Origin of the sequence: Actinosynnema sp. ALI-1.44, assembly GCF_001984155.1 — a bacterium.
GTDB lineage: Bacteria > Actinomycetota > Actinomycetes > Mycobacteriales > Pseudonocardiaceae > Kibdelosporangium.
In genome coordinates, this window is record NZ_MTQO01000049.1 from 461,373 (window position 1) to 519,043 (window position 57,671).

Here is a 57,671-nt window from a genome sequence, read left to right on the forward strand (position 1 = left end):
GACCCGAGCTGTACGGCCGTGTCGTCGAACCGCTCTCCCGCCCCGCACCGCCGGTGGTGGGCACATGACTGACCTGTCGCAATGGACAGCCGCACAGCTCGGCACCGCCTACGCCACGGGTGATCTCTCGCCCGTGGAGGCGACGCAGGCGGCGTTGCAGGCGGTCGACACCTACGACGACGACCTGCGTGCCTTCGCGTATGTCGACCATGAGGGCGCTCTCGCGCAGGCGTCCGCGTCCGAACAGCGCTGGGTCGCGGGAAACGCGTTGGGACCGCTCGACGGCGTGCCCGCGTCCATCAAGGACCTCTTCCTGACCCGGGGAATGCCGGCGCTGCGCGGGTCACGACACACTGATCCGAATCAGCCGTGGGACACCGACAGCCCAGCGGCGGCAGCGCTCCGCGCGCACGGCCTCGTGCTGCTCGGCAAAACCACGACCGCCGAACTCGGCTGGAAAGCCACCACCGACAACGCCATCGACGGCATCACGCGCAACCCGTGGGACCGCACACTGACGGCAGGCGGGTCGAGCGGCGGCAGCGGCGTGGCGGTCCGGACCGGCATGGGCGCGGTGTCCGTGGCCACCGACGCGGCCGGGTCGGCCCGCATCCCTGCCGCGTTCTGCGGTGTCGTCGGCTTCAAGCCGACGCACGGGCGCATCCCGATGTACCCGCCCAGTGTGCTGGGGACGTTGGCGCACGCCGGACCGATGGCCCGCTCGGTCGGCGACGTCGCCGCGTTGACCGATATCCTCGCCGCCCCGGACCACCGGGATCCCGCATGGACACCGACTGTCGGTGACACCACGGACCTCGCGCGGCTGCGGGTCGCGTTCTCGCCGTCACTGGGCCGCGTGGAGGTGCACCCGGAGATCGCCGCCATGGTCGCCGAAACCGTCGCCGGGCTGGGCCTGCATGTGGAGGAGGCCGACCCCGGGTTCCCCGATCCGGCGGCGACGTTCGACATGCTGTGGTCTGTCGGCGTCGCACACATCGTCCGGCGCTACGGCCAGGCTTTCGATCCTGGCCTGCACGCCCTGGCCGAGCGTGGCGCCCGGCACACGGTGGCCGACTACCTCGACGCCCAGAGCGAACTCGCGGCGCTCGCCGTCGCCATGGGCGAGTTCCACACGCGGTTCGACGTCCTCATCACGCCCACCATGCCGATCGAACCCTTCGCGGCGGGTCACGACGTGCCACCGGACAGCGGGATGACTGATTGGCCACAGTGGACACCGTTCACCTATCCGTTCAACATGTCGCGGCAACCCGCCCTCAGCGTCCCGATTGGACGGACCTCGAGCGGGCTTCCGGTCGGCATCCAGATCGTCGGGCCCCGGCACGCCGACCAGCTCGTCCTCGCCGTGGGCGCTCTGGTCGAGCAGTCGCGGCCCGTGATCCACTACCCGCAGGAGAGTGCATGAAGTTCGGCGTCAACACCTTCGTGACCGACGAGAGCATCCGCCCGGACGTCCTCGGACGAGCCCTCGAAGAGCGCGGCTTCGAGTCGCTGCTGATCACGGAGCACTCGCACATCCCGGTGAAGCGGGAGACGCCATGGTCCGGCGGCGGCGAACTGCCCCGCGAGTACTACCGCACGTACGACCCGTTCGTCGCACTTGCCGTCGCCTCCACCACCACGACCGCACTCACCCTCGGCACAGCCGTCGCGCTGCTCGCCCAACGCGATGTGTTCTACACCGCCAAGGAAGTCGCGTCGCTCGACGTGCTCTGCGGAGGGCGCGTCCTGTTCGGTGTCGGAGCGGGGTGGAACCGTGAGGAGATGCGCAACCACGACATCGACCCCAGCCGCCGCGGCCCGCTGCTGAACGAGAAACTCGCCGCGCTCAAGGCGATCTGGACCGACGACAAGGCCGAGTTCCACGGCGACCACATCGACTTCGACCCGGTTTTCTCGTGGCCGAAACCGGTACAACGCCCCCACCCGCCGATCGGCGTGGGCGGCGAGAGCCCAGCGGCGCTCACCCGACTCGTTCGCTACGGCAACGTATGGATGCCCCGAGTGAGGACTCCGGTGGCCGAACTGCGGCGCGTAGCGGCATGGCTCGCCGACCAGGGCCGCGCCGACGTCCGCACCACGCTCTGTGGAGCCGCCCCTGATGCCGCGAAGGTCACGTCCTACACCGAGGCGGGCGTGGACCGGGTGACGTTCGACCTTCCACCCACACCCGAGGCGGAGACGCTGCGCTATCTCGACGAACTGGCGACGAGCGTCGACAGCTTCGGCTTGGTTTGATGCCCCACCTGATGGGGTTGGTCAGCCAGGGTTCACTGTGGCTCGGAAGTCCGTCAGCACGTTCCAGGCCAAGAGAGTGTCCAGTGCCATGTGCTGGCGAGCTGTCGCGAGCGCGATGACCGCGTCCACCTTGCCTGCCGGGTCCAGCCGGTCGTGGAAGATCTCCGCGATGGTCTGGCAGAACACCAGGTAGCAGGCGACCTCGGCGCGAAGCCGGGCCAGTTCGGTGTCCAGCGGACTGTCGGTGTCCGGCCAGATCTGTCGCGCCAGCTCGGCCAGTTCGAAGTGGTCATCGAGTGGCAGCTTGGACAGGTGCTTGATCAGGGTGTGCGGGCTGTCGTCGCCGGTGCGGGGCAACGGCTTGGCGGTCTGCGCGAACGCACGGGTCTTGATGTCCAAGTCCCGCGCGAGCATCGCGTGCGTGACAGCGCTGAGCTGAGTGTGGTCGCGCTGGAGGTCGTACAGTGTGAGCGCGACCCGGCCGAGATCCCGGGGCAGCCCACCGGACATGCAGTGGCACAGCCACACGAACGGTTCCGGGATGCCCAGCGCGCGGTGCGCCAGCCACGTGCGTGACTGCTCCAGGGTGAACGGACGGACGTGGATCATGGACGTGAAGGCGCTGTCGAAGGCGTCCCGCGCCGGAATTCCGCGGCGTTCGAACGCGGTGAGGGCGTCGTCGGAGACGGACACGAGAAACAGGCAGCGCGGCACGCCGAACACACCCTTGATCTCGTTGAGGAACTGGTGCGCCTCGTCAGGATCAGCGATCTTGTCCACCTCGTCGATGGTCACCACGATCTTGCTCACCTGGTCGCTGAGCACTTCGATGCTGACTTCGATGAAGTCACGCAACCGGCCCACCACCTCGGGATGCGTCCACGGCTGCTCGGCTTTGGCCAACGAGCGGGTCATGCTCAGGTCGGTACCGGCGGGCACGCTGACCTTGCCCGACCAGCCACTGGTGTGCGTCTGCAGAAACCGGATACTGCGTAACTGCTGGTGGGCCAACGACCGCAACGCCGCCAACTCCGGATCGACGCGGTCGTCCGACAGCCAGCCATGCAGTCGCCGGACGGTGCGGAACACGCCCTTGGTCACCCCCCGAAGCAGGCCCAGAACCACACGCAGTGCTGCGAAAAACAGCGGGAGGAGTCCAAGGAAGACCACTACGTCGCTCCAGGAAACGGTCCGGAACCCTCCCAAGTCCGTCACCAGATCCTTCACGAACCCACCGAGCAGTGCCGGGTTCGGCGGCCATCCCCAAGCCAGGGTCGCGACCCCCAGAGCCAACCCGAGCCTGACACCGATCGACAGCACGATCCGCGACAGCTCACCGATCCCGGCCCGGATCCGGTGTTTCCTGTGCAGACGGTTCCACTGCTGATGGGTTTCGGACTGGGTACCGGACGCAGCGATGAAATCCAGCACGGCGCGACACACACAGGTATGCAGGTGCAGGATGAAATCGCGGGCGTCATAGCGGACCGGCGCGCTCGTCAGTACTCCCAACACCGGTGGCCGCTCTGGATCTGTGAACTCGTCTCGGGCAGCCCGTTCCGCGATAGTGGTCTTACCGGCTCCGCGCGGTCCAGCGAGACCAACTGCTCCGGCGTAGTCCCTGTTCACCTCTCGCCGACACGCTTCGACCGCGTCCGTCTGAACAAGAGCGCCTTGCCCTGGAGGCTTCGTCAGCCCGGCGGCGTCGCGGAGTTCCAGTGTCAGTTCGAACGACGGCTGCGTCTGACGACTGAGCCATCCACGCAACCCTGGGACGAGCACCTCGTCCTGCAACACCTGGCGCCGATCCCGTCGGCGGACAGGCAACCCCACAGCAAGCATCGTATGGTCTCGTTTCCACAGCAACCAAAGCCACACGTCTTCCGGCAGCCCCCGCAGGGCGAGCACTCCGACGATCAACACCACCACGATCACCAGGCCCAACTCGACCGCGTCCGGCAGCCAGGTCCCCAACAGCGCGACCGTGGCGATCCAGACCGCGAGAACGCAGGGAATGGCCCACAGCAGTCGCCGCTCGAACGCGTCCGGCTCCCACGTCCGCGGCCACCACCTTGGTGCATCGCGCTCATGCGCATCCAAAGCCTGCCCTTCGCTCGCCAGCGACTCGTACGCGTGCCGGGCACTGGCCAGGACTGCTGGATCTTCCGCGACCCGCACCACAACCTTGTGGGGCGTGAGCTTGAGGCGACTGATCTCCTCAGCGAACTCCGGGCGGCGGACCAGCCGATTCAGGATCGTGCGCATGTCCCGGTGCAACCACGTCTCAGCCTCCAGACTCACCCCGTACATGGTGGTCGAAGGCGGTCGGCGAAACCGGCAGTTGGCGCTTGTCCACTCGTCTGGAGTACCTGTTCGCCACCGACAACCGCACGAGGATGTCGGTCAGCCCATCATCCCACCCAGATGGACCTGCATACGACGGAAGCGATCTGCCATGATCGACATGGGCAGTGCGTTCCTGACATTCGTCGATCCTCGAAACACCGAGGACCATCTGCTGTGGAACTCCGGCTTCCGGTTGCGTCAAGCAAGACGCTGAGATGGATCCGGAACTCCGCGATCGCGTCGAGGCATTCCGAACAGGACAGTAGGGCGGCTCGTATCCGACTGTTCGAGGGTGCGGCCAACTCAGGCAGAGCCGACTCGCCGGAACAGGTCCTCACGCGGGCAGTCGGCTACCTGGGCGGTGCGGTCACTCCACGGGGAAGTTCTGCGCCGGGCTGCCCGCGGGGGTGAAGACCCCGAGTAGCCGGAGGTAGCCGTCGTGCTGGTTCTCGACCCGGTGGTGCACGCCCTCCGGGAGGTAGAAGCAACTGCCCGGCCCGATCGCGGACACCTCGCCCGCGATTTCCACCGTCCCCCGGCCGCCCACCACGAACGCCATCTCGCTGTACGGGTGGTAGTGCATCGGCGTGCGGATCGGCGGTATGTAACCGAGGAACTGCGTCACCCCGGAGCATCCGGTGGCCGGGTCGAACAGCACTTGGAACTCCCGTTGGCTCACCGCGTCCTGTGTGTACTGGTCCGCCAGGTCCATCACCGCCCGTGCGGCTCCGCCCTCGTTGTCGGGGTCGGTGTTCGCGGACACCGACACCAACACCATCTCGTCCTTGGCTGTGATCTCGTAGGTCTCGCTGCCGACGATCAGGGCGGCGGACTCCGGGCGGAGCGGGTGGTCGCCGCCTTCCCGGTGCAGTGTTCCCCTGCCGGACAGGACGTACAACGTCTCCAGCCTGCCCACGCCGGGCGAGCGCGCGCCGGACCAGCCAGGCGGGCAGCGGTAGACCGCCTGGCACAGGCCTGTACTGCTGTCCTCGTGCGTGCCGTACACCACCATCTTGTCCACTTGGGACGGCATGGCGCCGGTGTAGTGGAATACCTCGCTCATGCCGCCCCGGCCTCCCGGTAGTCCGCGATCGCCGCGCACGTCGCGTCCACATCGGATTCGTTCGTGTAGTGGTGGAACGAGAGCCTCAGCACGTGGCCGCGCGGTGCGGTGACGATCCGCCGCTCGGCCAGATACGCGGCCAGCCGATCGGGGTCGTCGTCGACGAGCGCCACCTGGGGCCCGTGGTCGGCGGGCGATTCGGGCAGCCAGAGCCGCTCCCCCGCCGCCCGCAGCCGCTCGGCGGTCAACGCGACCAGCTCGGCGACGTGTCTGCCAGCCTCCTTGATGTCGATCCTCGACAGCAGGCGCATTCCGGCGTTGGCCGCGTACACGGCGGGGATCGCCGGTGTGCCGGTCTCGAACCGGCGGGCGTGCGCCGGGTGGTCGACTGTTCTCGGGTCGAAGCTGAACGGCTCCACGCGGCCGAACCACCCCGTCAGCTGTGGTGGCACATCGTCCACGAGGCCGTCGCGGACGTAGAGGAACGCGACGCCGGGAAGGCCGAGCATGTACTTCAGCGCGCCGGACACCAGGTAGTCGCAGCCGAGTTCGCGCACGTCGACCGGGAGCACCCCGGTGGCCTGGTAGGCGTCCAGGAACACCTTCGCGCCCACCTCGCGCGCACGAACGACCGCGGCTTCGACTGGCATGCGGGCACCGTTTCGGTACGACGCCACAGGAATCGACACCAGCCCGGTGCGCTCGTCGATCGCGGTGACGAGTTCCTCCGGATCCACCGTGGCGCCACGCTCCGGCACGTGGACGACCTCGGCACCCCGCGCCACCTGCGCCAGCCACACGTGCCCGACCGAGGGGAACTCCATGTCGGTGGTGACCACCCGCGGCCGTGCCGACCAGTCCTGCGTGGACGCCACCTGGTACGCACCTTCGGACGCGCACGCCACCATGGCGATCTCGTCGGCGCTGGCACCGATCAGCTCCGCGAACCGGCGGCGGGCCTGGTCCACCTCGCCCATCCACGCCTCCCACGGCGCCCCGTGGACGCGCATGCTGGAGGTCAGTTCGGCCAGCGCGACCTGCAACTCGCCCGACAGCGCGCCCTGGCTGCAACTGGCCATGTGGACTGTGTCGGCGAGGGCCGGGAAGTGGTCGCGGAACTGGTCGCTGGTGAGTCTCGGCCGCATCGTCCCCCACTAAACTTGTTTAGTGTGACTGAATCCGATGGTAGGAACCGGAGGCGACCGGCGTCAACGCCCCTGTCCACGCCTCAGTAGCTCGGCGGCGTGACCGCCAGCAGGAACCGGACCGGTCTGGCGGTCTCGTTGAGGTAGCGGTGCGGGTTGCGGGAGTCGAACGTCGCGCTGTCCCCGGCCTTCAGCACGTGCCGGTCACCGCCGACCTCCACCACCAGCCGTCCGGTCAGCACCACGACGCACTCGTCGGACGGGTGGCTCCAGCCGGACTCCGACGACGCAGCACCCGGCTCCAGCAGGCCCTCGAGCACCTCGACCCGACCGGCACCGGCCGAGACCCGCTGGTACACGATCTCGTCGCGCGGCGACCGGACAGTCATCCGCTGCTCCTTGCGGACCACCGCGACCGGCTCCGCGCCTGCCTCCTGGAACAGGCTGAACACCGGGGTGGCGAGCACCTTGGCGATCCGCCGCACGGTTTCCAGGCTCGGGTCGGTGATCCCCCGCTCGACCTGGCTGATCATGCCGACCGACACGTCCGCCGCCCTGGCCAGTTCGGTCACGGTCATCGACCGGGCGGTGCGCAGTTCGCGGATCCGTTCGCCGATCATGCCGTTCCCCCGTCCGCCACCGCACGTCGTGCAGGAAGGCTAAACCGGGTTCAGCCACACTGCCACCGCTGCGGCGTTGACACGGTTTCGGCCGGGGTCGCACACTGCTGAAACCTGTTTAGCCCCACTGAAGCGGCTGGAGGGTGGATGACCGTTCCATCGCCCGCGACCGACCCTCCGGGTCTGCGGCGCGCGCTCACCGGACGGCAACTGAGCATGATGGGGCTCGGCGGCGCGATCGGCACCGGGTTGTTCCTCGGCTCGGCACTCGCCATCTCGCAGGCCGGGCCCGCGACCATCGTGGCGTACGTGGTGTGCGCGCTGGTGGCGTTCGTCATCGCGTGGGCGCTGGCCGAAATGGTCGTCGTGCACCCGGAAGCGGGGTCGTTCGGCGCCATCGCGCAGCGGTACCTCGGTCCGCTGGCCGGATTCGTCCAGCGCTGGACGTACTGGACCATCCAGGTCATCGCGGTCGGCGGCGAGATCGTCGCGGCCGGGCTGTACGTCCGGTTCTGGTGGCCGCAGCTGCCGCTGTGGCTGCTGGTGGTCGTCTTCTCGGTGCTCGTGCTCGGTGCGAACACGTTGGCCGTGCGGTTCTTCGGCACGGTGGAGTACTGGTTCGCGATGATCAAGGTGATCGCCATCGTCGTCTTCATCGGCCTCGGCGTCGTGCTGATCACCGTGGGACTGCCCGAGTCACCGGCGACCGGCCTGACCAATCTGACCAGTCACGGCGGTTTCCTGCCCAACGGCGTGGAAGGCCTGTTGCTGGCCATGGTGTTCGTGCTGTTCAGCTACATCGGCACGGAGGTCGTGGCGGTCACCGCCGCCGAGTCGCGACAGCCGGAGCGCGACATCCCCCGCGCCGCACGCCGAATGGTGCTGCGGCTGGTGCTGTTCTACGTCCTGGCGATCGCCATCGTGCTCGCGGTGGTGCCGTGGACCGTGACCGCACACGGCGGAACCGTCGACACGAGCCCGTTCGTGCGCGTGTTCCAGAGCGCCGGAATCCCGGCCGCCGCCGGGATCACCAACTTCGTCGTGCTGACGGCGGCGCTGTCGAGTGCCAACACCAACCTGTACCTGACGACGCGAATGCTGCACTCCCTCGCCGCCGACAGATACGCGCCTGCCTGGACCGGACGGCTCAGCCGGACAGGCGTGCCACGCAACGCGCTCGCGTTGTCCGCGCTGGGACTGGCTTTGGCGGCCACGCTGTCCGCCGCTGCCGCCGACAGTGCCTATCTCGTCCTGTTCGGGATCTCGATCTTCGGGGCGCTGCTGGTGTGGATCCTGATCCTGGTCACGCACTGGGCGTTCCGGCGCGCTCCGGCCGACCCGTCGCCTGTCCGGCTGTGGGGCGCGCCCGTCACCTCCGGGCTGGCCGCGCTGTTCCTGTTCGCCGTGATGGTGTCGACGGCGTTCATCGACGGCCTGGACACCGCGTGGATGGCCGGTTTGCCGTTCTTCGCTGTCCTGGTCGTCGCCCACACCGTGATCACACGGCGGCGCAGCACCCGGGAGGGCGCATGATCCTCCCGGGTGCCTTGTCCGCGGGTCAGTTCGCGGTGCAGTTCTTCTGGGTGTCGGTGCGGACCTTGCGTCCGGTGAACTCCTCCAGGATGGCGATGTTCTCCGGCGCGTAGTTCGTCGCGGTGATCTTGTCGGCGTTCGGGCTGCCGAGTTTGCCCGTGTAGGGCGCGGACTTCTCCAGCCAGTACGCCGTGCGCAGGAACTGGGTCAGCACCAGCTCACGCAGCTTGGGCGCGTTGCGGATCTTCGCCCAGTAGTCCGGGTGCTTGTCCTTGGCCACCCGCAAGTAGAGCAGCAGGTAGCGCAGGTTGGTGGCGGCGATGTCGCGGGAGTTGCTCGCGCCGACCCCCTTGATGTACTCCTGCAGCACCGTGACCGCGGGCAGGCCGGTCAGCCCGGCGTTGAGCTCCGCCGTCACGCCCTGCAGGTGGTATTCGCCCTGGGTTCGGTCGCGCAGGTAGATGCCGTCCATGGAGTCGCTGAGGCGGTCCTTGATCAACGGCAGGATCTCCTTGCGGGGGAAGCCGTCGTACAGCGGCACCACCGTGTCCTGCCGGGAGGCGTTGATCCAGGCCGCGGTGTGCACGTTCCACCTCGTGCGTGCCGGGTCGAGGTCCCACATGTGGGTTTCCTCGTGGATGGCGACCATCATCGACTCGGCGAACGCCTCGAAGCTGCTCTTCTGCACGAACTGGTTCCAGTACGGGTCCTTGGCCTGCGCGATGGCGAGTGCCTGCCCGCTCGGCCAGCGCCGCTGGTAGACGGCCTGCAGGGTCTGCATCCAGTTCGACGACGTGAACCTCGCTTTGAGGTCGCTCACGTCGGCGGTCGGTTGCGACGGTTCCTCGTAGCAGTAAGGGGCGGCGGCACTCGGGGCTGGGGATGCTGCCGCTGTCGCCGCCGTTGGCGGTAGCGCGACAAGCATCACGGCCGCGAGCAGCAGGGCGCGTGTGCGACTCACAGTGACCTCATTTCGAGCGGCTACGCAGGGGAAAGCCACCGCTCATCTCGTCGTGAGGGGTCGTGCGGATGATCGTATTGACGGCCGGTTCGCGGCATCCAATCCCAGTTCGGCATAACTTCGTTCAGCGTTCTCGCCACCCCGGCAGCACGGTGGGCTGTGTCGGTAGAAATCGCCTAGTCCGGCAACGATAGGTTGTGGTCACGCCACGGTGATCGGGAGGTGTTTTCGGGGTGCGGATCGTGGGCCACCAGGCGGAACGCCTCGAGATCGACCGGCTGCTGAAGTCGGCGGCCGACGGGTGCGGCGGGACGGTCGTGGTGGCCGGTGAGGCCGGGATCGGCAAGTCCACCCTCGTCGACACGGCGGTGGCCACCGTGGACGGCTTCACGGTGTTGCGCGCCGCGGGCACCGAGTTCGAACAAGACCTCCTCTACGCGGCCCTGCACCAGTTGTGCGCCCCGCTGCTGGAGTACCGGTTGCGGCTCCCGGCCGTCCAGCAGCGGGTGCTGGAGGTGGTGTTCGGCCTCGGCAGTCAGACGTCGCCCGATCCGTTGATGGTCGGTTCCGGTGTGCTCGCGCTGCTGCGGGAAGCCGCCAAGGAGCGGCCGGTGTGCTGCGTGGTGGACGACGCCCAGTGGACCGACGACGCTTCACGCCGGGCGCTGACCTTCGTGGCACGGCGCGTGGCCGCGGACCGGGTCGCCGTGGTGTTCGCCGCGCGGGACGCCGGTTCGGTGCCCGGTATCGCCGACCTGCCCCGGGTGGTCCTGACCGGACTGGCCGACGAGGACGCCCGCCTCCTGATCGGGACAGCCGGCCGGTCGGGGCTCGACGCCGAGGTCTTCGACCGGATACTGGCCGAGGCGCACGGAAACCCGTTGGCGCTGCTCGAATTCACCGGACACGTCGGGCCGTTCGGTGAACCCGGCCGACGACGCTCCGGATTCACCGTGGTGGAGGCGCTGCGGGAGCAGTACGCGCACCGCTTCCAGCTGTTACCCGCGGCCACGCGACCGTTGGTGATCCTCGCCGCGGCGGAACCGATCGGGGACATCGGACTGCTCGGCCGGGCCGCCGGGCGGCTCGGCCTGGACATCTCGGACCTCGCGCTCGCGGAAGGCGCCGGTCTGCTGACCATGGGTCCCCGGCTGCGCTTCCGGCATCCGCTCGTGCGTTCCGCGGTGTACGCGTCGGCCTCGGCGCAGACGCGTCGCGACGTGCACGGCGCCTTGGCCGAGGCGACCGACCCGCACGTCGACTCCGACCGGCGGGCGTGGCACCGGGCCCACGCGATCGTCGACGCCGACGAGAACGTCGCCGCGGAGCTCGTCCGCTCCGCCGACCGGGCGCGGTTGCGTGGCGGATTCGCCGCCGCCGCCGCGTTCATGGAACGAGCGGGTGAGCTGACGCCCGAACCGGTCCACCAAGTCGAACGACTGCTCGCCGCGGCGAGGCTGCGGCTGCAGGCCGGGGCGCCGAACGAAGCCCGTGCGCTCGTCGCCAGGGCGGAACGCCACCCGATGGGCGAGGAGCGGCGGGCACAGGCGCGGCTGCTGCGGGCCCGGATCGACTACCAGCTCGTGCACAGCCCACAGGCGACCGCCACGCTGGTCGACGTCGTCACGCAATCCGCTCCCGAACAAGCACGCGAGACGTACCTCGAGGCGTTCGCGTCGTTCATGTACAACGAGAACGAGCCAGGCCGGCTGCACGACCTCGGCGCCCGGATCCGCGAGCAGCTGCCACGACGCGACCTCGTCCGGCCGGCCGACTTGTTGCTCAACGCCTTGCTGGACCAGGTCATGCTGCCCGTCGAGCAGGCGGTGGTCGCGATGCGCGCGGCGGCGCAGGCGTGCCGTTCGGCCGACGACAAGGCGGAACCCTGGCGGATGAACCTGCTCTGCCAGCTCGCCATCGACCTGCACGACGACGAGCTGATGGAGGAGATCGCCGACCGCCAGGTGGACGTGGCGCGCCGCGAGGGCATTCTCGCCACGCTGCCGCAGGCGCTGCGCTACCAGGCGATCGCCAGGGTCTCGGTCGGCCGGTTCCACGAGGCCGCCGCCTGCCTCGAGGAGTCCCGCGCGGTCGACCAGGTGGCGGGAACTGTGCCGGTGGTGGGTCCGCAGCTCGTGCTCGCCGCCTTCCGCGGTGACGTCGAACGCCACCGCGAACTGGTGAAACTGATGGGGCGCGGCAACCGGCCGGTCGAGATCGCCGGTGAGCACTACGCCACCACGGTGCTCCACAACGGACTCGGCAACTACGAGGACGCACTGGCCGCCGCGCTGGCGGCGCAGCGGCGCCACCAGGCCGGTCTCTACTCGATCTGGGCCGTCTACCCCGAACTCGTCGAAGCCGCCGCGCGCTGCGGCCGTACCGCCGAGGCCGACGTGGCCATGGCCCACCTCGAGGCACTGGCGCGGGCCAATCCCGTCCCGTGGGCCGTCGCCGAGTGGTCGCAGGCGCGGGCCCTGCTCGGCCATGAGGACGACTGCGAGGCCCTCTACCGGCAGGCCGTCGAACTTTTCGCCCAGACCAGGATCGGGATATTGCACGCTCGCGCGCGGCTGACATACGGCGAATGGCTGCGGCGCGAAAGCAGGCGCGCCGACGCGCGAGTGGAATTGCGCGCGGCACACGGAATGCTGTCCCGCATGGGCGCGGACGCTTTCGCCGAGCGAGCGGCCCGCGAACTGCGGGCCACCGGCGAACAACCCGATCCCCAGGATGAGGACGCGTTGAACCTGCTCACCGCGCAGGAACGGCTCATCGTGGAAAGGGTTGCCGCCGGGGCGACGAACAAGGAAGTGGCCCAGTTGCTGTTCCTGAGCCCCCGCACTGTGGATGCCCACCTGCGGAGCGTGTACCGCAAACTGGGAATCACCTCACGCCGTCAGCTCCGCAAGATCGTCCGTTGAAATTGTCACTGAAAGCCGCGATTGTTCAGTTGTCGCCGACGGTCAGGACGATCTTGCCGCGCGTCCGGCCTTCCTGGCTGATCCGCCATGCCCGCGCGGCGTCGGCGAGCGGCAGCGTGTGCTCGACGTGCACGGTGAGCTTGCCGTCGTCGGCGAGGGCCGCGAGTTCGGCGAGCCCGCTCGCGTCCGGCCGGGCCCACAGCGCATGGCCACCCAACTCGGCCGCGTCAGCATCCGCGACCGACACCAGGCGTGCGGGATCCTTGCTGAGACCGGCGGACACGTGCACGACACCTCCACCGACGAAGTCCAGTACCGCCGTGACCCCGTCCGGCGCGAGGGCACGGACGCGCTCGGCGAGCCCGTCACCGTACGCGACAGGCTCCGCGCCCAGCGAACGGAGGAACTCGTGGTTGCGTTCGCTGGCAGTTCCGATCACGCGGGCGCCACGCGCCACCGCGATCTGCGTGCCGAACATGCCCACGCCGCCTGAGGCGCCGTGGATCAGCACTGTGTCGCCCGCGCCGATTCCGATCCGCTGCACGGACTGAAGGGCGGTCAGCCCGGCCAGCGGCACCCCGGCGGCTTGCTCCCAACTCAACGCGGCGGGCTTGCGCGCCAGCATGCGCACGCTGGCGGACACCCGCTCGGCGTACGCGCCCAACTGCGCGACATCCTTGCGGATGTAGCCGAACACCTCGTCGCCGACGGCGAACTCGGGGACGTCCGGGCCGAGCCCGATCACGACGCCCGCGACGTCCCATCCGGGGATGAGCGGAAACCGCGTCTCCAGGATCCCGTCGACGTACCCGGCGCCGAGCTTCCAGTCCACCGGGTTGACGCCCGCCGCCCGCACGTCGATCAGGACCTCCGCCGGGCCCACCTTGGGCTCCGGGTGGTTGGTGAGTGCCAGTACCTCGGGGTCGCCGTACTCGGACTGCGTGATTGCCTTCATGCGCAGCGCCAACGAGCGCGGAACTGGGGATATTCCGGCGGCACTCGATCGTGTGACGGTTCATCGTGCCGACAAGAACTGTCGCCTCAAGGCCTGGATGTGCACAAGCGACGCCTCCGGGCTCATCGCACGCTGAGCAGCATCGCGAAGCAGTCGCCTGACCACGCCGGTCCGGTCTGGATTCCGGGTTTCGTGAAGGCCGATCACCGACTCGGCGAACACGCTGTCCGGCTCGTCCGGATCATCGAACGACAGCAAGCACACCGAGCTCACCAACTCCGCACCGAGGCAAGCATGAGGGACGATCTGGATGGTGACGTTCGGCAACTCGGCCAGCGTGATCAGCCTGCCCAGCTGAGCTTCATCAGCCTCGTCTAACAGTACGCGTTCATAGATCAACGCGTGGAGGTCGAGCAGCGGAGCAGTCGTCAGACGTTCCTGTTGCCGCATCCGACAAGCGATTAAGTCCGCCACCGCCGCCTTCCTCTGCTTCACAGGAGTCATCCGCACATAGGCCTCAGTCTGCAAAAGCGTGGGAATGCGGACGCGCTGGAACTCGAACTTCCGACTGGCCTCGTCCTCCATGCGAACGTAGCCAACGTCATCAAGATCGAGCCGCCACCACCAAGGCCGCTGCTTCGCCAACTCCCACAGCTCAACGTACGGCCCACGATCACAACCAGGAACGCCATACGCGTCCAACAGAAAGGTCAGCTCATGATAGGTAGGAAGCTGACTACGCTCGGTACGCCCGAGCTTTTCACGGTCGATGTACGCGCGTTCAGCCGCTTCCTCCTGCGTCAAACCGTTCTGCTCGCGCAGTCTCCGCAGAACCCGCAACAGTCTGCGCCCGTGGTAGTTCAGTTCCGACGCAGCCGTACTCATACGTGCTCCTCCAGCGGGGCCGCGTCGGCTGGACGGCTGGCACCGGATGACATGACATTGCGTTTCGTATCTGATGTGGACAGCGGGGCAGTTCCACCGAGGTCAGTCGTACCCGCGAGGTTGAGCAGCGGCCGTTGCTGCTCGGCAACAGGGAAGAACCACGCCGTCAAGAGCAGACAGCACTCAGGGCACGGCCGATGTGTCGTTTCCGGGCGCCGCTCCCACACCAGCTCGACCGGAAGTCCACACAAGCCAGTATCCGCATACTGTGACGACACCACATGCACCCGGGCCGCGTAGTAAACGCCTGCCTGCGGATTCGCCCCCCACAGCACCACCGTCGTCGGCACGCCATCACCCGGCAGACTCACCACCGGCACTCGCTGCATAGGCAAGTTGCTGATCTTGAGGCGTGAAGAGGCCGCCATGGGCCCTGCCAACACCGGCGAGAAACGCGTGCCCGGTGGGGTACGGAAACGATCACAGCAGGAATTGTTCAACAGATAACAGAAAACGGCGGGTACACCGCTGCACCCGCCGTCAAGAGGTACGGACTGTACCCCGAATGAACGTCAGACGTTTACGCCAATACGTATCGCCAAAGCTCGCGCATCCCGTTCGACGAGCCGACCACCGGACGTCACAAGCCATCCGGCGATGCCACGGGACAGGGGATGGCTGGCCATTGATTCTGTGCTGATACGCGTGGCTTTCTCCAGAACATGCAGCGCGCTCGTGGCGTCACCGCGTTGCTGGTAGGCACGGCTCGTCTCCAGCCACAGGCGGGCGCGTCGGTCGACGGACGGGATAGCGTCAGGATCTATCTGACTGGCGTATTCCAAGGCCGTGCCGTTCTTGCGAAGGTCGACCTGAACCGAAACACCTGTCAGAGCGGCGTTTGCCCGTCCGAACAACGTCCACGGGTGTGCATACCGCTCAGGAATTCGTTCCGCCATCTCCGCGGCGTCGTCAAGGCCGCGAAGAGCGTCACCCTCCCTGCCCATACGCGCGAGCGTGATCGACGCATGCAAACGACAGGCCCCCCAAAGAGCGCGTGTGCTGTCTGGACCGTCGTTGAGCTGCGGTTCGAGCAACGCTGCACCATCGTCGACCAAGTGCCACGCTTCCTCTTCGCGACCTGTCGCGCGCCAAACGTTGCCGAGCACCCACGCCGCCGACGCCATGGTTTCCGGATCGTCGGCTTGCTGAGCGGCGCCCATGCACCGATCGGCCACAAGCCACAGCAATGCCGAGTCAGCCACCCACGCCAAAACCTGTTCCGACAGCGCATACGCACCAGAAAGCGCCGTATAAGCCCGACGTCGGTCTTTGCCGTCGAGTACACGGACCGCGCGCCGTCCATCCCGGATGATCTGCGGGAGCACTGTACCCACCGATGCACGCGGCGACGCCGACGTGTGCCACAAGGTCCAAGCCTCGGCGGTACGAGCTAGCAGATCATCAGGATGTGGCGGCACGCCTGACGATGCCGCGAGCGCCACCGACTCGATTGCGTCCCGCATGTCGGCGACCACAGGGTGTCCGCTGCGCCGCTCAAGCCCCATGCGGATCGTGTCATCGCCAGTTAGCTCGGACAGGTCGAGCACTCCGAGCACTTCACCGAGTTTGATCAACATGTGGATATCCGGGGCGCCGCGCTTCCCCTTCTCGACAGACTTCAGCCACTCCGTGGAGCGACCCACCAGACCAGCGACAACTGGCCGCGACTTTCCCTTGCGTTCACGAATCGCCTGAATCCGCTCGCCGATGTCCAGTCCATCAAGTTCGTCGGCCACTAGGACCACCAACCCTCTTCGCGGTAGGCCCCTCCGCGTGCCCCCCCGACCCGTCGACCGAGGGCGTTCCTCCGCGAAGAGGTACAGCATTGAGAATACCCACGTCTTCGGTGCCCAAGCGCTGCCAGCACTTCAGCGATCCATAGCGCGGAACTCCGACACACGCGGCACTGCCGTGCGTCGAACGCGTCTCCGTCATGCCGACACATCCACCAGATTGTAGGATGATCTCACGCTTCGCGACTAATCTGCCATCACGAAGGTGGGGTGCATGTCGGTGGGTACACCCTCTCGAACGCCGGGCCCGCGATGTGTTCTACTCTCCGTAATCATTTCCTAGGCGGATATCCTGCCTTATCTCTCAGTACCTCCACTGTTGCCAAAAGCGGACCACGACATGACAAAGGACTTCGCCAACTGGATGGGGATCAGTCGGCCGTAGCCAGCAGGTCGGGCAGGTTGGCGAGTGAGTCAATGATCCAGTCTGCTGATCGCACGACCGCCAGATCGTCCGCCCACAGATGGCCCCACGGGCCGCGGCGGATCAGAGCGGTGCGTAGCCCTGCCGCCTTCGCCGGGATTATGTCGTTGTCCCGATGATCACCGACATAGACGGTCTCATGAGGCGTGCCAGGAGCCATGGCAATGACCTGGCTGAAGAAGTCGGCATCCGGCTTGGCCACGCCCCGCTCTCCAGACGTGGCGACCCGGTCGACCGGCAAACCAAGTCCACGTAACAACTCTGCGGCACGCCGGGTCTGGTTCCTCGCTATGCCAACCCAAATACCTCGTTCCTCAAGGCGTCAAGACAAGGCCTGACATCTGGGCACAGATCACTGTCAGTGATCATTTCCCCGCGTCCGGCATCCTCCCTCATCTGCCGCTCCCGGGCGACGTCGAACCCGGGCCGAAGGATCTGAAACGTCTCGGCGTTGTCCCGCCCCGAGGCTGTGAGAGCACCGAGTACCGCAGAGAACGTGTGCCGCGGAACACCAATCCAGTCGGCCCAAGCGCCCCACTCCTGGGTGTCGTCCAGCAAGGTCGCCCCCACGTCGAACACGACCGCTGTGATCATGCATAACTCATACGCCATGGCGACTGAGCCGTCGAACGCGGGACGCCGGACCTATTCGTCGCAGAACACCTTGCCGACAGTCACGGCCAGGCGGCGCGGTTGATCTACCGGATGATGGTGCACCGAGGCCGTGAAGGCGCACTCGACGGCCGCTGCGACGATGACGACGCCACCGGGGTACCCACGTTTTGGGTAGCCTGAGAGGATGGTCGGCCGTGAACGAAGTGACCGACCAGTCGGCGAACGAGCTTGCTCAACGGTTGCGTGAGCTCGCCGACAAGGTAGAACGCCAGAAGCCCCTTTCGTTCGACTGCAAGATCATCAACCACCCGCCGATCCGGCCAGGCATCGCCTACGCCATGGTCAAGATCCATTGGTGGTGATCACCCAAGACAACAGAAGCCCCTCGTCGCGAGGGGGCTTCTGTCGCGTTAGGACGCTTTCGTGTCCCAGGGCGGGTAGTTGGCCGCCGTCAAAGGGTTTCCCAGACTGCTACCAGCGGTGTAGAGCTTGTGGCAGCGGTCGCAGTTCGTTGACCGCCACGGACGCGCCTGGCGAATCTCCGACTCATGCGGGCACCTGTGATCCTCTGGCACGCGCTCGCCGCACCACGTGTACCAAGTGCCTTCCCAGTGGTAGGCCAGGTGCCGGGCGTCCGGCTGAACGTCATGCAGGATCGGGCGGCCGTTGATGCCCGATCCTGTCGGGATCTGCCGTACTTCCATGGTCAGGGTTCCCTCCGGCGTGCGGTATCTGCCCGTTGAGCCCCGCCGCGACGACCCAGTTCAAGGTGGCTTTACGAGCCTGCTCGGCCGGGTCGGTGAGGTTATCGCGATCGAGGGTGACCGTTCCGCCATCATCGGACAAGCCGAGGTAGTCCCGGATCGCGGCGCGGACCCACTCGGTATGCGATGTGTGTGACACGCAATGGATGGCAGACCCGCTGGTCCGCACCACGAACGGGTGAAAACGGACCGCAGTCGTATTCTGATCTTGTGAGCAACGCGTGGGCCAAGGGCAGCACCAGGCATGGCGCCGCCTACGCGCATGCATCCTTACCGACAACCAGCTACCACCATCTAGGCGCAACAACGGCCTGCACACCCTGCCACTGACCCACTTGCGCTTGACTTAGCGGTGCGCGGTGCGGTTGGCCTGCGCTTGGCGCGGACCGGGACCTGCTCACGAGGCCCGGCCATCGAACGCCTACTGCGCGAAATCCTTGGGAAATCGTTATCGCGCTGGTCACATTGAGGTGCGAAGCACACGCAATAGTGTCCAAATGCGATCGCCCGAACCCCGTTTCGCCACTGTAACGCTAAGTGTTCGAAACGTCCTCGGAATGCTCCGTCCGTGCAAGCCATTGCGGTAGCCCAATACACAGAGAGAGCACGAAACATCGCTGTAATTCTACCCGCGTTGGATACCGGACCGGACGAAGTATTCCGCCGTTCGCGACCGTCGGCTCGGCCCGACTTGACGGAGTACCGACAGGGTGATGAAGTCTTCAACCAGCGCAGAAGCCGGACCGGGCAGGGGTTTCAAGATCGACTCGACGAAGATCGTGATACCGACAATCCCGCGCATCCGCAACCTGTCTGGACCGAATCAGTCCTTTCTTCGGTATAGGACACGCCAAGCCGCTCCGATATGTAGCCGTTCACACATACGTGGCCAATGTTGTTCCGTCACACAACACCGGTTGGTTTTCGTCACATCCGATGGTTTTTGAATCGTCACGCTTCCCAAAGGGTCATTGTTACGTATATATTGAGCGCACGTAACGATGCTCCTTCTACCAGCGGGAACGATGAGCCTGCACCTGTCTGCACGCGTCGCTACGTCAAGGGGGATCCGAAGTTTCGCATTCGTGCCTGGGGACTCGGATAGTGCCGCACCCACCTCCCCGGACGCGCCCGGGGCGGCTTTCCCTCGGTCACGACGTCAGTGACCCGTATGCGGAACAAGGGTGTCTCGCCAGACAACCCCGTACGAAAGGGTGAGCGGAAGAGTGGCAGCCGACCGAGCAGCCGGTCCTTTCCATCCGACACGACACGACACGAAGACGATCAGCGAGGCGATCGAGGTGATCGACCAGGTGCTGGCCGGATTACAGGAACTCGGCGACTTCGCTCGCCGGACCAGGGAGACCTTGCCCGCGCAGCGCACCCGCACGGCCCGCCTGATCCACCCGGTCAGGGAGCACCCCGTCCACCCCGTCCACGAGGTGCCGCAGCGCAAACCCCAGCAGGCCCAACCGGAACCCGGGCAGGCGGAGACGCGGTTCCGGCTCACCCAGCGCCAGCAGCAGGTACTGGACCTGCTGGCACTGGGGTCGTCCAACCGCCAGATCGCACGGACCCTGCACATCACCGAGCAGACCGTCAAAGCGCATCTGCATGTCGTGTATCACAAGCTGGGGGTCGCGGACCGGACCGAGGCCGTTGTCACCGCGATGCACCGGGGGCTGGTGAACGGCCGCCCCGACGCCATCGACCGGGCGCGTCGGGAGCGGGCCGGCCGAACCAGTCTGGTGTCCGCCGTTCGGGGCGACGACCACGCCGCTCGGCGGTGAGATCCCGGTAACGCACTGTCTACAACAGACCGTGACCGGGATATGGGGGCAGAAGGGGGACACAGCGAAGATGACCGACCAGCCACTGACGGCAGGCCGGCGGTACGACGACGCCACGACGCTTCTCGCCATCCTCGACGACGTGCTCGAGCAGCTCCAGGAGTTGGGGGCGCTCGCGCGGGCGGTTCGCGGCGAACTGGAGTGGATCGACCGGCCACCCGCCCCCGCCGTGACCACCACGCGGCCCGGTACCGGGGAAAGCGATCCGGGCAGGCGGAACCTCGATCTGACCCGGCGTCAGCAACAGGTGCTCGACCTGGTGGCCCAGGGGCTGTCCAACCGCCGGATCAGCCGGACGCTCCGGATCGCCGAGCAGACCGTCAAGGCCCACCTGCACATGATCTACCGCAAGATGGGCGCGGCCGACCGGACCGAGGCCGCGCTGATGGCGATGCGGGAGGGGCTCGCGCACCGACCGGTTGGCGTCGACGCGCCGTAGCAGCCGTGATCGGTCCACATCGGATCGAACCGTTCCGGCCAATGTGGACCGATCACGTGTACGCGCCCGGCGCCTACACCCCCTGTCCTGGGCAGACCCCGATCTGCTGACTGCCCCGCCGTTTCTCCTGCCGCGCGCGGTAGGCGCGTTGCTGGCACGCGTGGGAGCAGTACTTCCGCGGCCGCCCACGCGACAGCCTGACCAACGGCTGCGCGCAGCTCTTGCACGTCGGCTTGGTGTTCTCCGGCGCCGAATCCGATGCCGGTGCGCCGTCCAGCGGTGTCGACGACGGCCTGCCCGCCCGCCATTCGGCGCGTTTCATCGCCGCTCGAGCCGCTTCCACCAGACCCATGTGCCGTGCGCGGCCGCGCGGGGTGTGGGCGATCAACTCGGCGTCGAGATACGGGCACTGCTGCGCGATGTCGTCGTCCGGGCATTCGAGCAGGCCGCTCAGGTACGCGTGCGCGGACTCCAACGTCTCCATCTGCCGTTCCAGCCGTTCCACCTGGTCGCGCACCGCGCGTTGCCAGGACCTCAGGCCGATGCTGCCGGACGTGATCGTGGCCACGTCGTCCAAGACCATTCCCCCAGTCACACAACACAGGTACGCCAGTCCGATGCGACGCAGATCCTCGTCGCGGTATTGCCTGCGGCCACTGTCGCGGTTCGGTGGGCGCAGCACCCCCTGCTTTTCCCACCAGCGCAGTGTCGACGGAGTCAGTCCGTAGAGGGCAGCGGCTTCGCCAATCCGTACTGATGCTTCGTACATCGCTCAATTCCACCGCACCCGACCTCGGGTTACAAGGCTAGGCTAACCTTATTGTCTTTTACAGCGGGCGGCGTGCCGCGCTCCCGGTGCGCGGCCGGAGCCGATCACCGACCGCGGCCACCACCTCCTTCCACTTGTCGTCGACGAAGAAGTGGTCCCCCGCGAACGGGACGACGTCGAACTGACCCGTCGTGTGCCGCTGCCATGCTGTGGTCTCCGCCAGGTCCACGTCCGGGTCCTGCTCACCCCACAGCGCGGTGACGGGGCACTCCAGCGGCGGCCCGTCGAGCCAGGCGTACGTCTCGGACGCGGTGAAGTCGGCCCGCAGCATCGGCACCAGGAGCTTGCGGAACGCGGGATCGGTCAACGCGCGCAGCGTGCGGGATCGTTCGCTCAGCCTGGCGAGGAACTCCGCGTCCGGAAGGTGGTGGAGCACCTCCTCCCGCAGCGGCAGGTGCGGCGCCCGGTGACCGGAGACCAGCAGACGCACAGGCCGGATGCCGTACTCGGCCACCAGGATCCGCGCGCACTCGAAGGCGAGCAAGGCACCGAGGCTGTGGCCGAACAACGCGATCGGCCGGTCCAGCATCCCGACCAGCTTGGCCCGGACATCGGCCAGCAGACCGTCCCACCGGTGCTGAGGCGTCTCCCTGATCCGTTCGCCGTGTCCGGGTAGCTGCATGGGACGCACGTCGACGTCCTGTCCCAGCAGCTTTCGCCACCGGACGTACGTCTGGGCGTTGCCGCCCGCGTACGGGAAACACAGCAGCCGCAACTGTTCAGTCACCCGCGCTCACCCCCGTCATGATCGAGGCGATGTTGCGGAGCAGGATGTTGGACGTGCCTTCGTAGATCTTGCCCGCCTTGGCGTCCCGGTAGAACCGTTCAGCGGGATAGGCGTCGGTGAACCCGTTGCCGCCCAGGGTTTCCACAGCCACCGACGCCGCACGCTCCGCCACCTGGGACGCGGTGTACTTCGCCATCGCCGCGAAGCGCATCCGTTTCACGGCGTCGTCGTCCCGTTGGAAGACGTCGACCGACTCGTACACCAGCGCCCGCGCCGCGGCCAACTGACTGGCCGCGTCGGCCAGCGGGAACTGGACTCCCTGGTATCCGGCGATCCGGGTGCCGAACTGCTCGCGGGTCCGGCTGTAGGCGACGGCCACGTCCAGCGCGCCCTGGGCGAGGCCGACCATCTGCGCGGCGATGCCCAGCCGCCCCAGGTCGAGTGCGGCCATCGCGACCGTCTGCCCGCCGCCCACCGGCCCGATCCGCTGGGCGGTCCGGACCGGGGTGCCGTCGAACACCACGTCCGCGGTGTGCGCCGCCCGCACTCCCATCTGCTCGACGCGGTCTTCGGTGGACACCCCGACGGCGTCCTTCGGTACCAGGAACGCCGTGGGCCCGCCGCCGTCCACGAGCGCGAACGTCAGCAGCAGGTCGGCGTTGCGCGCGTTGCTGGTCCACCGCTTGCGTCCGGTGAGCACGTAGCCGTCGCCGGTCGGCCGGGCGGTGGTGGTCAACGCGAAGGCGTCGCTGCCCGCTTGGTCCTCCGACAGGGCGAACGCGCCGACCTTCCCGGAGGCCAGCAGCGGGAGGTAGGTCCGGCGCTGGTCACCGGTTGCCTGCCGCAGCAACGTGCCCGCGACGAGCACGTTGTGGACGTCGACGCCGACCGCGACGCCCGGATCCACCCTGGCCACCTCTTCGATGGTGAGCACCAGTTGCAGCAGGGTGCCGCCGGTGCCGCCGTAGCCGCGCGGGATCTCCACCGACATCAGCCCGGCGGCGAACAACTGCTCGCGCAGAGTCGGGTCCAGGCTGGCGGTCTTGTCCATCTTGGGGGACAGCGGCGCGATCCGCTCTTCGGCGAACCGCCGGACGCGCTCGCGCCACTGCCGGTTCTCCGGACTGCTGTGGTGTTCCGGTGTGTTCACCGTGCCCGCACCGCCTCGATCGCCGTCGCCAGGTCGGCCACCGTGCGGGCGGCCAGCAGATCGCTCAACGCCAGGTCCAGCGCGTGTTCGCCGCGCAACCGCGCGGTCAGCCGCATCGCGTCCAGCGAGTGCAGGCCCAGTTCGCCCAGTGCGTCACCCGCGCCCACCTTCGGCACCTCCAGCACCTCGGACAGCAGGTGGGCGAGCAGCCGTTCGGTGTCGGTCCGCGGGGCGATGAACTCGCCCGCTGTCACGGCGTCCGGCGCGGGCAGCGCGGCGAGGTCCACCTTGCCGCCCGGTGTGGTGGGAATCCGGTCGATCCAGTACACCGCGACCGGCAGCATGTGCTCGGGCAGCCGGGTGCGCAGGAAGTCCCGCAGCTGCTCGGCAAGCCCCTCCACGCCTGGTTCGGTGGGCACGGCGTAGCCGACGACGCGGCTCGCGTGCACGACGACCGTGGCCGACCGCACCCCCGGTGCCTCTCGCAGCGTGGCTTCGATCTCGCCCAGTTCGACGCGGAACCCACGCACCTTGATCTGCGAGTCGGCCCGGCCGAGGAACCGGATCTCCCCGGTGGATGTGGCGGTGGCCAGGTCACCGGTGCGGTACAGGGGCATCGCCGACGGATCCGCGCCGAACCGCTGCGCAGTGAGCTCAGGCCTGGCGTGATATCCGGTGGCGACCGCGTGCCCGGCCACACACAGCTGACCGGTGGCCCCGACCGGGACTGGGCGGTCGTGCTCGTCAAGCAGGTACGCGCGTTGGTTGGGCAGCGCACGGCCGATCGGGATCGGCTGGTCGGCGCGTACCTCGTCCTCGCTCACCAGGTGATAGGTGGACACCACAGTGGCCTCGGTGACGCCGTACAGGTTGTACAACTCGATGCCGCGGTTGCCGAACCGCGCGAACCACGGCCGCAGGATGACGGGGTCCAGCCGGTCACCGCCGAGGAACACCTTGCGCAGGGTCGTTTCGCCAGCCAGTTCCAGCACCAGGTGTTCGAACAGCGACGGGGTCTCGCTGAGCACCGTCACCCGCTGCTGCGCGATCAGCCGGGCCAGGGCACGCGGGTCGCGGCCAGTCGCCTGCGGCACCACGACCAACCGTGCGCCGTTGCCCAACGCGCCCCAGATCTCCCACACCGAGTAGTCGAAGGCGAAGGAGTGCGCGAAGGTCCACACGTCGTCCGCTTCGAAACCGAACACCTCGCGGCCCGCCGCCAAGAGGCTCTGCACGTTGCGGTGGGTGATCGGCACGCCCTTCGGCCTGCCGGTCGACCCGGACGTGTAGAGCAGGTAGGCGGGCGCGTCGGGATCATCGGCCGGGGACGGCTCCCCCGTGTTCGGTTGCTCGACGACGTCCAGCAACGAGACCACTCGCGAGTCCTCCACGGGCAGCGCCGCCGAGCCGTCGGTGAGCACCAGTTCCGCGCCCGAGTCGGCCAGCATGTCGGCCAACCGCTCCGGCGGGTACGCGGGGTCCAGCGGTACGTAGGCCGCGCCGACTTTGAACACGCCGATCATGGCGGCCACCAGGTCGATGGAGCGGAGCATCGACAGGCCCACTCGCCGCGCTCCCGGGTGCCGGGCTCGCAAGGTGGCGGCGATGCGGTCCGAGTACTCGTCCAGCTCCCGGTAGGTCAACGCCTTGAGCTCGCAGGAGATGGCGGTGGCGTCCGGGTTTTCGCGCGCGTGCCGCCGGAACGTCTCGTGCAGGCATTCGGCCACCGGCTGGGCCAAGGCGGTGGTCTCGGGTTGCGGCGTGCTGAGGAACGACAGCTCCCCCAGCGTCAGCTCGGGGCGTTCGATGATCTGGGTGAGCACCGAGACGACCTCCTCGGCGAACCGCGCGGCGACGTCGTCACCCACTTTCCTGCGGTCGTAGACGACACGCAGCGGCATGTCGTCGCCCGGCATGATCACCATCGTGATCGGGAAGTGCGGCCTGCCGTCGTAGCCGAGCTCGGTCATCTCCGCGCCGACGTCGGTCAGGTCGAAGTCCGGCATCGGCACGTTCTCGTAGGACACGCTGCTCTGCAGCAACGGGATCGACGGGTCCATGTCGAGCAGCGCCTGCATCTCCGGCAGCGGCACCGCGCTGTGCTGCGTGGCCTCGATGACGTGCCTGCCGAACTCCCGCAGCCACGACCGCAGCACCATCGTGGGCGCGAGCTGCCTGCGCAGCGGCATGGTGGCGATCATCGGGCCGAGGATCTCGCCGGACGCGACCAGGTCGGCGGGCCGGTGCGCCATCGTGATCCCGCACGCCAGATCGGTGCGGCCGAGGAAACGGCCCAGCACGATGAACCAGGCGCCCTGTGCCAACGTCGCGAGCGTCAACTGCTCGGCTCTGGCCAACGCGGTCAGCCGGGGTGCCAGGTCACCCAGGATTCGCTCGAAGTAGGCGTGGGTGGGTTGGCCCGCGCGCACGTCGGCTCCGCCGAGGTGCAGCTGTTCGACGGGTTGGTACCCGGCGAGTTCCTCGCGCCAGAACCGCTGTGCCGCCGTGGTGTCCCGGTCCCGCCACCACGACAGGTAGTCGCGGTACGGCCGCCCCGCAGCCGCGGTGGGGTGGCCGCCGCGGCACAGCAGCCGGTAGTTGTCGATGAAGTCCTGGATTGCCAGCGTGAACGACCAGCCGTCCATCAACAGGTGCGAGAACCGCCAGGAGAACGTCCACTTGTCAGGGCCACGACGGATCAAGGTACTGCGCATCAACGGCACGTCGGTGAGGTCGAACCCGGCCGCGCGCTCCGCGGTCAGCGACGCCTCCAGCCGGTCCTCCTGTGTCTGTTCGTCGAGGTCACGCCAGTCCAGCGTTTCCAGTGGCAGCGTGGCCGCGCCGTGCACGACCTGCACCGCGGTCCCGTTCTTGCGCCAGTGGTACGAGCTGCGCAGGATCGGGTGCCGGTCGACGACCAGCTGCCACGCCCGTTCGAAGTGCTCGGGGTGCATGGTGCCGACGAACTCCAGCCGCAGCTGCTCCACGTAGATGCCGATGCCGGGCTGGGCGAGCTGTTCGTAGAGCATGCCCTGCTGGATCGGGGACAGTTCGTAGATGTCCGCGATGTCGCGGACTCCGTTGGTGCTCATCACAGTCCTCGCAAGTCGTTGAGGAACTCGCCGAGCTCGTCCCCGGAGAGGTCGGCCAGCGGGAAGTCGGACGGGTCGTAGGAGCCTTCCCTGGACGCGCGGCAGTGCTCGCCGATCTCCGCCAGCACCACGCGCGACGTCTCCGCCAGCCGGGCCGCCTCGTCTTCGGACACGGACTCGCCCAGCTGCCAACGGATTCGCAGTGCGCCGTCGACGACCGCCGTGCTCAGCTGACCGACGGTGTCGTCGTGCCAGCCCGCGGTCCCGGTCACGCCGACGAACTCCGAGGACACAGCGAACTCGATCTCGCCCCGGTCCCAGGTCACCAGCTCCCTGACCGCGATCGTCGCGCCGCGCACCGGCTGTGGCTGTGGGGAACGCAGCTGGGTCTTCACGGCGGCCAGGTACCGCTCAGGGCCGACTTCGGTCGCCGGGTCCACAGTGGTCAGTTCGGTCACCCGGCCGACGAGGTGCCCGGCGGGTTCGTCGCTGCCGGACAGGTCACCGCGCACCGAGCGTTCCACCAGCAGTTGCGGTGGTTCGGCCAGCACACGGCCCAGCGCGGCAGCCGCGGCGGTTGTCAGCACCTCGGCCGGGTCCAGGTGGTAGCTGGCCGCTGCGGCGCCGAACAGGTCCGCGGTACTGGTGGCGTCCAGTTCGATCGTGTGCTGCCGGGTCAGGTCCCGTGGTGTGCCGGAGGGTTCCACGATCCCGGCCGGGTGTGTCAGTTCCCGGCGCAGTCCTTCGTTCCACGCCTGTGGTGTTCCGGCGCTCGCGGTCCACACCACCGGTTGTCCGTCGGCCAGCCGCCGGTAGACGTGGGCCAGTTCCCGGCACAGCATCAGCACGGCGCCGTCGTCGATCAGGAACTGGGCCACCGCGCAGGCCAGGACGCTGCCGTGGTCGCCGAGCCGGATCACCGCGACCTTGAGCACCGGCCCGGCCTCGGCATCGAGTTCCCCGGCCATCTCCGCGACCATCTGCGGCACGGCTTCGGCCCGCACCTGCTCGGGCAGTGCGCTGAGGTCGATCTCGGCCACGTCGGGCACCTCGGCCGGTTCGAGTGGCACCGCGAACCGTTGCCCGTCGTCGGTCCGCACGCGGGACCGCAACGCCAGGTGGCGGTCGAACAGCGCCCGCAACGCCTGTCCGGCGAGTACCGGGTCGAAGTCGTCCGGCACGTCCAGCACCACGGACCCGGCCTGGGCCGCGGCCAGGGCCTGGTGCGGGGTGAGCGCCACGGCCGAGCCCACGTCCCCGATCCCCGTCTCCGCCGGGAGGGTCCGGGCCAGGTCGAGGAACGTCGTGCTCTCGAACAGGTCCTGCGGGGTGACCGGGATGCCCTCGGCGTTGGCCCTGCCGACGAACTGCACGCCCATGATGGAGTCGCCGCCCAGTTCGAAGAAGTTGTCCCGCGGACCGGGCTGGTCCACGTTGAGCAGGTCGGCCGCCAGGACCAGCAGTGTGCGCAGCGGCCCGCTGAGCTCGGCGTCCGCCACGGCCTCGCCGCTGCCTGCGCGGCGCGGCTCGGGCAGTGCGGACCGGTCGACCTTTCCGTTGCCGCTCAACGGCATCTCGTCGATGAGCACGAAGTCGGCCGGGATCATGTACGACGGCAGCGTGGTGGCCAGGTGTGCCCGCAACCGGTCGGCGAACTCCGTCTCGTCTCGTGTGTCCGACGGGGACGGCACGACGTGCGCGACCAGCCGCTGTTGTGTGCGGGCGCCGAGCGCCGAGGCGACGGCGTTCACCACATCCGGGTGTTGGGCGAGCGCGTGTTCGATCTCGCCGAGCTCGATCCGGTAGCCGCCGATCTTGACCTGGAAGTCGTCCCGGCCGAGGAACTCGATGGTGCCGTCCGGCAGGTACCGGCCGAGGTCACCCGTGCGGTACAGCCGTTCGCCCGTCTCCGGGTGCACGAAGAACGACTCGGCGGTGCGCTGTTCGTCGTTCCAGTACCCCTGGGCCAGACCGGCACCGGCGATGTACAGGTGTCCCGGCACCCACACCGGCGCGTGCCGCAGCCGCTCGTTGAGCACGTGGAAACGCTGGTTGCGCAGCGGGCGGCCGTACGGGATGGACGGCCAGTCCGGCGGCACCGCCCCGATCGGGTAGGCGATCGACCACACGGCGGCCTCGGTCGCGCCGCCGAGGCTGATCACCTCGGTCGCCGGTACCACCGCCCGCAGCCGGTCGGGCAGGGACAGCGGAATCCAGTCCCCGCTGAGCATCACCAGCCGCAGCGACGACACCGCGCCCGGCTCGCCAGCCGATTCGACGTGCTCGACCAGCATCTGCATCAGCGCGGGCACCGAGTTCCACACCGTGATCCCGTGCCGCTGGCACAGTTCGGCCCAGCGTGCCGGGTTGCGGCGGTCCTCGACGTCGGGCAGCACGATGGCGCCGCCGACCGCGAGCATGCCGAACACGTCGAACACCGAGAGGTCGAAGTTCAGCGCGGACAGCCCCAGTACCCGGTCACCCGCCTGGACACCGTAGCGCTGTTCGACGTCCACCAGGGTGTTCAACGCGGCCTGGTGGCTGACGGCCACGCCCTTGGGCGTGCCGGTGGAACCTGAGGTGTAGATGACGTAGGCGGTGTCGTCGGGCTGCGCCGGGCACGTCCAGCTGGTCACATCCGCCGATTCCCAGTCGACGTCGTCGGACACCGTCAGCACGTGCGGCGCGTTCGGCCAGAGTTCCGCTGTCGCCCGCTCGGCCAGGACACACGAGATGCCCGCCTGCTCGACCAGCCACCGGCGGCGCGCCTCCGGCAGGTCGGGGTCGAGCGGCACGTAGGTGCAGCCCGCCGCCGAGGCCGCCAGCGCCGCCACGATCTGCCGCCACCCCTTGGCCAGGCCGATGCCAACCACGGTGCCCCGGCCGGATCCGGCCTCGGTCAGCTCACGGGCCAGCGCCACTGCCCGGCCGGTCAGTTCGGCGTAACCGAGTGTGCGGTCATCGGCGATCACCGCGGGCCCGGCCGCCGCGGTCCGGGCCAGCACCCGGGCGGGCAGCACGCCCACGGGCAGCTCACCGGCTGTGTCGTTGGCCGCTGCCCTGGCTTCGAGCTGCCACGCGGGCAGGTCGAGCACCGGGGCCCGGTGCCAGCCGTCGCTGTCGGCCAGACCGACAACGAAGTCCTGGTATGCCTGGAACATCTCGGCCATCATGCCGTCGGGGAACAGCCCGTCGACGGCGTGCCACGCCAGTTCGAGGTTGCCGTCGAACTCCAGCAGGAAGTGGTCGATCGTCACCTGCGGGGTCTGCGAGACGAAGTACGCCTGTTCGCCGAGCCAGTCCACAGGGGACGGTGTGGGCTTGCCGTCGATGTCGCTGCCGAGCGCACTGGTGAACACGACCGGCATGACGTCACCGGCACCACCACGTGCCCTGGCCCGCTCACGCAGGATGCGCACGCCGCTGACGTACCGGTGTTCGAAGTCCGCCCAGCTCTGGCGTTGCAGGTCACGCACCAGCTCCGCGAAGCTGGCCGCCGACACCGCGTTCACCTCGAGCAGGTCGAAGGACGCGAACTCGCCGACCAGGTCGTCGACCTGCTCGTGCAGCGGCAGCCGGTTCACCGCGGTGAAGTTCAGCGTGAACCGCTGGGACTTGCTCCACGTGCCGATCGTGACGGCGAACGCGGCGAGCATCGCACTGGACGCGGTGACGCCGAACTCGCCGGACTTGGCTTTGATCCGGCCCCACACCTCGGCGTCCAGCCGGGCGTGCCTGCGCACGAACTCCAGCCGTTCACCAGCGGTGCTCTGCACGGTCGGCACTTCCGGCGCGGGCGGCAGTTCCCGAACCCGTTTCCGCCAGTACTCCAGCGCGCGCTCGTACCGCGCGGTCTGCCGCAGTTCCTCTTCCGCCAACACGTAGTCACGGAAGGACAGCGTCAGCTCGGTCGGTTCCAGCTCGGGCTCGTGGTAGAACTCCCGCCACTGCGGCAGGATCTGGTAGAAGAACGACGACACGTCAGCGACCAGCAAGTCGAAGCTGATGTGCACGCGGACGACGTGCTCCGGCAGCAGGCTGACCCGGACCTCCCACAACGGCCACACGTCGGCGCGGCGCACCTCCGTGCCCAACCGGTCGCGGATCTCGGCCAACTGCCGCTCGGCCGTCTGCGCGTCGGCCTCCCGCAGGTCCAGGATCTCGAACCGGTACGGCGTCACGTCCGGCAGGATGCGTTGCCTGCCGTCGGACAGCACGACCATCCGCATCATGTCGTGCTGGCGCACCACTCGTTGCCACGCGCGTTCCAGCCGGGCCACCTCGATGGTGCGGCTGTCGAACTCGAAGTACAGGTGCGGGGCCACGCCACCCATGTCGAAACTGGACAGCCTGCCGATCCACTGCGCCTGCTGCATCTCGGTGAGCGGGAACGGTTCGAACCGCTGCTCGGGTCGTGCGACGATGGCGGGCAGTGGCTCGTCGGCGTCTTCGGTGCCGGTCGCCCGCACCTGCTCGGCCAGTCCGCTGATGGTGGGCGTGGCCAGCAGTTCGCTCATCGGCACGGTGGCGCCGACCGCGGCCCGCATCCGGTTGAGCACCTGGGTGGCCAGCAGCGAGTGGCCGCCGAGTTCGAAGAAGTTGTCCCGGGTGCCGATCGGCGCGATGCCGAACAGCTCCTCCCACACCCCGGCGATCGCGGTTTCCAGGTCGTCGGCCGGTTCCACGTACGGGGTCACCAGCGTGCCCGGCCGGGTGGCCTTCGGGAGCTCGTCCGCCGCGGGATCCTCGTGCTCGGTGATCTGACCGGTGATGTCCGCGGCCTGTCCGGTTCCGCGTGGCTCGATCCAGTAGCGGTCCCGCTGGAACGGGTAACCGGGCAGTTCCACCCGGCCGCGCCCGCCGTCGTGCATGGCGGGCCAGTCCACGGCGCCGCCGAATAGCCAGACGTCGCCGACCGCGGTCCGCAGCACCTGACCGTCCGCAACGGACTCGTCCGGCCTGCGCATCGTCGTGACCACAGCCGGACGGGGCTGATCGGCCCACTCCGCGGCCCGCGCCAGTGTGCTGAGCGTGTTGCCCGGTCCGACCTCGACGAGCACGGCGGGCCGGCCACCGACCGCGGCGCGGACAGCGTCCGCGAACCGGACAGGGCGGCGCATGTGCGTGCCCCAGTACGACGGGTCCGTGGCCAGTTCGGCCGTGATGGGTTCGCCGGTGACGCAGGAGACGAACGGCCTTCCCGGCGCGTCGAGTGTCGCCTCTGCCACGGTGCGGGTGTACGGCTCCACGATCGGGTCCATCATGGACGAATGGAACGCGTGTGAGGTGTGCAACGGCCGAACGGTGAGTTCCTGGGCGGTCAACCGTTCGGTGAGCTGGGCGATCGCGTCGTGCGGTCCGGAGGCCACGCACAGCGTCGGTGCGTTGACGGCCGCGATGGACACCGCGGGCGGCAGCAACGGCTCGACGTCCGCCGCGGCGGCCGCGATCGAGACCATCGAACCCGTGGGCAGGTCTCGCATCAGCTTGCCGCGCACCGCGACCAGGCGGGCAGCGTCCGCCAGTGACAGCACTCCGGACAGGCAGGCTGCCGCGAACTCGCCGATGCTGTGGCCCACCATCATGTCCGGTTCGACGCCCCACGAGAGCAGCAGCTGGGCCAGCGCGTACTCGGTGGCGAACAACGCGGGCTGGGCCAGCGAGGTCTGCGTGAGCCCGTCCTCGGTGCGCTCGCTCGGGTAGAGGACCGTGCGCAGGTCGATGCCGAGCGGTTCGGCCAGCAGGCCCGCGCACTCGTCCATCGCCGCGGTGAACACCGGCTCGTTCTCGTACAGGCCCTGGCTCATGCCGGGGTACTGCGCGCCCTGGCCAGGGAACAGGAACACCACCCTGGCCGGGGTGAGGCCCGCGTCGGCGGTACGAACCCTGCCCTGGTCAGCGCCGGACAACACCGCCGCCGCGTCTGCCGTGTCGGCGGCGACGACGGCACGGCGATAGCGCATCGGCGCACGGCCCACCTGCAAGGTGTGTGCGATGTCGGCCAGGGGTGTCCGTTCGAGCTCGGCGAGCTTGCCCGAGACCGCCTGGCTCATCGCGTCCAACGCGGCCGGGGTCTTGGCTGACAGCACCACCAGGTGCGGCCGGTCGTCGGCGGCCGGGGCGGTGTCCGGCTCCGGTGCCTGTTCCAGCACCACGTGGGCGTTGGTCCCGCCGATGCCGAACGAGCTCACGCCGATCCGGCGCGGGAACCGGCCGTTGGGCCACTCGCGCAGCTCGTCGTTGACGAAGAACGGCGTGGCCGGGAAGTCGATGCGCGGGTTGGGCTGGTTGAAGTGCAGGCTGGGCACCAGTGTCCGGTGCTGCAACTGCAGCACGGCCTTGATGAAGCTGGCGATCCCCGCCGCGGACTCGAGGTGGCCGATGTTCGACTTGACCGAACTCACCGCACAGAACTGGGTGTCCGATGTGGATCTACCGAAGGCCCTGGTGAGCGCGGCGATCTCGATCGGGTCACCGACGTGGGTGCCGGTGCCGTGCGCCTCGACCGCGGTGATCGACCGCGCGGGCACGCCACTGGCGGCGATCGCCTCGGCGACCACCGCTTCCTGCCCGCGCACGCTCGGCGCGGTGTAGCCGACCTTGTCCATTCCGTCGTTGTTCACCGCGGAACCCTTGAGCACGGCCAGTACCCGGTCGCCGTCGCGCTGGGCGTCGGCCAGTCGCTTGAGCACGACCACACCGACACCGTTGCCGAAAACAGTGCCCGCGCCGTCGGCGTCGAACGGACGGCAATGCCCGTCGGGTGAGTAGATCAGGCCCTGCTCGTAGCGGTAGCCCACCCGGTGCGGCACCCGGACGCACACGCCACCGGCCAAGGCCAGTTCACAGGCGCCGGACCGCAGCGACGCGGCAGCCTGGTGCACCGCCACGAGAGACGTCGAGCACGCCGTCTGCACGTTCACCGCGGGCCCGGTCAGCCCGAGCTTGAAGGCGGTCCGGCTGGCGAGGTAGTCCTTGTCGTTGTGGATCTGCAGCTCGAACATGGCCGAGTCGAGCACGATCCGGTTGCCGCCGAGCAGGTTGGACATCAGGTAGGCGGGCATGTTCCCCCCGGCGAACACCCCGGCGTTGACACACCTGGCCGGGTCGATCCCCGCGTGCTCCATCGCGTGCCACGCCGTTTCCAGGAACAACCGCTGCTGCGGATCGAGCAACGCCGCTTCCCGCGCGGTGAACCCGAAGAACCGGGCGTCGAAGAGCTCGATGCCGTCCAGCGTCGGGGCGACCGGCACGTAGTCCTGTCCGCCGATCAGCTCGCGGTCGAGACCTTCGGCGAGCAGCTCCTCCTCCCCCAGCGGCTGGATCGACTCCACGCCCGCGCGGAGGTTGTGCCAGTAGGCGTCGATGTCGGGGGCGCCGGGGAAGCGGCCGGCCATCCCGACAACGGCGATGTCGTGCTGTGCGGAGGTCACCGGGATTCTCCCTTTGCTCACGGGTGGACGGGTTCGGGCAGCGCGAGGCGGCCGACGTCGTAGCTCGCGGAGCCGTCGACGCACAGCTCGGCGCAGACCTTGCCCAGCAGCGGCACGAACTTGAACCCCCAGCCACCGGTGCAGATCACCACGTTGCCGCCGCCGTCGAACTGGCCTTCGGCGGTGCCGAGGAAGAACTGCCGCTCGGGATCCGACGGCAGCACGGCCAGGCACGTCTCACGCGCCAGCGGCCGGGCGTCGACCATCGGCATGTGCCGCCCGACCCAGTCGCACACCCTGGTCACGTGGCGCGGGTCCGGGGTGCCGGTCGCCTGCTCGGGCTCGGCCAGCGCGTTGACCTCGAACACCGGGCCGACCCGGACCGCGTCGGTGTCCTGCCACGAGTTGGGCGGGAAACCGTAGAACAGGTTGGTGTCCTGTTCGGTGGGCTCCTGGAAGACGAACCAGAACGGGTACCGCGCACGGGGATCCCGCTGGCGGAGAGTCACCAGCGCCATCTCGAACACGTTGAAGCCGAGGCAGGTCCCCAGCGGGGCGAGCAACCTGTTGGCGTACGGACCGTTGGCCAGCACGACCTTCCCGGCCCGGCACCACCCGTGCTCGGTGCGCAGCCGCACACCGTCGCCGCCGGGGACCAGTTCCAGCACTGGCTCTCCCGCGCGCAGCACGCACCCCGCGGACTCGCACAGCCGGAGCAGACCGTCCACAGTGGCCCGGACGTCGACCGCGCCGCCGTCGGGCTGCACGAACCCCTCGAAGTGGCCGGGCAGGCCGGCGAACCCGTACCGGCGTTCGATCTCGGCCGCGGTGAGCCAGTCGTACGGGATCGACAACGCGTCCATCGTCCGTGCGGTCGCGGAGATCTTTCCCTCGTTCGTGGCCACGTCGACGTCGCCGAACCACAGGCTGCCGAAGGCGTGCAGCAGTTGGTGGCCGGTGGCCCGTTCCAGGTCACGCCACAGCGGCAGGGCCTCGCCGGTCAGACGGCACAGGTCCGGTTCGGTGTACTGCAGCCGCCAGTGCCGCTCGGCTCCGCTGGTGCCGCACCGCTCGTTGCCGAACGTGAACTGTTCGAAGACGGCGACGCGTGCGCCGCGACGGGCGGCGTGCCATGCCGAGGAGAGCCCGACCGGGCCTCCGCCGATCACGACGATGTCGTAGTGCTCTACTTCGGCCATTGGGTCCACCCTCCTGCTGTCGGCGCCGCGCCTGCGGTGATCGGTACCGGACGGAGTTCGCGGCGCAGTACCGTGTCCAGGCTGGATGCCAGGTAGTCGACTTGCTGGTCGGTCATCGACGGGTGGCACGGCAGGTTCACCTGATGCTCGAACCACATCCGTTCGGCGACAGGGCATTCACCGGCGTCGTGGCCCCGCGCCCGCCATTCGGCGAGCAGGTGCAACGGGAAGTAGCGCAGCTGCATCTGCACACCGAGCGCGTCGAGCCGGGCGATCAGGCGGTCGCGGTGGATGCCGTCTGCCGGGTCGACGAAGAACGTGTAGAGGTGGTAGCCGTGCCGGACCGAGTCCGGCCCCTGCTGCATCCGCACACCCGGGAACTGGCTGAGCACTTCGGTGTAGGTGTCGGCGATCTGCGCGCGCCTGCCGACCAGGTTGTCGAGCTTGGCCAGCTGAACGGTGCCGACCGCGGCGTTCGGCTCCGCGAGTGTGGCGTTCGTGCCGCCGTACCGGATCGAGGCGCACCCGTGGGTGAAGGCGACGCCCGGGTGCATCATCCACGGGTGGGCGCTGGTGCGTTCCCCGATGGCCCGCACCTTCTCGTGGTACACCGCGTCGGCGTTGTTGGACCGGATGCGGTCCACCCGATCGGCCAGCACGGGATCGAACAGGGTGATCATGCCGCCCTCGCCGAGCGTGGTGATGTTCTTCGACGAGTGGAAGCTGAAGCAGCCGATGTCCGCCAGCGCACCGGGTTTGCGGCCGCGGTACTCCGAACCGAGCGCGTGCGCGCAGTCCTCGATCACGGTGACACCGCGCCTGCGCGCCATCGCCATGATCGCGTCCATGTCGCAGGGCAGGCCGCCGTAGTGCACGAGGATGATTGCCTTGGTGCGGCTGGTGATCAGCGCCTCGAGCCGCGTGGCGTCGACGTTCAGCGACATCGGGTCCACGTCGCAGAACCGCACTGTCACCGGGTAGTTCAACAGCGGCTGGACACTGGCCTTGTAGGTTTGCGGCGTGGCGATGACCTCGTCACCGGCGTCCAGGTCGAGCAGCCGGATCGCGATCTCCAACGCGACCGTCCCGCTGGTGACCGAAAGCGCGTACGGCACGCCGAGGTGCTCGGCGAAACGCCGTTCGAACTCCTCGCGCCACCGCCCACCTGACAGATTTTCACCGGAGTTCACCAACTGGGCGAGCACGCGGACTTCCTGGTCGCCGAGCACCGAACCGAGTTGCGGATAAGGAATAGCGTACGACTGATCCACCGATCACCTCCAGTACCCCCAGCCAGCGGACAACCGCCACCCGAACGATCGGGAAACCACGACGGATTCAAGTCACCGCCGGCAAACGCCACAGGCATGGGAAATCCCCATCCGGGCACGTACTCCCCAGGCTGGCAAAGCGCGGCACACCCTGGCAATACACCGGACGATTGAGTGCCGTTCTACAACCTTTGCGCACTAGTCCCAACGTAGCATCAACGATCCATTGCCCCGGTTGTCCGACGTCTATTAGCCTCGGCCGGAGCCCGTCGCGGTATGCGCCTTCAATGGCGTGGAACGTAAACAAACACAAGGGGCCGTCACCGTGTCCGTGGACGTACTCAAACAGTTGTTGCTCGATATCGGCATCGCCGAGGAAACGCTGACCGAGCTCCGGCCCTACACCCGGCTGCGCGCGGATCTCGGCCTCAACTCGACCGAGACGACCGACCTGGAGGTCCAGTTGCGCGAGCGGTTCGGCGTCCGGGTCAACCTCTGGGACCAGGAGGACTACACCGTGGACGAGCTTGTCGCCGGAATCACGGAGAACTCCCGATGAGCCTGATCGACGCGGACGTGCCCACGATCGACCGGCAACGGGCACAGGACTACCTGCGGGCCGGGCTGTGGAGCGAGGAGCGGATCGCCGATTCGCTGCGCGCCGCGCGTCTGCGCCGTCCCGACCACTGTGCCGTGGTGAGCAGGACGGCACGGCTTTCCCACGGCGAACTGGATGCGGCAGTCACGGTGACCGGGCAACGCCTGCGGGGACTCGGTGTCCGCGCGGGTGACCGAGTCGTGGTGCAACTGCCGAACCGCACGGAGTTCCTCGTCCTGGTGCTGGCGCTGCTGGACATCGGCGCTCCGCCGGTGCTCGTGCTGCCTGGGTTCGGTGACTACGAACTGGGTCACGTGGTGCGCGCCGCTCAGCCGGTCGCCCTTGCGGTGACATCGGGCACCAAGCGGACCGACCTCGTGGAATCGGCTCGCCGGATGCGCGAGGAAGTCCCGTCGCTGGCGCACGTCCTGTGCCTCGGCGACACCAGGGGCGAGGACGTCGACCTCGCCGCGCTGTGCGATCCGGCCGCGCCTTGGGACGGGCCACTGGCTGGCCCGGCGGCGAACCCGGCCACCATGGACGACGCGGCCGTGTTCCTGCTGTCCGGCGGGACGACCGGTCCGCCGAAGGTGATTCCGCGGGGCAACGCCGGTTACGCGTACATGATCCGCGCAGCTCGGGAGATCGCCGACGTCTCGCAGGACACGGTCCTCCTCGCGGTGATGCCCGCCGCGCACGGGTTCGTGATGAACTGCCCCGGTGTGCTCGGCACCTTGGCCGCTGGCGGCACGGTCGTGCTCGGCGATCCCACCGACCCGCGGCAGGCCTTCGAGCTGATCGAACGGGAGCGGGTGACGCACTGCACGCTCGTGCCGACCGTGGCCATGCAGTGGGCGATCTCGGCGGCCGAGACGACAGCCGACCTCAGCAGCCTGCGGGTGATCCAGGTCGGCGGAGCCCGCCCCGCCCCGGAACTGGCGAGCCGGATCCGTACCGTGCTGGGCGCGACGCTGCAACAGTGCTACGGCATGAGCGAGGGCCTCTTGTGCTACACGAGGCTCGACGACGACGAGACGGTGATCGTCGAGACCCAGGGCCGCCCCGCGTCCTCGATGGACGAAATACTGCTCGTCGACGAAGACGGCGACCCTGTGCCGGACGGCACCCCTGGGGAACTGCTGACCAGGGGCCCGTACACCGTCGCGGGGTACTACCGGGATCCGGGCGCGACCGCGAAGGCGTTCACACCGGACGGCTTCTACCGCACAGGCGACCTGGCCACCAGGAGACCCGACGGCAACGTCGTCGTCAACGGCCGGGTGCGCGACATCATCAACCGCGGCGGCGACAAGATCCCGGCCGAAGACCTGGAAGTGATGGTCGTACGGCACCCCGCAGTACGGGCCTGCGCCGCCGTCGGCGTTCCACACGAGCTGTTCGGCGAGGTCGTGTGCCTGTACGTCGTGCCGGAAGACCAGGAGCCCACCCTGTTGGAACTACGGAAGTTCCTACGCGATCTCGGGTTGGCCCCGTACAAACTGCCCGAGCTGCTGGAGGTCGTGTTCGCGCTGCCGACCACCGCCATCGGCAAGATCGACAAGAAGGCGCTCCGCGCCGACATCGCGCGGCGAGCGGAGGCGTAGGGACATGAACCATCGCATCGACGCGGACTTGCTCATCCCCGGCGCGGGAAAGCCCATTGTGGACGCGACCGTGGTGCACGCCGACGGTCGCATCCGGTACGCCGGGCCCACGGCCGAACTCGGCGCCGACGACCAGTCGCTCCCACCGGCCCGGGTGGCCACGCTGCTGCCCGGGTTCTGGGACTGCCACGTGCATTTCGCCGGGATCCGCGGCCGCGTCAACACCGAGGAGCTGCGGCTCACCCCGGAGACGCTGGCGGTCGCCCGTAGCGTCAAGGACGCCGAAACGGCCCTGCGCGCGGGCTTCACCAGCGTGCGCGACATGGGTGGCTACGGCTGCGTGCTCGCCGAGGCCATCAGGGAAGGGACGTTCGTCGGCCCGAACATCTACAGCGCCAACCAGGTCATCGGGCAGACGGGCGGGCACAGCGACGCACACCGGCTGCCGTACCGCTGGGTGAGCGATCCGTGCCAGACCGGCGGCACACTGCACATCGCCGACGGCGTGGACGCCTGCATCCGGGCCGTGCGCCTGCAACTCAGGGCAGGCGCCCAGGTGATCAAGGTCTGCACGTCGGGCGGTGTGCTGAGCGAGCTGGACAACCCGGTGCACCAGCAGTTCCGCAGCGAGGAGCTGCACGCGATCGTCACCGAGGCCGCACGGGCCGAGCGGGTGGTCGCGGCGCACTGCCACGGCCGGGTGGGCATCCTGGCCGCGATCGAAGCCGGATGCCACACCATCGAACACGGCACCGAACTCGACGAGGAGACCGCGGGCCTCCTGGCAGAACGGGGTATGGTGCTGGTTCCCACCCGTACCATCTACGAGGCGCTCCGGCAGAACGTCGCCGCTCTGCCGCCCACGTGGAAGGACCGCTTCGAAACCATGGCCGAGCGGCACCTCAAGGCCATCCAGATCGCCCACCAGGCCGGAGTCACCATCGCACTGGGCACCGACCTGGGCACGAGCGACCGCGACGGGGCGTTGTCCTGGGGCAAGCACGCGAGCGAGTTCGGCCACATGATCACCGCGGGTCTCACGCCGCTGGAGGCGATCGAGGCGGCCACGGTGAACGGTCCTCGTACGCTCGGTCCGCGCGCCCCCAAGTCCGGTCAGCTGCTTCCGGGTTACGACGCCGATTTCCTGGCGGTGGACGCGGATCCGCTCGCCGACATCTCAGTGCTGGCCAACCAGGCGCACATAACGCAGGTGTGGAAGGCCGGGATACCCGTTCTCGGTTGACCCACAGCGAAAACCGTCCGCGTTCGCGCGGACGGTTCTCGTGTCAGTACTTTCAGCTCCACCGCGCGCTGAACTCGGACAACGCCGTGACGCCGGAGTTCACGCGGGCGAAGTCGTCCATCGCGTCCTGGTTGCCTTCGATGTCCGCCAGGGTCTTCTGGAACTCCGGCGGCAGGGGTTCCAGGGTGGACACCTGGACGGTGAACTCGTACACAGGTTCCGCATGCTGGTCACGAGCCGCCTGGTATCCCGCCATCGCCGTGTCGAACGGCTGCTGTCCGGACAACGCCTCGTCCAACGCGTCGGCGCACAACTCGGCAGAGATGAACGCGTCACTGATTCCCTGTGCGGTGAAGAAATCCTTGCAGTATCCCGCGTCGCCGACCAGGACCCAGCCCGCGCCGAACGGCTTGCGGAAGTAGTTCGGCAGCGCCGCACCCACCACTCGTGTTTCCCTGCGCGCGGCCCGGATTCGCTCCGCCCACGCGGGCGCCAGTTCGAAGTTCTTGACGTAGTGGCCCTCGATGTCCTTCTTGACCTCGTTGAACTCGGCGAACGGCCAGCAGCCGCCGACCAGTGTCATACCGTCGTTGGTCGGCCACGCGCCGAACGCGCGGTGGGGACGGGAGTGCGCCTTGAAGACACCGTCCATGTCCAGCCCGCTGTAGTAGCTGTAATACCCGACCATCAACTTCGGGTTCTCGTTGTACACGTGAGCATTCACCGCCCGCGCGACCAGCGAGTTCAGGCCGTCCGCGCCCACGACGACCCGCGCGCGCTCGGTCACCTCACGCCCGTCGCGCTCGCGCCCGCGGATTCCGGTGATCCGGCCGTCGTCGACGACGACTTCGGAGACCGTGAAACCCTCGCGCACCTCGGCTCCTGCTGCCGCAGCGGCGTCGACGAGGATCTTGTCGAGCACGATCCGACGCGGACCGTACGCGACGGGTTCGGCTGGTGTTCCGGGACTACCGGAAATGACAAGGGAATCGAGATCGAACGCGTAGGTGTGAATGGGCGGACACCCCGTGGCGACCAGTGTCTCCAGCAGTCCCCACCTGCGCAACGCCGCAACACCCGGCGGGTGCACGAGATGTGTGGACAACGTGTCACTCGGGAAAGTCGCCCGATCGACGACAAGAACGCGATATCCCATCCTGGCCAACAACATCGCACTCGGCGAACCAGCACACCTGGCGCCAACGACAATCACGTCGTAACCACTCATCGCCACTCCTGCCAAGGTAGACACCACGGAAGGCTACGCACACAACCACTCTGGCGGCAACGCAGCCTAGATCCCCGGTTGTAAAACCAGACCGTCGATCGGACAACTAGCCCGGCGAGTATCCGACCTTGTACGTTCGAATGAGACTTGGGGGCAATGAAATACGAGGAGCATGGAAATGACCTCACGTGCCGCATCCGCGCTCGACGCGACGTGGGACAGCGCGCCGGACGCGCGGGATCTCATCCAGGAAGCCATGGCGTGGCACTTCGACAAGCGGACCGGCTCGCCGTTCTGGCAGGAACAGGCGAAGAAGCTGGACTTCGACCCGCGCAAGGACGTGCGCACGGTCGACGACCTGTTGCTGTTCCCCAACATCGTCGACGAGCTGCGGCACGTCCGGATCGAGGACCTCGTGCCACGGGGATACGGGGCCATCGACTCGCTGCCCGTGCCGCCGGTGATCGGTGAGAGCGGCGGCACGACCGGGGCGCCGAAGCGGGTGTTCATGCTGCCCGACGTTCGCGAGCAGTCCTGGGCCTGGTACCACAACCGGTTGACCGAACACGGGATCAAGGACGGCGACAACTGGCTCGGCGTGATGCCCGCCGGGCCGCACATGGCCGGGGTCCTGGCCGGGGACACCGCCGCCCGGTTCCGCAGCATCTTCTTCACGCTCGATCTCGACCCTCGGTGGGCCAAGCTCGTCATCGGCCGGGGCGCGGCGGACGAACTGAAGGCCTACGTCACCCACATCGTCAACCAGGCCGAGTGGATCCTGCAGAGCCAGGACATCCGCGTCATGTGCGTCACGCCGCCGATCCTCGAAGCCATGTGCCAACGCGACCACCTCGTCGACCTGATCAACGAGAAGGTCAACACGGTCATCTACGGCGGCACGTCGATGGACCCGGACACCCGCCACCTGTTGCGCACCGAGGTCTTCCCGAACGTCACCTTCGTCAGCATCTTCGGCAGTACGATGATCTTCTGCGCGATGCCCGAACGGCCGGGAGCCGACCCCGACTCGGCCCCGATCTTCGACCCCCCGTCGCCGTTCTCCGTCTTCTCGGTGATCGACCCGGAGACCGCGCACCCCGTGGCCTACGGCGAACGCGGCCAGGTGCTCACCCACCACATCACCCGCAACCTGTTCCTGCCCAACAACTTGGACCGTGACACCGGGATCCGCCATGAGCACCGGTTCGGCTATCCGGGCGACGCGGTCTCGGAGTTCAAACCGGTGCAGGAGTTCGGCGCGGCGCCCGTGATCGAAGGGGTCTACTGACGTGCGGAGCGAATCCACCGCACTGGCGAAGCTCCCCGCGCTCGGCGCGAACGGGCCGTATGAGAGCCGCACCACCGAGATCGTCACCGACGTCACCGGCAAGCCCGTGGCGCAGCTCAGCCTGGTGCCGTGGTTGTTCGCGCAGCGCAGCATCCGCACGCTGCGCAGGGCCACCCCGCCGGATCCGGCGCGGCGCAGGGAACTCCTGACCGAGGCGGGCAGGCTGTTCGCGAGCGGCACGGTCGACGGGGTCTCCCCGGAGGCCTACCACCGGACCATGGCCGAAGTGGCCGGGATGCCGATCTCGATCGTGCGGGACCTGACCGGCCAGGTCGGCGACTACGCCGCAGCGGCGTACGACGCCGTGCACCAGGCGCGCCCGATCGGTGCGGCCGACAGTTGGCGTGATCACCGCACCAAGCAAGGCTCCGGCGTGTGGACCAGGCGTGGTGAAGTGCTCATGGTGCACGCCCCGGCCAACTCCCCCGCTGTGCACCAGGCATGGCTGGACGCGCTGGCGCTCGGCTACCGCGTGGCGATCCGGCCGTCACAACGGGAGCCGTTCACCCCCTACCGGCTCGTCGCCGCGTTGCGGGCGGTGGGGTACGGCGACGACCAGGTCGTCCTGCTGCCCACCGACCACCCCACGGCCGACCGGATCATCTCCGAGGCGGACGTCGCCATCGCGTTCGGTGGCGACGAAGTGGCCCGCAGGTACGGCGCCAGCACCCTGATCATGCCGTTCGGGCCCGGCCGGTCGAAGATCCTGCTGACGTCCGGTGTGGACGCCGAACAGCACATGGACACGATCGCCGAGTCCGTCGCCGGGCACGCCGGGACCGGCTGCGTGAACGCGACGGCGGTGTTCGTGGAAGGCGATCCCGCGCCCGTCGCCGAGGCGATCGCCAAACGCCTCGGCGAACTGCCGTCCCTGCCGCCGGGTGACGAGCGTGCCAAGTTGCCGGTTCGCCAGGCCGACACCGCCCGCGCGGTGGACGAGTACCTGCGCGGCAAGGCCGGGAACGCGAAACCGTTGCCGCACGGGAGCTCCGTGGTCGACGAACTCGGTGACGGGTCAGCGGTGCTGCGCCCGGCCGTGTTCCTGCTCGACCACCAGGACGCCCCGCAGGCCCGGATCGAGATGGGCTTCCCGTGCGTGTGGATCGTGCCGTGGAAGCGGGATGGTGACTGGCTGGCGCCCCTGCGCGGGACGTTGGCGCTCACCGCACTGACCGACGACGACGCGCTGATCGACGCACTCGTGGCGGAGCCGACGATCGACAAGATCCACGTCGGGGACCACGCGACCACGTGGACGCGTCCCGGCCTCCCGCACGAGGGCTATCTCGGTGAGTTCCTGATGCGGACCAAGGCAGTAGTAGTCGACTGAACCGCCCACACCCCATGCGAGGATCAGTGTCCCCGAAAGATACGCAGGTTCTGGTGGCAGGCTGCAGCCTCACCGGGGCTACCGCCGCGGTGCTCCTGCGGCACTATGGCATCCGGACCCTCGCCGTCGAGCAACGCAACTCCGTGTTCCCATGGCCCCGCACCAGGATCATCCTCGGCAGGCCGATGGAGATCTACCGCACGGCGGGTCTGGAGGAGCAGATCCGGGCCAGGCCGTCGCAGATCGCGCACTTCCCGGAGATGGCCAGGGCGGAAACGGTCGCCGGTCCGGAGTGGATGCGAGGCGAGATCGAAGGTCTCGACGAGGCAACGGCGTACGGTCCCGCCCCGTGGGCGCCGATCGACCAGCACCACCTCGAGCCGCTGCTGCGAGCCCGTGCCGAGCAGTTGGGCGCGCGGATCGAGTGCGGCTACCGGCTGGCCACAGTGGACCAGGACGAGGGCGGCGTCAGGGCGACCGTCGTGGACAAAGCCACCGGCGCCACACGTACGATCAGCGCGGACTACCTGATCGCGGCCGACGGCGCCAACAGCACTGTCCGCGAGTTGCTCGGGATCGGGATGTGCGGTCTCGGCGTGATCGGCCGGTACGTGAACATCGTGTGGGAAGCCGACATCACCGGGCCGCTGCGCGGGCGACCGGTCGGTGTGTGGTTCCTGGACCGGCCACGGCCCGCCGCGGTCATCATGCCGCAGGACCGGCCCCACCGCTGGATCCTCATGGTGCCCCACGACCCGGCGACCGGTGAGACACTGGCGGACTTCACCGAGGACCGGTGCCGTGAGCTGGTCCGCGAAGCGGTCGGCGTGCCCGACATGGCCGTCCGGATCGTCGACTTCGGCGACGAGGGCGTGTCCCCGCTGGTGAAGCTGTGGGAGGTCGGTTCCTCCGTCGCGGAGGAGTTCCGCCGGGGGCGGGTCTTCCTGGCCGGTGACGCGGCGCACGTGATGCCGCCGGTGGGTGCGTTCGGCGCGAACCTCGGCATCCAGGACGTCCACAACCTCGCCTGGAAGCTGGCGTTGGTCCTGCGCGGCGTGGCCGGTCCGGGGCTGCTGGACAGCTACGACCTCGAACGAGTTCCGGTGGCCGACGCCACGGTCGGCATGGCCACCAGCCACCTCCAGGTGCGCAGCGAGGTCGGTGGGAAGGGCAACACCACGGACGGCAACGTGGCGGTGATCTTCGGGCACCACTACCAGTCCGCCGCGGTCCTCGCGGAGAACCCGGACTACTCCGGTGAACTGCACCACCCGGCTTCGCTGTGCGGCGAACCGGGCACCCGAGCCCCGCACATGGTGCTGCTGCACAACGACAAGCAGATCTCCAGCATCGACCTGTACGTCAACGAGTTCGTGCTGATCACGGGCCCGGACGGGCAGCAGTGGGCGCAGGCGGGCCGCGATGTCGCCGCCGATCTCAGCCTTCCCCTTGCCACGTACCGCATCGGCGACGAGTTGGTCGACGAGAGCGGCACCTGGGCACAGGCCCATCGTGTGGCCGGTGACGGCGCGGTCCTGGTCCGGCCGGACGGGTTCGTCGCGTGGCGTGCCAAGTCGTCGACGCCGGAGCCCGGGAAGGTCCTCCGCGTCGTGCTGGCCCAACTCCTCGACACGGCCAAGACTCCAGAATCAGGGGCGATACGCACCGGCGTCACAGGGCCCTGGGCAGCCGGATCGTGACGAGAAGACCGCCGTCGGGGCGGGGTGTGAGGGTGAGTGTCCCGTCGTGCGCCCGGACGATGCTGTGCACGATGGCCAGCCCGAGACCCACGCCAGCATGCTCGTCGGTACGTACGCGTTCGGTGCCCCGCTGGAACGGTTCGACGAGGGTCGGCACCAGGTCCTGCGGAAGAGGGTCCCCCGTGTTCTCGACCAGGACCACGCTCATGGCGAGCTGTGGTTCGGTGTGCATGGTCACCGTGCCGCCGACGGGCAGGTTGTGCACGATGGCGTTCTGGACGAGGTTGGTCACCATGCGCAGGATGAGCGCCATGGAGCCGATGGTGTGCGTCGGCTCGCCGGTTACTTCGAGTGTGACCCCGCGCTTCTCGGCCAGCGGCAGCAGTGTTTCCACGGCTTCCTCGGCGACGAGGGACAGGTCGACGGGCTCGCGGGTGAAGTTCCTGCGGTCGCTGCGGCTGAGCAGCAGGAGGGCCTCGGTCAGGTCGATCGCGCGTGAGTTGGCGGTGTGCAGGCGTTCGACGAGTTCGTCCCGTTCCCGCGCGGGGTCCTGGCGGGCGACGTCCAGCAGTGTCTGCGAGATCGCCAGCGGGGTCCGCAGCTCGTGGGACGCGTTCGCCGCGAACCGCTGCTGTTCGGCGACGTGGGCCTCGAGTTGTTCGAGCATGGTGTCGAACACGTCGGCGAGTTCGCGGAACTCATCCTTGCGTCCCTCCAGGCGGATCCGGTGCGACAGGGAACCGCTCGAGGCCATCCGCGCCGCGTCGGTGATCCGGGTCAGCGGTGCGAGCATCCGCCCGGCGAGGAACCACCCGCCGACGAGGCCGACCAGCAGCAGGAACCCCATCGCCACGGCCGCGGCTTCGCCGAAGATGCGGGACAGGAGATAACGGTTGGGGGAGATCCCGAGCAGTCCTTTGTCGGTGTCGGGCACGTAGCGCAACAGGAACACCCATACCACAACCAGCAGGACAGCACCGGTGAGCAGGAGGATCGCGGCGTAGCTGAGGGTGAGCTTCACCCGGGCGCTGAGCCCTCGGCGCCGGTTCACGAGGTGGTGTCGATTCGGTAGCCGACGCCGGGAACCGTGGCGATGAGCCACGGTTCGCCGAGTCGTTTGCGCAGGGCGGAGACGGTTATGCGGACGGCGTTGGTGAAGGGGTCGGCGTTCTCGTCCCAGGCCCGCTCCAGCAGCTCCTCGGTGCTGACGACGCCGCCTTCGGCGCTGACGAGGACTTCGAGCACGGCGAACTGCTTGCGGGTGAGCGCGACCTGGCGCCCGTCGCGGAAGACCTCCCGGCGGAAGGGGTCCAGCCGCAGGCCCGCGATCTCGCGGACCGGTGGCCGGGCGTGCGCGCGCCTGCGGTCGAGCGCCCGCAGCCGCAGGACGAGCTCCCGCAGGTCGAACGGTTTGGTGAGGTAGTCGTCGGCGCCGAGTTCGAACCCGGACGCCTTGTCGTCGATCCGGTCGGCGGCGGTGAGCATGAGGATCGGGATGCCGCTGTTCGAGGCCACGATCCGCCGGGCGACCTCGTCACCGGAGGGCACGGGGATGTCGCGGTCGAGCACCGCGATGTCGTAGGAGTTGACGCTGAGCAGCTCCAGCGCGGTCTCGCCGTCGCCGGCGATGTCGGCGGCGATCGCCTCCAGCCGCAGACCATCACGGACGGCTTCGGCCAGGTACGGCTCGTCCTCCACGATCAGCACACGCATACGAGCAGCCTAACCACGGCTACATCGGCGCGGTCGTCTCGATCATGTGCAGTGACGAGTCGACAGGTCGTACGTCGTGCACGGTCAGGCCCGCTCGTTCCGCGATCCGCAGCAGCCCGGCCCTGGTGTGCTTCTGGCCGCCGATGACGAGCAGCATCCGCAGGTCCATCGCGGCCGCGAGTGTCCTTCCCGGACCGTCCTCGTCGACGAAGTTCTCCACGATGACCATTCGCGTCCCCGGCTTCGCGGCCCGCACGGCGTTGCGCAGGATCCGTACCGAGTCGTCCTCGTTCACGCCGAGGATGTTCTTGAACAGGTACACGTCCGCGTCGGCGGACACCGCTTCGAGGCAATCTCCCGGCACGAGCCGCACCCGGTCGGCTAGGTCCCCACCGGGACGCAGCCGCGCGTCGGCGTTCGCCACCACGTCCGGCAGGTCGAGCAGGAACCCCCGCAGCGCCGGGTGGCGGTCGAGCAACGCGCCGAGGACGACGCCCTGTCCCCCACCGACGTCGGCGATCGTGGCGACACCCGACAGCGACAGCATGTCGGCGATGGTCACCGCCGACAGCCTGGTCTGCTGGGTCATCGCGAGGTCGAAGACCTTGGCCGACTTCGGCCACTCGGTGTGCAGCTGCGAGTAGAACCGCCTGCCGTGCGCCTGGGTGAACACCTCGCCGCCCGTCCGCACCGCCTCGTCCAGCCTGCCCCACAACGGCCACAGCCACTGCTCGGTACACCACAGCACGAGGTATTTGACGCTGTGCGGCACGTCCTCGCGCAGGGCGAGCGACTTCTCGGTGTGGATGAAGGAATCATCGCCCTTCTCCGCGAACACGCCGTAGGACGTCAGCGATCGCATGAGCCGCCGCAGCGCTTCGGGGTTCGCGCTGACGGCCGTCGCGAGTTCGTCGATGGTCGCGGGCGCGTCACCCAGGGCCTCGGGCAGGCCCAACGTCACCGCCGCGCGCACGGACGCCGCGCAGGCGGCGCTGAGCGCGTGCTCCATCAGGTCGGACACCAGGGACTCGCTCACGGGACACCTCTCTGCCGGTTCGGTCGTGGTCTCTCGGTCAGCGCGCGAGACGATGTCCTGCCTGGTCGCGGAGTATCGTGCAGGCGTCGCGCAGCGCGGCCCCGGTGCGCGCGATGTCGGCGTCCGTCAGGAAAATGGACGGTTCGAACCGCACCGAGTTCCCCGACGGGCCGAGCGGGAGCACGCGGATCCTGTGCTCACGCAGGATGTACCCGGCGATGACGTACCCGAGCATGCCCGACCGGGCCTTCTCGGAGATGAGTTCGGACGAGGCGTTCGTCTGGTCCTTGAACTCCAACGCAAGCATCAGGCCGATGCCGTTGACGGCGTCGACCACCTCGGGGAATTCGGCCCGCACGGATTCCAGTACCGCCTTCAGCTTTCCTCCGAGCTCCGCCGCGACCGCGTACGCCTTGCCGTTGTCGGCCTCCAGCATCCGCAGCACCTTCTTGGCGATGGCGCCGGAGTACCCGTCCTTGGCGTACGTCGAGCTGTGGATCACCTCGAACTCGGGCCGGAAGCGGTCCTGCCGGAACAACACCACCGAGTTCTTGGCGATGCCGCCACCGAGGCTCTTGGACAGCGTGTAGTAGTCGCCGCGCAAACCCATGTGCTTGCTGGCGAAGAAGGCGCCCGTCCGTCCCATGCCGCTGTGGATCTCGTCGACGACCAGCGGGCATCCCACCGCGTCGCACACCGCCCTGATCTCCCGCGCGGCTTCCTCGGTCAGCACACGCATCCCGTTCGCGCCCTGCACCGGTTCCACGAAAAAGGCGCCGATGACGGGGAAATCCCGTTCGGCCACGGTCACCACGCCGTCGTCGACGAGCACGTCGAGCATGCTCTCGCGCACGTCCTCGATCGCGGTCTTCATCGCCTCCGGCTGGTCGGCGCGCACGAACCGCGTCGACGAGGCCAACGCCGTGAACGGCGTCCGCCAGTGCGGGTTCTGGGTGAGCTGGATGCTGGCGACCAGCTTGCCGTGGAAGGCGTTCTCCAGCGCGAGGTGCACCGGCTCGCGCGCCATCAGCTCAGCGTTGCGGCGTTCGACCTCGGCGACGAGGGATTCGAACTCGTCGGCGCCGCCGTTTCGTTCGACCCGCACGTACGGGGTGTCGGCCACGGTCACGTTGCCCGCGCGGAACGCCTCCCGTGCCTGCTCGATGTGCGTGCCGACCTCGTCGGCGAGGGCCGCGATCCGGGCCTGGCGCTCCAGTTCCGCGTGCTTCAGGCATATTTCTACGGCCTCGGCGCCGCTGTTGGCGTAGATCGCCGAGTAGTGCTGGTCGCCGTCCGGTATTTCCCGCCGCAGGATCGCGTTCAGCTCAGCGGCGACGTCGTCGGCGTGGGACTGCCGCGACAATTGGACGTACACCGGGACCTGCCGGTCGAGAACGGATTTCGCGTGCTCGACGATCTCCCGGTTGTTGTGGCCGAGGATCAGGGACCCGAAACCGCAGACGTGGTCGAGAACCGGAACCTCGTCACCGTTCTCGTCCACGAAGTACAGCGTGTTGCCATCCGCCCGGGTGTATTCGATTCCGAGTCCGACACTGGACAGCCAGTCGTTCAGCACTTTGTCCGCGAAGACACGCTTGTCGACCGGTCGGCTCATGGTGCGCCTCTTTCGTGTGACTGCAGGAGGATCCCGATTCGGGGGCTATGATTCTTCCGGTTCACGTGGTACTCGAATTTACCGACGAGCATCACGGGCGGCAATGGGTTTAGATCTCCGGGTCTAGTCGCATGGAACTTTCGTTTGTGTTGCCCGCGGCCAACTTCTCCTGCCAAGGTGGAGATCATCACCAGGGAGATGGAAACGTGCCGACTTACTCGACGCCAGTTTCAACCATGGTCACGCCCGACGACATCCGCTACGAGGCGTTGTGCCGGGCGTACAACTACCGGTTCGTCGCGAAACCCGACTACTTCCGGCTCGTGCACTCCACCGGACAGGTCGAGGACGCGGTCAGGGAGGCCGTCTCGGCCGGGAAGCGGATCGCGGTGCGCTCACGCGGGCACTGCGGTGAGGACTTCGTCGCAGCGCCCGACGTCAAGGTGATCATCGACCTGTCTCCCATGTCCCACATAGGGTTCGACGAGGAGCGCAACGCCTTCGTGATCGAGGCTGGCGCCCCTGTCGGCAAGATGATCCACGAACTGTTCCACAACTGGGGTGTCACCATCCCGTGCGGTTTCTGCATGGGTGTGGGAGCGGGCGGCCACATCAGCGGCGGCGGTTACGGTCCGCTGGCCAGGCTCCTTGGCCTGAGCGTCGACTACCTGTACGCGGTCGAAGTGGTGGTGGTCGGTGAAGACGGCACTGTGTCGACGGTCGTGGCCAGTCGCGAGCAGGACGACCCGAACCGGGAGCTCTGGTGGGCGCACACCGGCGGAGGCGGCGGGAACTTCGGCGTGATCACCCGGTACTGGATGCGTTCACCCGAGGCGTCCGGCTCAGATCCGGCCGGTCTGTTGCCCCAGCCGCCCGGCGCACTGCACATCGCCGAAGTGAGCTGGCCATGGGCCGACCTGACCGAACAGGACTTCGTGCGGCTGCTCGGCAACTTCATGGCGTGGCAGATGGCCAACAGCGTCGACGGCGCGCCCAATGTGGACATCTACGCGATGCTCACGTGCCTGCACCGCTCGGCGGGCAACCTGATGATGCACGCCCACGTCCCCGCAGACGCGACCAACGCGGCAGCTCGGCTGGACGTGTTCCTGGCGGCGCTCAACGACGGCGTCGGTGTCACCCCGCTCGTCCGGCGACAGTCCCTGCCGTGGCTGGCAGCGAGCCAGTACCTGGCCGTGCCCGAGACCGGACCGTTCGCGATCACCCTGCGGTGCAAGGTGAAGTCCGCGGACCTGCGCACGCCGCACACCGAGGAGCAGCTCTCCACGATCTACCGCCACCTCACCCGGGACGACTACCAGGGCACCTACTCTGCGATCGACTACATCGCCTACGGCGGCAAGGTGAACACCGTGCCGCCGGGCGCCACGGCCATCCCGCGCGGCGCCGTGGTGAAGACGTTCTACATGGTGACGTGGCACGACTCGGCCGAGGACGACAGGCACATCCGGTGGATCCGCGAACTGTACCGCGACGTGCACTCGTCGACCGGCGGCGTCCCCGTGCCGGACGAGAACCACACCGGCGCGTACGTCAACTACGCGGACATCGACCTCGCGGACCCGGAGTGGAACACGTCCACCGTCGCGTGGCCCGAGCTCTACTACGGCGAGAACTACCCGAGACTGCAGGCAGTCAAGGCGAAATGGGACCCGATGAACATCTTCAACCACACCTTGTCCATCCGGCCGGTGAGCTCATGACCGCGGCAGCGGACGCCCGCCGCACCGTGATCACGACGATCTTCGGGACCATGGCCACCCAGGCGCTCGGCGCCGCCGCACGGCTGGGTCTGGCCGACCACATCGGCGACACCGAAGCCGGCACCGCGGATCTGGCCGCGGCCTGCGGAGTGCCCGCCGAGCAGCTGAGCAGACTGTTGCGCACCTTGGCGTCACTCGGTCTGTGCACCGAGCGCACGCCCGACCGGTTCGCCCTCACCGAGGCGGGCGCGTTGCTGCGCCGCGACCACCCGGAGTCGCTGCTGGACTTCACGCAACTGATGACCCACGAGGTCTTCCAGCGCAACTGGGTCAACCTGGACCAGTCGCTGCGCGACGGCGAGCCCGCGTTCGACACCGAGTACGGCGAGCCCGTCTTCACCTACATGTCAGGCCGTCCGGACCTGGCCGCGCTGTTCCACCGGGCCATGAGCAGGCGGCACCTGCACCCGGAGATGGCCGAGGCGATCTCGGCGGCGTACGACCTGAGCCGCTTCGGGACGGTGGCCGATATCGGCGGCGGTGACGGCACGATGCTCGCCGCTCTGCTCGAACGGCACCCGCATCTGACCGGTACGGTGTTCGACACCGAAGCCGGGGTGGCGCGGGCGCGGGAAACCATCGCGTCGTCCACACTGGACAACCGGTGCACCGCGGTCGCGGGCGACTTCTTCACCGAGGTCCCCAAGGGCGCGGACCTGTACCTGGTCAAGAACGTCGTGCTCAACTGGGACGACGAGCACGCGGCACGGATCCTGCGTTGCTGCCGGGCGGCCATGCCCGAGCACGGCAGACTGCTGATCGTCGAAGCGGTCCTGCCGGACACGGCCGGTACGCTCAACCACGCCGCCTTCGAGAACCCGTACCTGACGGACCTGCACATGCTGGTCACCATCGGCGGTCGCAACCGCACACGGGCCGAGCACACCGCACTCTGCGCGCAGGCCGGGCTGCGCGTGACCGGGTCTGTGCCGCTGGCACAGGAGATCAACGCGTCGGTCATCGAAGCAGTACCCGACACAGCATGAGCACGACCGGCTACGACGTCATCGTGGTAGGGGCGCGGTGCGCCGGGTCGCCGACCGCGATGTTGCTGGCGCGGATGGGACATCGCGTCCTGGTCGTGGACAGGGCCACCTTCCCCAGCGACACGTTGTCCACGCATCTGCTACAGCCTCATGGTGTTGCCGCGTTGCGCAGGTGGGGCCTGCTGGATCGGGTGGTGGCCACTGGATGCCCGCCCATCCACACGTACACCTACGACTTCGAGCAGTTCGCCATCTCCGGCAACCCGGGCACGACCTACGAACCGGTCGCGTACGGCCCCCGCCGGACCGTGCTGGACAAGATCCTGGTGGACGCGGCCAGAGAAGCAGGCGCCGAAGTCCGTGAGGGATTCGGCGTCACCGACCTCGTTTTCGACGACGACGGCCGGGTGGTCGGCGTCCGCGGGCGGGAGCGTGACGGTCCGGTAATCACCGAGCACGCGCGTGTCGTGGTCGGCGCGGACGGTCTGCACTCGCTGGTCGCACGGTTGGTCGGCGCGCAGGCGTATCACGAGAAGCCACGGTTGATGTGCGCCTATTACACGTACTTCAGCGGGCTTCCGATGCACGGCGTGTTCGAGGCGTATGCCCGGCCCCATCAGGGCTTCGCCGCGTCACCGACCAACGACGGTCTGACGATGGTCGTCGGCACCTGGCCGTTCGCCGCGTTCGACGAGGTGCGCAAGGACGTTGAAGGCCACTACGCCAAGAACTTGGAACTGGTCCCGGCGTTCGCGGAACGGATTCGCGAGGCGCGGCAGGAGACGCGGCTGGTCGGCAAGGCCGTGCCGAACTTCTTCCGCAAGCCGTTCGGCCCCGGCTGGGCGCTGGTCGGCGACGCCGGGTACACCAAGGACTCCATCACCGCGCAGGGGATCAGCGACGCGTTCCGGTCAGCCGAGTCGTGCGCGAACGCACTGAACGCCGCCTTCTCCGGACTGCAGCCCTTCGGCACCGCGATGGCCGACTACCACGCCAACCGCGACCACCACGCGTTGCCGATCTACGACTTCACCGTCGAACTGGCCACACTGACGCCCCCGACCGGCGACTTCCTTCGTCTGCTCAAGGCCATTCACGGTCACGAGGAAGCGATGAACGAGTTCATCCGCGTCAACTCGGGCGTGGGCTCACTACCCGAATTCCTCGCCACATGGTCCGAACCCACCACTATGGACGTACACGATGAGTGAACCGAACAACGTCGCCGCCATGGACCCAGCCGAAGAGATGTTCGCCTGGTTCGGGGAAATGCTCGAAACCCAACCGGTGCGCCACGACGCCGAGCACGGCTGGCAGGTGTTCAGGCACGCCGACGTCGTCCGTGTCCTGTCGGACACAGCGACGTTCTCGTCCGACGTCACCAGGGTCTTCAACCCGCCGCATCCCGATCTCGACTTCTTCGACATGGGCAATCTCGTGACGAAGGACTGGCCGCGGCATCGGAAACTGCGCACGCTGGTCAGCCAGGTCTTCACCCCGCGTGCCGTGGCCGGGTTGCGACCGCACATCGAGAAGACCACCGACTCGTTGCTCGACGCCGTAGCGGACGCGGGCCAGTTCGATCTGATCGACGCGCTCGCCTACCCCCTGCCGATCACCGTCGTCGCCGAGCTGCTGGGACTGCCGATCGAGGACAAACCGCGCTTCCACGTGTGGGGCGAGGCCCTCGGCATCGTGGCCGCGGCCACCGTGCGGCCCGACGAACTGGCCACCGTGGTCGCACCGGCGGTGCGCGAGATGAACGAGTACCTGATCGGCCACGTGCGCCGCCGCCGCCGTCAGCCGACCGATGACCTGCTCAGCAGGGTCGCCACGGCTCAGGTGGACGGTCGGCCGCTGGCCGACGGCGAGGCGGTCGGCATCATCGCACTGACGTTGCTCGCCGGGTACGCCACCACCATGGCCCTGATCGGCAACGCGGTGCTCTGCTTCGAGCAGCACCCCGAAGCCGCGGCCGCCGTCCGGGCGGACCGCGTGCTGCTGCCCGCGGCCATCGAGGAGATCCTGCGGATCCGGTCGCCGTTCTGCCGACTGACGCGCGTCACCACGACCGGCACCCGGATCGGCGGCCATGCCGTGCCCGCCGGAGAACTGGTCACGACGTGGATCGGCGCGGCCAACCGTGATCCTGCCCGGTTCCCCGACCCAGGCGTGTTTGACATCCATCGAACCACCGCCGGTCACGTCGTGTTCGGCCACGGTGTCCACTTCTGCGTCGGCGCACACCTGGCCAGGTTGGAAGCCGACGTCGCGCTGAACGCGTTGCTGGATCGGTACCAGGACATCCGCGTGGACGAGTCCGGTTCGATCGAGTTCGAGAACCCGGTGCAGATAGTTTCACCGAAACGGCTGCCACTGCGGGTGTCCACCTGACCGCCCCCGAAGGAGGCTCACTCAGTGGCAGCGTGCCCCCTGCTGTGCACGTAGAATGCGCGGAATGAGTCAGCGCCGTACGAGCCCAGGCCGCCCGCGTACCAAACCCGCCGAGGAGCGGCGGGCCGACCTTCTCGACGCGGCCGAGCGCGTGTTCGTCGAGAAGGGGATCGACGCCGCCCGGCTCGACGAGATCACCGACCGCGCGGACGTCGCCATCGGCACGTTGTACCTGCATTTCCGCTCCAAGCACGACCTTCTGGTCGCGGTGCGGGCCCGCTTCAACGACAGGCTGGTGGAACGGCAGCAAGCGGTGGTGCGGGCCCTGCCCGCCGACGACTGGATCGGCCGAGTGGACGCGTGGCTCAGCGACGCCGTCCGCGCCTATGTGGAGCATGCCGAACTGCACGACGTGCTCTACGACCACACGCCGATCAACGCCAAGACCACGATGCAGGTCTCAGCGGAGAACGCGCACATGGAGGCGTTCCGCGAGCTCATCGCCGAACGCCCGGACGCGCCACCGGACGCGCCCGACCCCGCGATGGCCGCGAACCTGATCTACAGCGCCTGGTACGGCTCCACCCACGCGCTGCTGCACCACGAGGCCGCCGACATCGACCGGCTGGCTGTGGAGCTCATCGCCGACCTCACCGACCTCGCCCACCGCTACCTGCGCATCGAAGGCTGACGGCGGCGGTGCTGTGCCGCAGTACTCACAGGCTGGCATCCGCGCCGGTACGCGCAGCGAAGACACGAAGCCCCGTGGGTGCCACGCCAGGCAGTTCCAGCAATCCCAGTGTGAACTGGCGGATCTGTCCGCGGCGGACTTCTTCCGGCGCGTATCGCTCGGCGTGCTCCAACGCCCGCAAGCAGTTCTCGGCTCGACCGTAGGCGTGCCAGGCTCGGGCCACGTCGATACAGACCCGCGCCCGGCGTTCGGCACTGGGCAACTGCCCGAGCCGCAACCCACGCGCCACAGTAAGCGCCTGCGCTGGGTCGCCCAGCGCATTGTGGATGGAGATCTCGTACACCGGCACTTGGCTGGCAGTGAAGATCGGGTTGCTCGGCAGCCACGCGGGCAGGCGAGCGGCTACGCCCCTGGCCTCGGCCGCCAGATCGTGCGCGGCGCCGGTGTCACCTTGCTGAGCATGGGTATACGCGGCCGTCAACAACAGACTGCCCTGACCGACCAGATCCCAACCGGTCTCGGCTGGCAGGCTGGTGGCCGTGGTGGTCAGAAGCTCCGCGGCCGTGCCGTGATGCTGGGCACGGCGCATGGCGACGGCGGCTTCGCGGGTCGCCGCCGCGACGGACAGCGGATTGCCACTCACCGTCGCGTGTCGCCGGGCGCGATCGGCGAGCACCCACGACAAGCCCCAGTCCCCTAGCTTGTCCGCTGTGAACGCGGCAAGGCTGTAGGCATCGGCGAGCACCGATTCCGCCCGTTCTTTCATTTGCCCCGCAGTCGCGTCACGCAACCGGTGGCCGTCAGCGACGAGGGCAGGCAGCAGCCCCGCAACAGCCTGGTAGTGACACGCATCGAACTCCACCCGCGTACGAACCAGCTCGGCACGCAGAGCGGTGACGGTCCGGGGCTCAGTCCCAGCGGCCTGAGCGTGCCCAGTGGGAATCAGGGACGTACTGGCCAGCGCGACCAAGCCGGACAACAGCTCACGGCGATGCACCGAATCTCCTCCCACGAGCAGCGGGTTGGCGCACACCTTAAACGCGATCGGCTCCTCCAGCCCGAACACCGCGCCGGGCAACTCCAACACACGCGGACCGGCGAAGCACCAACGTGTCGCCACTGCCTCGACAAGCGGCGTGTCCACAGGTGGCAGTGGACGGCTTTATGAGATCACTCAGAACCGGACGCCACGGATGGGCCAACGTCAATCACCCGTGGCGTCCGGTTGCCACCATCGTCCCCTACGGACACGTCCAATCAGGTCCCCGCGCCACCCGAACGCGGTACCACCACCGACAGCCGATCAATGCGGACGAGAGTCGTCCCGTTTGCGCAGCGCATAACCAGGCACCAACTGATCCTGCAGCTCCAGCCTGTCCCGACGTCCGTCCGCGTACGGGACCGCGAAGTTCACGACGCCCAGCCAATCGCCTTTCACTGTCCGCCACCAACCCGACACGTGGCCGCGAACCTCGCCGGACAGGTCAAGTCCATCCCCCACCGTGCGGATCGGTGTGTTCGGGTTACGAAGGTAGAGCGCGTCCAGACGTACCCACGCCGGTGTCACCCTCGCGTGCCAACCGTGGAGATCGTCGCCAATCATGCGCGTATACGGACTATTGATCATGAGACCGGCCACCGAACGTCACAATCACACGGCGCAAGACAGGTGTTGTCGCTGGTCAGCAGGGGCGTCATAGGGCCACATCGTAACGACTATCGAACATACATTCGAATCGGTTCAGCGTGTCGGCAGGAGCCTGCAGGCCGGTCGGCGTGTCATTCACAGCCGATCGACGTCGGATGACGCGAAGGTCGAAGGGGCCGGTGGGGACGGGCATCCGAGCAGTGCCGTTATGGACGTGACTGCAGCATGTCGCGGAGCTGTTCGAGTGATGCCTCGGGGCTGAGCGCTTGTCGTGCGACGTGGCGGAGCAGGTGTCTGATCTTGTCGGTGTGCGTCGGGTCGTGGCTTTGTTGCAGGCCGATCACCGATTCGGTGAACACGCTGTCCGGCTCGTCGAGGTCGTCGAACGACAGCAAGCTCACCGAGCTGGTGAGCTC

42 protein-coding genes and 1 pseudogene (2 of these 43 cut by a window edge) are annotated in these 57,671 nt (G+C 68.2%); 19 read left to right on the forward strand and 24 right to left on the reverse strand.

Annotated features, from left to right (window positions below):
• The 3 genes in view from ALI144C_RS31970 to ALI144C_RS31980 are tightly spaced (each overlapping or abutting the next) and all read left to right on the forward strand, a layout consistent with a single transcriptional unit that may run on beyond the window.
• On the forward strand, positions 1 to 68 hold the final stretch of the coding sequence (locus ALI144C_RS31970; RefSeq protein WP_076990883.1) for a carbon-nitrogen hydrolase family protein. It extends 817 nt beyond the left edge of the window; only the last 68 of its 885 coding nucleotides appear in the window; its start codon lies beyond the left edge, outside the window; the stop codon is at positions 66 to 68.
• Positions 65 to 1,426, forward strand: a complete 1,362-nt coding sequence (locus ALI144C_RS31975) for an amidase (protein ID WP_076990884.1) — start codon at positions 65 to 67, stop codon at positions 1,424 to 1,426. The genes ALI144C_RS31970 and ALI144C_RS31975 overlap by 4 nt, the downstream gene beginning before the upstream one ends.
• Complete coding sequence (locus ALI144C_RS31980; protein WP_076990885.1) at positions 1,423 to 2,259, forward strand: LLM class F420-dependent oxidoreductase; 837 nt, start codon at positions 1,423 to 1,425, stop codon at positions 2,257 to 2,259. The genes ALI144C_RS31975 and ALI144C_RS31980 overlap by 4 nt, the downstream gene beginning before the upstream one ends.
• A gap of 21 nt (positions 2,260 to 2,280) precedes the next feature.
• Here ALI144C_RS31980 and ALI144C_RS31985 read toward each other — a convergent pair whose 3' ends face one another.
• From ALI144C_RS31985 to ALI144C_RS32000, 4 genes are all read right to left on the reverse strand, one after another.
• Positions 2,281 to 4,560 (reverse strand): hypothetical protein, encoded by a 2,280-nt coding sequence (locus ALI144C_RS31985; protein WP_143230994.1) that lies wholly within the window; start codon positions 4,558 to 4,560, stop codon positions 2,281 to 2,283.
• A gap of 412 nt (positions 4,561 to 4,972) precedes the next feature.
• On the reverse strand, positions 4,973 to 5,668 hold the full coding sequence (locus ALI144C_RS31990) for a cupin domain-containing protein (protein ID WP_143230995.1): 696 nt from the start codon (positions 5,666 to 5,668) through the stop codon (positions 4,973 to 4,975).
• The gene (locus tag ALI144C_RS31995) at positions 5,665 to 6,813 is read right to left on the reverse strand and encodes an aminotransferase class V-fold PLP-dependent enzyme (RefSeq protein WP_076990888.1); all 1,149 of its coding nucleotides are present in this window, start codon (positions 6,811 to 6,813) and stop codon (positions 5,665 to 5,667) included. Before ALI144C_RS31995 ends, ALI144C_RS31990 begins: the two co-directional genes overlap by 4 nt.
• 83 nt (positions 6,814 to 6,896) lie before the next feature.
• Complete coding sequence (locus ALI144C_RS32000; protein ID WP_076990889.1) at positions 6,897 to 7,433, reverse strand: helix-turn-helix domain-containing protein; 537 nt, start codon at positions 7,431 to 7,433, stop codon at positions 6,897 to 6,899.
• 147 nt (positions 7,434 to 7,580) lie between these two features.
• Here ALI144C_RS32000 and ALI144C_RS32005 point away from each other — a divergent pair, with 147 nt between their 5' ends.
• Positions 7,581 to 8,966, forward strand: a complete 1,386-nt coding sequence (locus ALI144C_RS32005; RefSeq protein WP_076990890.1) for an amino acid permease — start codon at positions 7,581 to 7,583, stop codon at positions 8,964 to 8,966.
• 25 nt (positions 8,967 to 8,991) lie between these two features.
• Here ALI144C_RS32005 and ALI144C_RS32010 read toward each other — a convergent pair whose 3' ends face one another.
• Positions 8,992 to 9,927, reverse strand: coding sequence for a hypothetical protein (locus tag ALI144C_RS32010; RefSeq protein ID WP_193441240.1), 936 nt, complete (start codon positions 9,925 to 9,927; stop codon positions 8,992 to 8,994).
• A gap of 233 nt (positions 9,928 to 10,160) precedes the next feature.
• Here ALI144C_RS32010 and ALI144C_RS32015 point away from each other — a divergent pair, with 233 nt between their 5' ends.
• Positions 10,161 to 12,851, forward strand: coding sequence for an ATP-binding protein (locus ALI144C_RS32015; protein WP_083753564.1), 2,691 nt, complete (start codon positions 10,161 to 10,163; stop codon positions 12,849 to 12,851).
• Positions 12,852 to 12,876: 25 nt separating this feature from the next.
• Here the strand turns inward: ALI144C_RS32015 and ALI144C_RS32020 are convergent, their stop codons facing one another.
• From ALI144C_RS32020 to ALI144C_RS32035, 5 genes and pseudogenes are all read right to left on the reverse strand, one after another.
• Positions 12,877 to 13,806 carry an NADP-dependent oxidoreductase gene (locus ALI144C_RS32020; RefSeq protein ID WP_076991023.1) on the reverse strand — a complete coding sequence of 310 codons (930 nt, stop codon included), beginning with the start codon at positions 13,804 to 13,806 and terminating at the stop codon, positions 12,877 to 12,879.
• 60 nt (positions 13,807 to 13,866) lie between these two features.
• Positions 13,867 to 14,691 carry a Scr1 family TA system antitoxin-like transcriptional regulator gene (locus ALI144C_RS32025; protein ID WP_076990891.1) on the reverse strand — a complete coding sequence of 275 codons (825 nt, stop codon included), beginning with the start codon at positions 14,689 to 14,691 and terminating at the stop codon, positions 13,867 to 13,869.
• Positions 14,688 to 15,191, reverse strand: coding sequence for a hypothetical protein (locus ALI144C_RS54795; protein WP_143230996.1), 504 nt, complete (start codon positions 15,189 to 15,191; stop codon positions 14,688 to 14,690). The genes ALI144C_RS32025 and ALI144C_RS54795 overlap by 4 nt, the downstream gene beginning before the upstream one ends.
• Positions 15,192 to 15,263: 72 nt before the next feature.
• Positions 15,264 to 16,487, reverse strand: a complete 1,224-nt coding sequence (locus tag ALI144C_RS32030) for a helix-turn-helix domain-containing protein (protein WP_237774412.1) — start codon at positions 16,485 to 16,487, stop codon at positions 15,264 to 15,266.
• 428 nt (positions 16,488 to 16,915) lie between these two features.
• A pseudogene (locus tag ALI144C_RS32035) lies at positions 16,916 to 17,562 on the reverse strand (HAD family hydrolase).
• A gap of 215 nt (positions 17,563 to 17,777) precedes the next feature.
• On the opposite strand from ALI144C_RS32035, the gene ALI144C_RS55825 reads away from it, so the two are divergent.
• From ALI144C_RS55825 to ALI144C_RS32045, 3 genes are all read left to right on the forward strand, one after another.
• Positions 17,778 to 17,945: a hypothetical protein gene (locus tag ALI144C_RS55825; protein ID WP_168211392.1), complete on the forward strand. Its 168-nt coding sequence runs from the start codon at positions 17,778 to 17,780 to the stop codon at positions 17,943 to 17,945.
• Between the two features lie 1,628 nt (positions 17,946 to 19,573).
• Positions 19,574 to 20,137 carry a helix-turn-helix transcriptional regulator gene (locus tag ALI144C_RS32040; protein ID WP_076990892.1) on the forward strand — a complete coding sequence of 188 codons (564 nt, stop codon included), beginning with the start codon at positions 19,574 to 19,576 and terminating at the stop codon, positions 20,135 to 20,137.
• 70 nt (positions 20,138 to 20,207) lie between these two features.
• Entirely contained in the window at positions 20,208 to 20,636 is a 429-nt protein-coding gene (locus tag ALI144C_RS32045; protein ID WP_076990893.1) for a helix-turn-helix transcriptional regulator, read from the forward strand.
• Between the two features lie 73 nt (positions 20,637 to 20,709).
• Here ALI144C_RS32045 and ALI144C_RS32050 read toward each other — a convergent pair whose 3' ends face one another.
• Genes ALI144C_RS32050 through ALI144C_RS32080 form a run of 7 tightly spaced genes read right to left on the reverse strand, consistent with a single transcriptional unit; the run spans position 20,710 to position 36,337 of the window.
• Positions 20,710 to 21,405 (reverse strand): MerR family transcriptional regulator, encoded by a 696-nt coding sequence (locus ALI144C_RS32050; RefSeq protein WP_076990894.1) that lies wholly within the window; start codon positions 21,403 to 21,405, stop codon positions 20,710 to 20,712.
• A gap of 58 nt (positions 21,406 to 21,463) precedes the next feature.
• Positions 21,464 to 22,192 (reverse strand): thioesterase II family protein, encoded by a 729-nt coding sequence (locus ALI144C_RS32055; protein ID WP_076990895.1) that lies wholly within the window; start codon positions 22,190 to 22,192, stop codon positions 21,464 to 21,466.
• A complete protein-coding gene (locus ALI144C_RS32060; protein WP_076990896.1) occupies positions 22,185 to 23,342 on the reverse strand; it encodes an acyl-CoA dehydrogenase family protein in 1,158 nt (385 codons plus the stop codon). The genes ALI144C_RS32055 and ALI144C_RS32060 overlap by 8 nt, the downstream gene beginning before the upstream one ends.
• Positions 23,339 to 26,434: a non-ribosomal peptide synthetase gene (locus tag ALI144C_RS32065; protein WP_076990897.1), complete on the reverse strand. Its 3,096-nt coding sequence runs from the start codon at positions 26,432 to 26,434 to the stop codon at positions 23,339 to 23,341. The genes ALI144C_RS32060 and ALI144C_RS32065 overlap by 4 nt, the downstream gene beginning before the upstream one ends.
• The gene (locus ALI144C_RS32070) at positions 26,434 to 33,867 is read right to left on the reverse strand and encodes a non-ribosomal peptide synthetase/type I polyketide synthase (RefSeq protein WP_237774413.1); all 7,434 of its coding nucleotides are present in this window, start codon (positions 33,865 to 33,867) and stop codon (positions 26,434 to 26,436) included. Before ALI144C_RS32070 ends, ALI144C_RS32065 begins: the two co-directional genes overlap by 1 nt.
• A 17-nt stretch (positions 33,868 to 33,884) precedes the next feature.
• A complete protein-coding gene (locus ALI144C_RS32075; protein WP_076990899.1) occupies positions 33,885 to 35,066 on the reverse strand; it encodes an NAD(P)/FAD-dependent oxidoreductase in 1,182 nt (393 codons plus the stop codon).
• The gene (locus ALI144C_RS32080; RefSeq protein WP_076990900.1) at positions 35,054 to 36,337 is read right to left on the reverse strand and encodes a DegT/DnrJ/EryC1/StrS aminotransferase family protein; all 1,284 of its coding nucleotides are present in this window, start codon (positions 36,335 to 36,337) and stop codon (positions 35,054 to 35,056) included. The genes ALI144C_RS32075 and ALI144C_RS32080 overlap by 13 nt, the downstream gene beginning before the upstream one ends.
• A gap of 325 nt (positions 36,338 to 36,662) precedes the next feature.
• On the opposite strand from ALI144C_RS32080, the gene ALI144C_RS53660 reads away from it, so the two are divergent.
• Genes ALI144C_RS53660 through ALI144C_RS32090 form a run of 3 tightly spaced genes read left to right on the forward strand, consistent with a single transcriptional unit; the run spans position 36,663 to position 39,782 of the window.
• A complete protein-coding gene (locus tag ALI144C_RS53660) occupies positions 36,663 to 36,896 on the forward strand; it encodes an acyl carrier protein (protein ID WP_083753566.1) in 234 nt (77 codons plus the stop codon).
• A complete protein-coding gene (locus ALI144C_RS32085) occupies positions 36,893 to 38,539 on the forward strand; it encodes a (2,3-dihydroxybenzoyl)adenylate synthase (protein ID WP_083753567.1) in 1,647 nt (548 codons plus the stop codon). Before ALI144C_RS53660 ends, ALI144C_RS32085 begins: the two co-directional genes overlap by 4 nt.
• A gap of 4 nt (positions 38,540 to 38,543) precedes the next feature.
• Entirely contained in the window at positions 38,544 to 39,782 is a 1,239-nt protein-coding gene (locus ALI144C_RS32090) for a metal-dependent hydrolase family protein (RefSeq protein WP_076990901.1), read from the forward strand.
• A 52-nt stretch (positions 39,783 to 39,834) separates the two neighbouring features.
• Here ALI144C_RS32090 and ALI144C_RS32095 read toward each other — a convergent pair whose 3' ends face one another.
• Positions 39,835 to 41,034, reverse strand: coding sequence for an NAD(P)/FAD-dependent oxidoreductase (locus ALI144C_RS32095; RefSeq protein WP_202819102.1), 1,200 nt, complete (start codon positions 41,032 to 41,034; stop codon positions 39,835 to 39,837).
• Positions 41,035 to 41,188: 154 nt separating this feature from the next.
• Here ALI144C_RS32095 and ALI144C_RS32100 point away from each other — a divergent pair, with 154 nt between their 5' ends.
• The 3 genes from ALI144C_RS32100 to ALI144C_RS32110 are packed head-to-tail and all read left to right on the forward strand — an operon-like array spanning position 41,189 to position 45,388.
• On the forward strand, positions 41,189 to 42,298 hold the full coding sequence (locus ALI144C_RS32100; protein ID WP_083753568.1) for an AMP-binding protein: 1,110 nt from the start codon (positions 41,189 to 41,191) through the stop codon (positions 42,296 to 42,298).
• A gap of 1 nt (position 42,299) precedes the next feature.
• Positions 42,300 to 43,688 (forward strand): aldehyde dehydrogenase family protein, encoded by a 1,389-nt coding sequence (locus ALI144C_RS32105; RefSeq protein ID WP_076990904.1) that lies wholly within the window; start codon positions 42,300 to 42,302, stop codon positions 43,686 to 43,688.
• Between the two features lie 26 nt (positions 43,689 to 43,714).
• A complete protein-coding gene (locus tag ALI144C_RS32110; protein ID WP_076990905.1) occupies positions 43,715 to 45,388 on the forward strand; it encodes an FAD-dependent monooxygenase in 1,674 nt (557 codons plus the stop codon).
• Here ALI144C_RS32110 and ALI144C_RS32115 read toward each other — a convergent pair.
• The 4 genes from ALI144C_RS32115 to ALI144C_RS32130 are packed head-to-tail and all read right to left on the reverse strand — an operon-like array spanning position 45,360 to position 49,752.
• Positions 45,360 to 46,439: a sensor histidine kinase gene (locus tag ALI144C_RS32115; RefSeq protein WP_076990906.1), complete on the reverse strand. Its 1,080-nt coding sequence runs from the start codon at positions 46,437 to 46,439 to the stop codon at positions 45,360 to 45,362. The genes ALI144C_RS32110 and ALI144C_RS32115 overlap by 29 nt on opposite strands.
• Positions 46,436 to 47,101, reverse strand: a complete 666-nt coding sequence (locus ALI144C_RS32120; protein ID WP_076990907.1) for a response regulator transcription factor — start codon at positions 47,099 to 47,101, stop codon at positions 46,436 to 46,438. The genes ALI144C_RS32115 and ALI144C_RS32120 overlap by 4 nt, the downstream gene beginning before the upstream one ends.
• A 19-nt stretch (positions 47,102 to 47,120) precedes the next feature.
• A complete protein-coding gene (locus ALI144C_RS32125) occupies positions 47,121 to 48,137 on the reverse strand; it encodes a methyltransferase (RefSeq protein ID WP_202819103.1) in 1,017 nt (338 codons plus the stop codon).
• Positions 48,138 to 48,174: 37 nt separating this feature from the next.
• Positions 48,175 to 49,752, reverse strand: coding sequence for an aminotransferase class III-fold pyridoxal phosphate-dependent enzyme (locus tag ALI144C_RS32130; protein ID WP_076990908.1), 1,578 nt, complete (start codon positions 49,750 to 49,752; stop codon positions 48,175 to 48,177).
• A 236-nt stretch (positions 49,753 to 49,988) separates the two neighbouring features.
• Here ALI144C_RS32130 and ALI144C_RS32135 point away from each other — a divergent pair, with 236 nt between their 5' ends.
• The 5 genes from ALI144C_RS32135 to ALI144C_RS32155 all read left to right on the forward strand — a co-directional run bounded on the left by ALI144C_RS32135 (position 49,989) and on the right by ALI144C_RS32155 (position 55,607).
• On the forward strand, positions 49,989 to 51,476 hold the full coding sequence (locus ALI144C_RS32135) for an FAD-dependent oxidoreductase (protein ID WP_202819104.1): 1,488 nt from the start codon (positions 49,989 to 49,991) through the stop codon (positions 51,474 to 51,476).
• Positions 51,473 to 52,522 (forward strand): methyltransferase, encoded by a 1,050-nt coding sequence (locus tag ALI144C_RS32140; protein ID WP_076990909.1) that lies wholly within the window; start codon positions 51,473 to 51,475, stop codon positions 52,520 to 52,522. Before ALI144C_RS32135 ends, ALI144C_RS32140 begins: the two co-directional genes overlap by 4 nt.
• The gene (locus ALI144C_RS32145; RefSeq protein WP_076990910.1) at positions 52,519 to 53,733 is read left to right on the forward strand and encodes an NAD(P)/FAD-dependent oxidoreductase; all 1,215 of its coding nucleotides are present in this window, start codon (positions 52,519 to 52,521) and stop codon (positions 53,731 to 53,733) included. The genes ALI144C_RS32140 and ALI144C_RS32145 overlap by 4 nt, the downstream gene beginning before the upstream one ends.
• Positions 53,726 to 54,916, forward strand: a complete 1,191-nt coding sequence (locus tag ALI144C_RS32150; protein ID WP_076990911.1) for a cytochrome P450 — start codon at positions 53,726 to 53,728, stop codon at positions 54,914 to 54,916. The genes ALI144C_RS32145 and ALI144C_RS32150 overlap by 8 nt, the downstream gene beginning before the upstream one ends.
• A gap of 64 nt (positions 54,917 to 54,980) precedes the next feature.
• Complete coding sequence (locus ALI144C_RS32155) at positions 54,981 to 55,607, forward strand: TetR/AcrR family transcriptional regulator (protein WP_076990912.1); 627 nt, start codon at positions 54,981 to 54,983, stop codon at positions 55,605 to 55,607.
• A 25-nt stretch (positions 55,608 to 55,632) separates the two neighbouring features.
• Here the strand turns inward: ALI144C_RS32155 and ALI144C_RS32160 are convergent, their stop codons facing one another.
• The gene (locus tag ALI144C_RS32160) at positions 55,633 to 56,694 is read right to left on the reverse strand and encodes a hypothetical protein (protein WP_076990913.1); all 1,062 of its coding nucleotides are present in this window, start codon (positions 56,692 to 56,694) and stop codon (positions 55,633 to 55,635) included.
• A gap of 767 nt (positions 56,695 to 57,461) precedes the next feature.
• Positions 57,462 to 57,671, reverse strand: the final stretch of a protein-coding gene (locus ALI144C_RS32170; protein ID WP_076990914.1) for a helix-turn-helix domain-containing protein. The gene runs 603 nt beyond the window's last position; the window shows 210 of its 813 coding nt (coding positions 604-813); its start codon lies off the right edge, out of view — the gene reads right to left on this strand; it ends in the stop codon at positions 57,462 to 57,464.

Excerpts from the sequence above, each read along its gene's own strand:
- ALI144C_RS31980 (WP_076990885.1), top strand. The coding sequence starts at position 1,423 with ATGAAGTTCGGCGTCAACACCTTCGTGACCGACGAGAGCATCCGCCCG.
- ALI144C_RS32020 (WP_076991023.1), bottom strand. The coding sequence starts at position 13,806 with ATGAAGGCAATCACGCAGTCCGAGTACGGCGACCCCGAGGTACTGGCA.
- ALI144C_RS32000 (WP_076990889.1), bottom strand. The coding sequence starts at position 7,433 with ATGATCGGCGAACGGATCCGCGAACTGCGCACCGCCCGGTCGATGACC.
- ALI144C_RS32045 (WP_076990893.1), top strand. The coding sequence starts at position 20,208 with ATGACCGACCAGCCACTGACGGCAGGCCGGCGGTACGACGACGCCACG.
- ALI144C_RS32120 (WP_076990907.1), bottom strand. The coding sequence starts at position 47,101 with ATGCGTGTGCTGATCGTGGAGGACGAGCCGTACCTGGCCGAAGCCGTC.
- ALI144C_RS32140 (WP_076990909.1), top strand. The coding sequence starts at position 51,473 with ATGACCGCGGCAGCGGACGCCCGCCGCACCGTGATCACGACGATCTTC.
- ALI144C_RS32085 (WP_083753567.1), top strand. The coding sequence starts at position 36,893 with ATGAGCCTGATCGACGCGGACGTGCCCACGATCGACCGGCAACGGGCA.
- ALI144C_RS32145 (WP_076990910.1), top strand. The coding sequence starts at position 52,519 with ATGAGCACGACCGGCTACGACGTCATCGTGGTAGGGGCGCGGTGCGCC.
- ALI144C_RS31995 (WP_076990888.1), bottom strand. The coding sequence starts at position 6,813 with ATGCGGCCGAGACTCACCAGCGACCAGTTCCGCGACCACTTCCCGGCC.
- ALI144C_RS31975 (WP_076990884.1), top strand. The coding sequence starts at position 65 with ATGACTGACCTGTCGCAATGGACAGCCGCACAGCTCGGCACCGCCTAC.
- ALI144C_RS32025 (WP_076990891.1), bottom strand. The coding sequence starts at position 14,691 with ATGAGTACGGCTGCGTCGGAACTGAACTACCACGGGCGCAGACTGTTG.
- ALI144C_RS32075 (WP_076990899.1), bottom strand. The coding sequence starts at position 35,066 with ATGGCCGAAGTAGAGCACTACGACATCGTCGTGATCGGCGGAGGCCCG.
- ALI144C_RS32090 (WP_076990901.1), top strand. The coding sequence starts at position 38,544 with ATGAACCATCGCATCGACGCGGACTTGCTCATCCCCGGCGCGGGAAAG.
- ALI144C_RS32100 (WP_083753568.1), top strand. The coding sequence starts at position 41,189 with ATGACCTCACGTGCCGCATCCGCGCTCGACGCGACGTGGGACAGCGCG.
- ALI144C_RS32155 (WP_076990912.1), top strand. The coding sequence starts at position 54,981 with ATGAGTCAGCGCCGTACGAGCCCAGGCCGCCCGCGTACCAAACCCGCC.
- ALI144C_RS31990 (WP_143230995.1), bottom strand. The coding sequence starts at position 5,668 with ATGAGCGAGGTATTCCACTACACCGGCGCCATGCCGTCCCAAGTGGAC.
- ALI144C_RS32130 (WP_076990908.1), bottom strand. The coding sequence starts at position 49,752 with ATGAGCCGACCGGTCGACAAGCGTGTCTTCGCGGACAAAGTGCTGAAC.
- ALI144C_RS32005 (WP_076990890.1), top strand. The coding sequence starts at position 7,581 with ATGACCGTTCCATCGCCCGCGACCGACCCTCCGGGTCTGCGGCGCGCG.
- ALI144C_RS32050 (WP_076990894.1), bottom strand. The coding sequence starts at position 21,405 with ATGTACGAAGCATCAGTACGGATTGGCGAAGCCGCTGCCCTCTACGGA.
- ALI144C_RS32065 (WP_076990897.1), bottom strand. The coding sequence starts at position 26,434 with ATGAGCACCAACGGAGTCCGCGACATCGCGGACATCTACGAACTGTCC.
- ALI144C_RS32150 (WP_076990911.1), top strand. The coding sequence starts at position 53,726 with ATGAGTGAACCGAACAACGTCGCCGCCATGGACCCAGCCGAAGAGATG.
- ALI144C_RS32135 (WP_202819104.1), top strand. The coding sequence starts at position 49,989 with ATGGTCACGCCCGACGACATCCGCTACGAGGCGTTGTGCCGGGCGTAC.